General features: G+C 71.8%; 52 protein-coding genes, 2 tRNA genes, 1 other RNA gene and 1 pseudogene (2 of these 56 only partly in view). 26 read left to right on the top strand and 30 right to left on the bottom strand.

What is annotated here, in order from left to right; genetic code table 11:
• Positions 1-208, top strand: partial view of a GNAT family N-acetyltransferase gene (locus tag ADL05_RS27310; RefSeq protein WP_053619891.1) — the 3' end only. 314 nt of this gene lie to the left of the window's left edge; 208 of the gene's 522 nt are visible here — the last part of the coding sequence; its start codon lies off the left edge, out of view; the stop codon is at positions 206-208.
• 12 nt (positions 209-220) lie between these two features.
• On the opposite strand, the gene ADL05_RS27305 is transcribed toward ADL05_RS27310, so the two are convergent.
• The gene (locus ADL05_RS27305; RefSeq protein ID WP_082376929.1) at positions 221-1,603 is read right to left on the bottom strand and encodes an MFS transporter; all 1,383 of its coding nucleotides are present in this window, start codon (positions 1,601-1,603) and stop codon (positions 221-223) included.
• A 73-nt stretch (positions 1,604-1,676) separates the two neighbouring features.
• Positions 1,677-2,756, bottom strand: coding sequence for an inositol-3-phosphate synthase (locus ADL05_RS27300; RefSeq protein ID WP_053619890.1), 1,080 nt, complete (start codon positions 2,754-2,756; stop codon positions 1,677-1,679).
• An 842-nt stretch (positions 2,757-3,598) separates the two neighbouring features.
• Here ADL05_RS27300 and ADL05_RS27295 point away from each other — a divergent pair.
• From ADL05_RS27295 to ADL05_RS27270, 6 genes are all read left to right on the top strand, one after another.
• On the top strand, positions 3,599-6,529 hold the full coding sequence (locus ADL05_RS27295; RefSeq protein ID WP_082376928.1) for a transglycosylase domain-containing protein: 2,931 nt from the start codon (positions 3,599-3,601) through the stop codon (positions 6,527-6,529).
• Positions 6,530-6,769: 240 nt separating this feature from the next.
• Positions 6,770-7,060, top strand: a complete 291-nt coding sequence (gene rpsF / locus ADL05_RS27290; protein WP_053619889.1) for a 30S ribosomal protein S6 — start codon at positions 6,770-6,772, stop codon at positions 7,058-7,060.
• Between the two features lie 141 nt (positions 7,061-7,201).
• Positions 7,202-7,795, top strand: a complete 594-nt coding sequence (locus ADL05_RS27285) for a single-stranded DNA-binding protein (RefSeq protein ID WP_053619888.1) — start codon at positions 7,202-7,204, stop codon at positions 7,793-7,795.
• Positions 7,796-7,908: 113 nt separating this feature from the next.
• Complete coding sequence (gene rpsR / locus ADL05_RS27280) at positions 7,909-8,145, top strand: 30S ribosomal protein S18 (protein ID WP_053619887.1); 237 nt, start codon at positions 7,909-7,911, stop codon at positions 8,143-8,145.
• A 27-nt stretch (positions 8,146-8,172) separates the two neighbouring features.
• Positions 8,173-8,619, top strand: a complete 447-nt coding sequence (gene rplI / locus ADL05_RS27275; RefSeq protein WP_053619886.1) for a 50S ribosomal protein L9 — start codon at positions 8,173-8,175, stop codon at positions 8,617-8,619.
• 548 nt (positions 8,620-9,167) lie between these two features.
• Complete coding sequence (locus ADL05_RS27270; protein ID WP_053619885.1) at positions 9,168-9,995, top strand: peptidoglycan recognition family protein; 828 nt, start codon at positions 9,168-9,170, stop codon at positions 9,993-9,995.
• 164 nt (positions 9,996-10,159) lie between these two features.
• Here the strand turns inward: ADL05_RS27270 and ADL05_RS27265 are convergent, their stop codons facing one another.
• Positions 10,160-11,509: an MATE family efflux transporter gene (locus ADL05_RS27265; protein WP_053619884.1), complete on the bottom strand. Its 1,350-nt coding sequence runs from the start codon at positions 11,507-11,509 to the stop codon at positions 10,160-10,162.
• A 346-nt stretch (positions 11,510-11,855) separates the two neighbouring features.
• Here ADL05_RS27265 and dnaB point away from each other — a divergent pair, with 346 nt between their 5' ends.
• Together dnaB and ADL05_RS27255 are read left to right on the top strand one after the other, a co-directional pair.
• Positions 11,856-13,208 carry a replicative DNA helicase gene (dnaB, locus tag ADL05_RS27260; RefSeq protein ID WP_053619883.1) on the top strand — a complete coding sequence of 451 codons (1,353 nt, stop codon included), beginning with the start codon at positions 11,856-11,858 and terminating at the stop codon, positions 13,206-13,208.
• A 72-nt stretch (positions 13,209-13,280) separates the two neighbouring features.
• Positions 13,281-13,691 carry a VOC family protein gene (locus ADL05_RS27255; protein ID WP_053619882.1) on the top strand — a complete coding sequence of 137 codons (411 nt, stop codon included), beginning with the start codon at positions 13,281-13,283 and terminating at the stop codon, positions 13,689-13,691.
• Positions 13,692-14,055: 364 nt separating this feature from the next.
• On the opposite strand, the gene ADL05_RS27250 is transcribed toward ADL05_RS27255, so the two are convergent.
• The 6 genes from ADL05_RS27250 to upp all read right to left on the bottom strand — a co-directional run bounded on the left by ADL05_RS27250 (position 14,056) and on the right by upp (position 19,174).
• Entirely contained in the window at positions 14,056-15,771 is a 1,716-nt protein-coding gene (locus ADL05_RS27250) for an ABC-F family ATP-binding cassette domain-containing protein (RefSeq protein ID WP_053619881.1), read from the bottom strand.
• Positions 15,772-16,327: 556 nt separating this feature from the next.
• Positions 16,328-16,555, bottom strand: a complete 228-nt coding sequence (locus ADL05_RS27245) for a hypothetical protein (protein WP_053619880.1) — start codon at positions 16,553-16,555, stop codon at positions 16,328-16,330.
• Positions 16,556-16,869: 314 nt separating this feature from the next.
• The gene (locus ADL05_RS27240; protein WP_053619879.1) at positions 16,870-17,382 is read right to left on the bottom strand and encodes a PH domain-containing protein; all 513 of its coding nucleotides are present in this window, start codon (positions 17,380-17,382) and stop codon (positions 16,870-16,872) included.
• 17 nt (positions 17,383-17,399) lie between these two features.
• Positions 17,400-17,564: a hypothetical protein gene (locus ADL05_RS31390; RefSeq protein WP_170293704.1), complete on the bottom strand. Its 165-nt coding sequence runs from the start codon at positions 17,562-17,564 to the stop codon at positions 17,400-17,402.
• 310 nt (positions 17,565-17,874) lie between these two features.
• Entirely contained in the window at positions 17,875-18,117 is a 243-nt protein-coding gene (locus tag ADL05_RS27235) for a hypothetical protein (RefSeq protein ID WP_053619878.1), read from the bottom strand.
• A gap of 403 nt (positions 18,118-18,520) precedes the next feature.
• Positions 18,521-19,174, bottom strand: coding sequence for a uracil phosphoribosyltransferase (gene upp / locus ADL05_RS27230; RefSeq protein WP_053619877.1), 654 nt, complete (start codon positions 19,172-19,174; stop codon positions 18,521-18,523).
• Positions 19,175-19,509: 335 nt separating this feature from the next.
• Between upp and ADL05_RS27225 the strand changes: the two genes are divergently transcribed.
• The 4 genes from ADL05_RS27225 to ADL05_RS27210 all read left to right on the top strand — a co-directional run bounded on the left by ADL05_RS27225 (position 19,510) and on the right by ADL05_RS27210 (position 21,120).
• The gene (locus ADL05_RS27225) at positions 19,510-20,010 is read left to right on the top strand and encodes a tRNA adenosine deaminase-associated protein (RefSeq protein ID WP_053619876.1); all 501 of its coding nucleotides are present in this window, start codon (positions 19,510-19,512) and stop codon (positions 20,008-20,010) included.
• 42 nt (positions 20,011-20,052) lie between these two features.
• The gene (locus ADL05_RS27220) at positions 20,053-20,538 is read left to right on the top strand and encodes a tRNA adenosine deaminase-associated protein (RefSeq protein WP_053619875.1); all 486 of its coding nucleotides are present in this window, start codon (positions 20,053-20,055) and stop codon (positions 20,536-20,538) included.
• 4 nt (positions 20,539-20,542) lie between these two features.
• The gene (locus ADL05_RS27215; protein ID WP_053619874.1) at positions 20,543-21,025 is read left to right on the top strand and encodes a nucleoside deaminase; all 483 of its coding nucleotides are present in this window, start codon (positions 20,543-20,545) and stop codon (positions 21,023-21,025) included.
• 10 nt (positions 21,026-21,035) lie between these two features.
• Positions 21,036-21,120, top strand: a tRNA-Ser gene (locus ADL05_RS27210).
• A gap of 157 nt (positions 21,121-21,277) precedes the next feature.
• Here the strand turns inward: ADL05_RS27210 and ADL05_RS27205 are convergent.
• From ADL05_RS27205 to ADL05_RS27195, 3 genes are all read right to left on the bottom strand, one after another.
• Positions 21,278-22,093: a protein phosphatase 2C domain-containing protein gene (locus tag ADL05_RS27205; protein ID WP_053619873.1), complete on the bottom strand. Its 816-nt coding sequence runs from the start codon at positions 22,091-22,093 to the stop codon at positions 21,278-21,280.
• Between the two features lie 166 nt (positions 22,094-22,259).
• Positions 22,260-23,126, bottom strand: a complete 867-nt coding sequence (locus ADL05_RS27200) for a LacI family DNA-binding transcriptional regulator (RefSeq protein ID WP_053619872.1) — start codon at positions 23,124-23,126, stop codon at positions 22,260-22,262.
• Positions 23,126-25,609: a glycoside hydrolase family 2 protein gene (locus ADL05_RS27195; RefSeq protein WP_053619871.1), complete on the bottom strand. Its 2,484-nt coding sequence runs from the start codon at positions 25,607-25,609 to the stop codon at positions 23,126-23,128. The genes ADL05_RS27200 and ADL05_RS27195 overlap by 1 nt, the downstream gene beginning before the upstream one ends.
• 263 nt (positions 25,610-25,872) lie before the next feature.
• Here ADL05_RS27195 and ADL05_RS27190 point away from each other — a divergent pair, with 263 nt between their 5' ends.
• Entirely contained in the window at positions 25,873-27,126 is a 1,254-nt protein-coding gene (locus ADL05_RS27190; protein WP_053619870.1) for an ROK family transcriptional regulator, read from the top strand.
• 167 nt (positions 27,127-27,293) lie between these two features.
• Positions 27,294-27,779, top strand: a complete 486-nt coding sequence (locus tag ADL05_RS27185) for a hypothetical protein (RefSeq protein WP_156366072.1) — start codon at positions 27,294-27,296, stop codon at positions 27,777-27,779.
• Here the strand turns inward: ADL05_RS27185 and ADL05_RS27180 are convergent.
• The 4 genes from ADL05_RS27180 to ADL05_RS27165 all read right to left on the bottom strand — a co-directional run bounded on the left by ADL05_RS27180 (position 27,772) and on the right by ADL05_RS27165 (position 32,428).
• On the bottom strand, positions 27,772-28,311 hold the full coding sequence (locus ADL05_RS27180; RefSeq protein ID WP_053619868.1) for a PadR family transcriptional regulator: 540 nt from the start codon (positions 28,309-28,311) through the stop codon (positions 27,772-27,774). The genes ADL05_RS27185 and ADL05_RS27180 overlap by 8 nt on opposite strands.
• 21 nt (positions 28,312-28,332) lie before the next feature.
• Complete coding sequence (locus ADL05_RS27175) at positions 28,333-29,190, bottom strand: Rieske (2Fe-2S) protein (protein ID WP_053619867.1); 858 nt, start codon at positions 29,188-29,190, stop codon at positions 28,333-28,335.
• A gap of 207 nt (positions 29,191-29,397) precedes the next feature.
• Complete coding sequence (locus tag ADL05_RS27170) at positions 29,398-31,413, bottom strand: NADPH-dependent 2,4-dienoyl-CoA reductase (protein ID WP_053619866.1); 2,016 nt, start codon at positions 31,411-31,413, stop codon at positions 29,398-29,400.
• A 226-nt stretch (positions 31,414-31,639) separates the two neighbouring features.
• Positions 31,640-32,428, bottom strand: a complete 789-nt coding sequence (locus tag ADL05_RS27165) for an SGNH/GDSL hydrolase family protein (protein WP_053619865.1) — start codon at positions 32,426-32,428, stop codon at positions 31,640-31,642.
• Between the two features lie 210 nt (positions 32,429-32,638).
• Here ADL05_RS27165 and ADL05_RS30155 point away from each other — a divergent pair.
• Positions 32,639-33,462: pseudogene (locus ADL05_RS30155) on the top strand (IS5 family transposase).
• A 70-nt stretch (positions 33,463-33,532) separates the two neighbouring features.
• On the opposite strand, the gene ADL05_RS27150 reads toward ADL05_RS30155, so the two are convergent.
• Together ADL05_RS27150 and ADL05_RS27145 are read right to left on the bottom strand one after the other, a co-directional pair.
• Positions 33,533-33,617, bottom strand: a tRNA-Ser gene (locus ADL05_RS27150).
• A gap of 75 nt (positions 33,618-33,692) precedes the next feature.
• A complete protein-coding gene (locus ADL05_RS27145) occupies positions 33,693-35,039 on the bottom strand; it encodes a DUF2252 domain-containing protein (RefSeq protein ID WP_156366071.1) in 1,347 nt (448 codons plus the stop codon).
• A 105-nt stretch (positions 35,040-35,144) separates the two neighbouring features.
• Here ADL05_RS27145 and ffs point away from each other — a divergent pair.
• Together ffs and ADL05_RS27140 are read left to right on the top strand one after the other, a co-directional pair.
• Positions 35,145-35,240: signal recognition particle sRNA small type (gene ffs, locus ADL05_RS30150), an RNA gene on the top strand.
• Between the two features lie 97 nt (positions 35,241-35,337).
• Positions 35,338-37,686, top strand: coding sequence for a DNA polymerase III subunit gamma and tau (locus ADL05_RS27140; protein WP_053619863.1), 2,349 nt, complete (start codon positions 35,338-35,340; stop codon positions 37,684-37,686).
• 214 nt (positions 37,687-37,900) lie between these two features.
• On the opposite strand, the gene ADL05_RS27135 is transcribed toward ADL05_RS27140, so the two are convergent.
• Positions 37,901-38,518 (bottom strand): TetR/AcrR family transcriptional regulator, encoded by a 618-nt coding sequence (locus ADL05_RS27135; protein ID WP_053619862.1) that lies wholly within the window; start codon positions 38,516-38,518, stop codon positions 37,901-37,903.
• A 114-nt stretch (positions 38,519-38,632) separates the two neighbouring features.
• Between ADL05_RS27135 and ADL05_RS27130 the strand changes: the two genes are divergently transcribed.
• Complete coding sequence (locus ADL05_RS27130) at positions 38,633-38,830, top strand: DUF6243 family protein (protein ID WP_053619861.1); 198 nt, start codon at positions 38,633-38,635, stop codon at positions 38,828-38,830.
• 46 nt (positions 38,831-38,876) lie between these two features.
• Here ADL05_RS27130 and ADL05_RS27125 read toward each other — a convergent pair whose 3' ends face one another.
• On the bottom strand, positions 38,877-40,055 hold the full coding sequence (locus ADL05_RS27125; protein WP_053619860.1) for an rRNA adenine N-6-methyltransferase family protein: 1,179 nt from the start codon (positions 40,053-40,055) through the stop codon (positions 38,877-38,879).
• 105 nt (positions 40,056-40,160) lie between these two features.
• Positions 40,161-41,330, bottom strand: coding sequence for an alkene reductase (locus tag ADL05_RS27120; RefSeq protein ID WP_053619859.1), 1,170 nt, complete (start codon positions 41,328-41,330; stop codon positions 40,161-40,163).
• Positions 41,331-41,402: 72 nt separating this feature from the next.
• Here ADL05_RS27120 and ADL05_RS27115 point away from each other — a divergent pair, with 72 nt between their 5' ends.
• The 5 genes from ADL05_RS27115 to ADL05_RS27095 all read left to right on the top strand — a co-directional run bounded on the left by ADL05_RS27115 (position 41,403) and on the right by ADL05_RS27095 (position 45,865).
• Positions 41,403-41,786 carry a MerR family transcriptional regulator gene (locus ADL05_RS27115; RefSeq protein ID WP_053619858.1) on the top strand — a complete coding sequence of 128 codons (384 nt, stop codon included), beginning with the start codon at positions 41,403-41,405 and terminating at the stop codon, positions 41,784-41,786.
• A gap of 269 nt (positions 41,787-42,055) precedes the next feature.
• A complete protein-coding gene (locus tag ADL05_RS27110) occupies positions 42,056-42,418 on the top strand; it encodes a YbaB/EbfC family nucleoid-associated protein (protein WP_053619857.1) in 363 nt (120 codons plus the stop codon).
• 338 nt (positions 42,419-42,756) lie between these two features.
• Positions 42,757-43,356 (top strand): recombination mediator RecR, encoded by a 600-nt coding sequence (gene recR / locus ADL05_RS27105; RefSeq protein WP_053619856.1) that lies wholly within the window; start codon positions 42,757-42,759, stop codon positions 43,354-43,356.
• A gap of 179 nt (positions 43,357-43,535) precedes the next feature.
• Complete coding sequence (locus tag ADL05_RS27100) at positions 43,536-44,807, top strand: aspartate kinase (protein ID WP_082376927.1); 1,272 nt, start codon at positions 43,536-43,538, stop codon at positions 44,805-44,807.
• Positions 44,804-45,865: an aspartate-semialdehyde dehydrogenase gene (locus tag ADL05_RS27095; protein WP_053619854.1), complete on the top strand. Its 1,062-nt coding sequence runs from the start codon at positions 44,804-44,806 to the stop codon at positions 45,863-45,865. The genes ADL05_RS27100 and ADL05_RS27095 overlap by 4 nt, the downstream gene beginning before the upstream one ends.
• A gap of 119 nt (positions 45,866-45,984) precedes the next feature.
• On the opposite strand, the gene ADL05_RS27090 is transcribed toward ADL05_RS27095, so the two are convergent.
• The gene (locus tag ADL05_RS27090) at positions 45,985-46,701 is read right to left on the bottom strand and encodes a GntR family transcriptional regulator (protein WP_053619853.1); all 717 of its coding nucleotides are present in this window, start codon (positions 46,699-46,701) and stop codon (positions 45,985-45,987) included.
• Between the two features lie 366 nt (positions 46,702-47,067).
• Between ADL05_RS27090 and ADL05_RS27085 the strand changes: the two genes are divergently transcribed.
• Positions 47,068-47,454: a PLD nuclease N-terminal domain-containing protein gene (locus ADL05_RS27085; RefSeq protein WP_082376926.1), complete on the top strand. Its 387-nt coding sequence runs from the start codon at positions 47,068-47,070 to the stop codon at positions 47,452-47,454.
• Positions 47,455-47,732: 278 nt separating this feature from the next.
• Here the strand turns inward: ADL05_RS27085 and ADL05_RS27080 are convergent, their stop codons facing one another.
• The 4 genes from ADL05_RS27080 to ADL05_RS27065 form a co-directional block, all read right to left on the bottom strand.
• Entirely contained in the window at positions 47,733-49,037 is a 1,305-nt protein-coding gene (locus tag ADL05_RS27080; RefSeq protein ID WP_053619852.1) for a dihydrolipoamide acetyltransferase family protein, read from the bottom strand.
• 14 nt (positions 49,038-49,051) lie between these two features.
• On the bottom strand, positions 49,052-50,065 hold the full coding sequence (locus ADL05_RS27075; RefSeq protein ID WP_053619851.1) for an alpha-ketoacid dehydrogenase subunit beta: 1,014 nt from the start codon (positions 50,063-50,065) through the stop codon (positions 49,052-49,054).
• Positions 50,066-50,080: 15 nt separating this feature from the next.
• On the bottom strand, positions 50,081-51,187 hold the full coding sequence (pdhA, locus tag ADL05_RS27070) for a pyruvate dehydrogenase (acetyl-transferring) E1 component subunit alpha (RefSeq protein ID WP_053619850.1): 1,107 nt from the start codon (positions 51,185-51,187) through the stop codon (positions 50,081-50,083).
• Between the two features lie 812 nt (positions 51,188-51,999).
• Entirely contained in the window at positions 52,000-52,677 is a 678-nt protein-coding gene (locus ADL05_RS27065) for a GntR family transcriptional regulator (RefSeq protein WP_053619849.1), read from the bottom strand.
• 752 nt (positions 52,678-53,429) lie between these two features.
• Between ADL05_RS27065 and ADL05_RS27060 the strand changes: the two genes are divergently transcribed.
• The gene (locus tag ADL05_RS27060; protein ID WP_231640927.1) at positions 53,430-54,152 is read left to right on the top strand and encodes a phosphatase PAP2 family protein; all 723 of its coding nucleotides are present in this window, start codon (positions 53,430-53,432) and stop codon (positions 54,150-54,152) included.
• Positions 54,153-54,337: 185 nt separating this feature from the next.
• Here ADL05_RS27060 and ADL05_RS27055 read toward each other — a convergent pair whose 3' ends face one another.
• The 4 genes from ADL05_RS27055 to ADL05_RS27040 all read right to left on the bottom strand — a co-directional run.
• Entirely contained in the window at positions 54,338-54,724 is a 387-nt protein-coding gene (locus ADL05_RS27055; protein ID WP_053619848.1) for a DUF1304 domain-containing protein, read from the bottom strand.
• A gap of 113 nt (positions 54,725-54,837) precedes the next feature.
• The gene (locus ADL05_RS27050; protein WP_156366081.1) at positions 54,838-55,590 is read right to left on the bottom strand and encodes a polyphosphate polymerase domain-containing protein; all 753 of its coding nucleotides are present in this window, start codon (positions 55,588-55,590) and stop codon (positions 54,838-54,840) included.
• A 35-nt stretch (positions 55,591-55,625) separates the two neighbouring features.
• Positions 55,626-56,240, bottom strand: coding sequence for a DUF4956 domain-containing protein (locus ADL05_RS27045; protein WP_082376940.1), 615 nt, complete (start codon positions 56,238-56,240; stop codon positions 55,626-55,628).
• A gap of 68 nt (positions 56,241-56,308) precedes the next feature.
• A protein-coding gene (locus tag ADL05_RS27040; protein WP_053619845.1) for a response regulator transcription factor crosses the window boundary here: on the bottom strand, positions 56,309-56,431 show its 3' portion. Its footprint extends 537 nt past the window's final position; 123 of the gene's 660 nt are visible here — the last part of the coding sequence; its start codon lies beyond the right edge, outside the window; the stop codon is at positions 56,309-56,311.

Genomic DNA, 56,431 nt, shown 5'->3' with positions numbered 1-56,431 from the left:
CCTGCTGCCCGGCTTCCTCGGCCGGGGGCTGGGCGGGCACATGCTCACACTGACGCTGCGCCGCGCCTGGGACCTGGCCGAGCGGTGGCCGGACCGCGAACCCACCGGGCGCGTGTGGGTGCACACGTGCAGCCTCGACGGCGACCACGCGCTCGCCAACTACCGCGCGCGCGGCCTGCGCGTGTACCGGGAGACCACCACCGGCTGACGGGGCCGCTCCTCACGCCCCTGCGTCCGGTGAGCGCGAAACCCGGCGCCGGGCCCAGGACGCCTGCGACCCGCTGGGCGACCGCTTCTCCGGTCCGCCCCGGCCGACCCTCCCGAACGCCGGATCCGGCCCCTGGCGGAGGCCGCGCACGATCCAGGCCGCGCTGAGGAACAGGAAGGCGAGCGCCATGGCGCCGACCACGGCCGCGCTCACCCCCGACGGCGGCACCAGCGCCGCCGCCAGCGCCGCGCCCAGGACGAACGTGGCGTTGAACAGGACGTCGTAGACGGAGAACACCCGGCCCCGGAACGCGTCGTCGACATGTCGCTGAACCAACGTGTCGACCGTGACCTTCACACCCTGGGAGACGAAGCCCAGCACGAACGCGGCCACGGGGAACAGCACGGGGGAGAAGGGCAGCCCGAAGACCACCAGGGCCGCGGCGGCGGCCGCCAGCTGCAGGGCGATCCACGTACCCGGCTCCATACGCGCGGTCGCCCAGGGGGTGGCCACCGCGCCGAGGAAGAACCCGATCGCCAGCAGTCCGGCCGCGACGGAGAAGCCCGCGAGCCCGGCCACCCCGCCGCCGGTGAACGTGTTGTTGTACAGCAGCAGCGTGAGCAGGGTGGAGATACCGAACAGCACACGGTGTGCGCCGATCGTGGCCAGCGCGTCCCGGGCGGCGGGGCGGGCCCAGATGTGCCGCACCCCGGCGACCATCCCGAGCACGGCGCTGTGGACGGCGGCGCGCACCTCCTCGGGCTCCCGCTCCAGGTGCGGCCCCAGCTCCCGGCGCCCGAGGGACAGGGAGACCAGCGCGGCCCCGGCGAAGCCGAGCGCGGCGGCGAACAGGACCAGCCCCGTGCCGAGGACCGTCGCGCCGCCGACCAGTCCGACGGCCAGGCCCGCGCCGGTGCCCAGTGAGCTGGCCACGGTCCCGCAGGTCGGGGTGACCGCGTTGGCCATCATCAGCTTGTCGCGGGACACCACGTACGGCAGCCCCGCCGACAGGCCCGAGAGGAAGAAGCGGTTGACGCTCAGCACCAGCAGGGCGGCGACGAGGAAGGCCGGGCCCTCGCCCCCGGACACCACGAGCGCGCTCACCACCGCGAGCACGGCCTTGACGAGGGAGGACACCAGCAGGACCTGGCGGCGCGGCCACCGGTCGATCAGGACCCCGGCGAAGGGCGCCACCACCGAGAACGGCAGGAGCAGCACCGCGAAGGCCGCCGCGACGGCGCCGGCGCTCGTGTGCTGCTCGGGGTTGAAGAAGACGAATCCGGCCAGTCCGGCCTGGTAGACGCCGTCGGAGAACTGCGAGACCAGGCGGGTGCCGAACAGCCGGCGGAACCTGGACCCCCGGAGGACCACGCGCAGATCACCGTAGAAGGACACGTCCTCAGCGTACGGCCTGCCGCCCGGCCCCCCACGGCCTGCCCGGGGCCGTCCGGCCCCGGGCACGGGAACCTCAGCCCTGCTCGTCGCCCGCGATGAAGCTCTCGACGGCGTCGTGCGCCTCGGAGTCGCTGTACTGCACGGGCGGGGACTTCATGAAGTAGGAGGACGGCTCCAGGATCGGGCCGCCGAGGCCGCGGTCCTTGGCGATCTTGGCGGCGCGGACGGCGTCGATGATGATGCCGGCGGAGTTGGGCGAGTCCCACACCTCCAGCTTGTACTCCAGGTTCAGCGGAACGTCGCCGAAGGCCCGGCCCTCCAGGCGGATGTAGGCCCACTTGCGGTCGTCGAGCCACGGCACGTGGTCCGACGGGCCGATGTGCACCGACCCGGCCTTGAGCTCGTGCGGGATCTGCGAGGTGACGGACTGCGTCTTGGAGACCTTCTTCGACTCCAGGCGCTCGCGCTCCAACATGTTCTTGAAGTCCATGTTGCCGCCGAAGTTGAGCTGGTAGGTCCGGTCGACGATGACGCCGCGGTCCTCGAACAGCTTCGACAGCACCCGGTGGGTGATGGTGGCGCCGATCTGCGACTTGATGTCGTCGCCGATGATCGGCACGCCCGCCCTGGTGAACTTCTCCGCCCACTCGGGGTCGGAGGCGATGAACACCGGCAGGGCGTTGACGTAGGCCACGCCCGCGTCGATCGCGCACTGGGCGTAGAACTTGCCCGCCTCCTCCGAGCCCACGGGGAGGTAGGAGACCAGGACGTCGGCCTTGGTGGCCTTGAGGGCGGCCACGACGTCGACGGCGTCCTCGGCGGACTCCTCGATCACCTCCCGGTAGTACTTGCCGAGTCCGTCGTAGGTCGGCCCGCGCATCACGGTGACGCCGGTCGGCGGCACGTCGGTGATCTTGATCGTGTTGTTCTCGCTCGCCGTGATGGCGTCGGCCAGGTCGTGTCCGACCTTCTTGGCGTCCACGTCGAAGGCGGCCACGAACTCGATGTCGCGCACGTGGTACGGCCCGAACTGCACATGCATCAGGCCGGGCACCCGGGACTCGGGGTTGGCGTCCTTGTAGTAATGCACGCCTTGGACGAGCGACGCCGCACAGTTGCCGACGCCCACGACGGCTACACGTACCGAACCCATTGGTCCTTGCTCCTTCTTCTCCGCGAACATGGATTCCACAGCGCACGACGACGGGCCCGCGCCGACGGCTGTCGGGGGCCTGTCATCCCGCGTTCGATTCCCGTATGTGGTCAGCAGCGCACGCGGCGGTTCTGTTCCCCCGGTGCGGCCGTCGGCTACGGGTGGGAACGTGCATGTCTGGCTGGTTTGTTCAGATCTGACTCTATCTTCGCTGGCCGGCGGCCCGGCATGATTCGGGGTCTCCCTCCCCGGCTCCGCGGCGACCGGCCACGGGCGGGCTCGGCGGACGGACTGAGCGCAAGATCTCAGTGCGGCGCTCCGGCCTGCGACGATGGTCCGGGTCGGGAGCCGGGTGGTGCGAACCATGTCACCGCCTCCGACCCGCCCCACCACCGCGAACTGGCATTACGGGCGGTTCCGGATACGGGGTGACCGAGTGTCCGATTGCACGCGATACCCTCGCGCGTGGGTTGTGCTATACCGTTCCATCGCTCTAACGTGACCTTTGATTTGCGCGCGTAGCCGGTAGAGCCCGGACGGCACCGCCGTCGCGGTGCCGTCGACGTCGATCGAGAGCACCGACCAGGGCAGCGCTCCCGCAGGCCAATGACCAGGAGGATGTAGCGGCTTTCGTCTCCGCGACCTGTGTGAAAACCTTCACCGGCACCAAGGCGTCCCTCTACCAAGCCTTGAAGGGCGCACGGTGGTGGCGCCCCCATGGCCCACACCCCGCCGGACACCCGCGGACAGGTCGCGGATCACCGATCCCCCAGGGGGACCGACCCCCGTTTCCACCAAGGAATCGTCAGGCCGACCGGCCGTGAGAGGCAATCGAGGACCACGTGAGTACCGAACGACGACGGAGTGCCGATGGCGGCCGTCGCCGGGCCGAGGGCCCGGGCGACGGTCCGCGCGGCCAGGGCGGCAGGCGACGGGCCGGAGGCCCGCCTTCGGGCGGGCGCCGACGGGACGAGTCCGACGACGGCTTCTGGGGCGACGTCCCCGAGCCGCCCCGGCGCAGGCGCTCGCCTTCGGGTGAGGCGTCGGCGGAGGGCCGTGGCGGTCGCCGTCGGACCGAGGGGGAGCGCCCCCGCCGACCCGAGGGCCAGCGCCGCCGCCAGCCGGAGGACGGGGACCGTCCCCGGCGCCGCCGTCCCGACGCGGCCGGCGGGGCGGCCGGCGGTGCCGCGGCCGGTGCCGCCATGGAGGGCGGGCGCCCGCGCCGCCGTCCCGAGGGCGAGCCCGGTCGACGGTCGGACGGGCAGCGCCGTCGCCCCGACGGTGACCCGCGCGCCGGCGGACGCCGCCGTGCCGACGGACCCCGTGGGCCGCGTGACCCCCGTGACCGTGAGCACGCCGCCCGTTCCGAGGGCCGTCGCGGCCCCGCCCGGGGCGCCGGCGGCCGGGGTGGAGGCGGCCGGGGTGGCGGCGGTGGCGGACGCCGCCGCTCGCGCCAGGAGGAGCCGGACGACCGGCCCTGGATCAAGCGCTTCCTGTCCAAGGCGTGGAAGCCCGCGCTGATCGTGTGCGGTCTGATGATCATCGGCGGTGTGGCCGCCTTCGCGGTCATGTACTCCCTCACACCCAACGCCCGCGCCCTGGAGGAGCAGGTCGACGACGTGAACGCCACTCAGGTCATGTGGGCCGGAGAGGGCGAGGAGGACGGGGAACTGGCGTTCACCACAGGTGAGGTCAACCGGATCAGTGTGGACCGGGACGACATCCCGGACAGCGTGGTCAGTGGTGCGCTCGCCGCCGAGCAGCACACCTTCTACCAGGACCCCGGCATCAGCATCACCGGTACGATGCGCGCGATCCTGTCCGCCGGCGAGGCGGGTGGCGGCTCCACCATCACCCAGCAGATGGCGCGCAACTACTACGGCAGCCTGGGTACCGAGCAGACGATCAGCCGCAAGGTCCGCGAGATCTTCATCGCGCTCAAGCTGGGCCAGCAGATGGAGCACGACCAGATCCTCACGCAGTACCTCAACACGATCTACTTCGGTCGGGGCGCCTCGGGCGTGGAAGCGGCCGCCCAGGCCTACTTCGGCACCAGCGTGACCGAACTGGACGATGCCCAGGGAGCGTTCCTCGGCATGATCATCCAGCAGCCGAGCGCCTTCGCCAACCCGGAGCCCGGCGGCCCGCACGACAGGGTCATGCGCGGTGAGCGCTGGGACTACATGAAGGTCCAGTTGGCCGAACTCCACGAGGTCAACCCCGAATACGGCCTGCCCCCGGAGAAGGCGGAATCCCTGGAGTTCCCGGAGCCGATCGAATACGACGAGGCCGAAGGCGCCGACCCCAAGGTCGGCTACATCTACAACGCCATGATCGACGAGCTCGATCGCCGTTACGAGGGCATCGACGGACAGGACATCGCCACCGGCGGCTACACCATCAAGACCTCGCTGGACGAGGACCTGATGGACAGGGCGAGCGAGGCATTCGAGGTCCTGCCCCCAGGGGCCGAGGACACCATGTTCGGCCTGACCGCTGTCGACCCGGCGAACGGTGAGATCGTCGCCTTCAACGGCGGCCCGAACGCGGCGGAGGTCGTCAACAACTCCCTGACCCATCAGACCCAGGCCGGTTCGTCGTACAAGCCCTACGTCCTGGCCACGGCGCTCACCCAGGGCATCGCGTTGAAGAGCATGTTCGACGGCAGTTCGCCGCGTGAGTTCCCGGGCCTGGCCAGCGAGGTGATCAACGCGGGCGGAGCGAGCTACGACGAAGTGAACCTGATCGAGTCCACGGCCAACTCGATCAACACGCCCTTCGTGGAACTGGCCATCGAGGTCGGTGAACCGAACGTCGACGCCATGGCCGTCGAGATGGGTGTCAATCCGGCCCGGCTCGAGACCTCCACCCAGGGTCCACTCATCGCTCTGGGCACACACCAGGTCAACGCGCTCGACCAGGCGTCCGCGTACGCGACCTTCGCCTCTGGTGGGACGCACTACCCCGCGCACATGATCACCGAGGTCCGAGACGGACGCGGCGAGGTCGTCGAGCCGGTCGACCAGGAGGAGATCGAGAACGGTGTGACGGTGCTGGAGCCCGGGGTCGCCGCCGACGCCACCTACGCCATGCGCCAGGTGGTCGAGGTCGGTGGTGGTACGAACGCCCAGCTCTCCGACGGCCGCCAGGTCGCCGGCAAGACCGGTACCTCCTCCGACGCGGTCTCGGCCTGGTTCGTGGGGTACACACCGCAGCTGTCGGTCTCGGTGGGCCTGAGCCGGTTCCGAGGGGATCCACTGGAGTTCGAGGGCGTCAGCAACACCGAAGTCTTCGGTGGCGGAACCTCAGCCCTGGTGTGGAAGGACTTCATGGAGCACGCCATGGCGGACGTGCCCCAGGAGAACTTCCCCGAGCCGCGGTGGGTCGGTCAGGAGGAGAGCTTCCTGCCCACACCCGAGCCGAGCGACGAACCCAGCGACGACGCGTCGGAGGAGCCCTCCGAGGAGCCCTCCGAGGAGCCCGTCGAGGAGTGCCCGCCCGGCCAGGGGAACGGCAACGGCAACGGCGACGACGAGTGCGCCGATGCCTCCGAGCAGCCGACGGATCCGGAGTGCCCGCCGTGGGATCCGACCTGCCAGGACGACGGTTCCGGTGACGAGACGGACCCGCCGCCCGACGACGGTGACGATGGGGACTGCTTCCCCTGGGGCTGCGATGACGAATCCCCTCCCGATGACGACGAACAGGACGGCCAGAACGGGACCACCGCGCAGAACAGCCAGCGGACGACCCTCGGACGCGACGAGGACTGACCCGCTCCGCTGAACGACGGGGGCCGGTGCGCGCGAGCGCGCACCGGCCCCCGCTGCGTGTGGGGGGAGGGCCGTCCACAGGCAGCCCCGGTGGTCCCCTCCCGCTGGTATTCTTGGCAGCTGTATGGCTCAGAGCCCGTGCGGCGTCCCACCACCAAGGGTGGCGACAGGCCGCGGGCTCCTGCCCTCCTGCCATGGAGATTCCATGGCCGCGACAGTCCAGAGGAGGAACGTACGCCTATGCGTCGTTACGAAATCATGGTCATCCTCGACCCCAACCTCGACGAGCGCACCGTCGCCCCGTCGCTGGAGAACTTCCTGGGTGTCGTCCGCAACGACGGCGGCTCGGTGGAGAAGGTCGACATCTGGGGCAAGCGCCGTCTCGCCTACGACATCGACAAGAACTCCGAGGGCATCTACGCGGTCATCGACCTGTCGGCCGAGCCCGCCACGGTCAAGGAGCTGGACCGCCAGCTCGGGATCGCCGAGGCCGTGCTCCGGACCAAGGTGCTCCGCCCCGAGGTCCACTAGAGCTCGTCTCTCATGGCGGCGCCCGCGCCGCACCCCCTGCCCCGGAGCATCCCGTCGGCGATGAACTGTCGTCACCGGGGCGGATGATCAGGGGACCAGGCGAATCCGCCTGAACCGACTATCTCGAACCGGAGCCGATCCATGGCAGGCGAAACCCAGATCACGCTCGTCGGCAACCTCGTCGACGACCCTGAACTGCGCTTCACGCCCAGTGGAGCCGCGGTCGCCAACTTCCGTGTGGCCTCGACGCCCCGCAACTTCGACAAGGCGTCGGGGGAGTGGAAGGACGGCGAGTCCATGTTCCTCACCTGCACCGTCTGGCGGCAGTACGCGGAGAACGTGGCCGAGAGCCTGCAGCGCGGCATGCGCGTCATCGTGCAGGGCCGCCTCAAGCAGCGCTCGTACGAGACGCGTGAGGGCGAGAAGCGGACCGTCTACGAGATCGACGTCGACGAGGTCGGCCCGGCTCTGCGCAGCGCCACCGCCAAGGTGACCAAGACGCAGCGCCCGGGCGGCGGAGGCGGCTTCGGCGGTGGAGGCGGCGGCGGATTCGGTGGCGGCCAGCCCCAGGGCGGCGGCTACGGGAACCAGGGCGGCGGATTCGGCGGCCAGCAGGGTGGTCAGGGCGGCGGCCGCGGTGGCGCGCCGGCCGACGACCCCTGGGCGACCAACGGCGGTGGCGGCGGCGGTTTCGGTGGCGGCGGCGGAGGATTCTCCGACGAGCCCCCGTTCTAGCCGTTCCACCCCGCGATTGACCCGGTTCGGCGCTCGCTGAGCGCCGGACCACTGTCCACATGTCACCGACCATCCCCGGGAGGACCCCGGGGCTCTTGCGAAGGAGCACCACGATGGCGAAGCCGGCAGCGCGCAAGCCCAAGAAGAAGGTTTGCCTCTTCTGCCAGGAGAAGCAGTCCTACATCGACTACAAGGACACCACGCTTCTCCGCAAGTTCATCTCCGAGCGCGGCAAGATCCGCGCCCGCCGCGTGACGGGAAACTGCACGCAGCACCAGCGCGACGTCGCCACGGCGATCAAGAACGCGCGTGAGGTGGCCCTGCTGCCCTACACCAGCACCACTCGCTAACGGCGATATCCGAGGGAGGTTTTAGTCGTGAAGCTGATTTTGACCCACGAGGTCAACGGTCTCGGAGCCCCCGGCGATGTCGTCGAGGTGAAGAACGGTTACGGTCGCAACTACCTGCTGCCCCGCGGGTTCGCCATTCGGTGGACGCGCGGCGGACAGAAGCAGATCGACCTGATCCAGCGCGCGCGTTCCGCGCGTGACATCCGCAGCCTGGACGAGGCCAAGCAGGTCGCCGGCCGGCTCGGTGCGCTCACCGTGCGCCTCAAGCAGCGCGCGGGCGAGGGCGGTCGTCTGTTCGGTTCGGTCACGCCCGCGGACGTCGCCGAGGCCGTCAAGGCCGTCGGCGGTCCCGAGCTGGACAAGCGCCGGATCGAGATCAAGAACCCGATCAAGTCCGTCGGTGCCTACAAGGTCCAGGTCCGCCTGCACCCCGAGGTCTCCGCGACGATCAATCTGGACGTCGTCGGTTCCTGACCAGGATCCGGCTCGTCGGGAGCCCCGTCTCTGCACAGAGGCGGGGCTCCGCGCTTTCCCGCCCGTCTCCCACCACCGCCCCCGGGGCGCGCTACGCGGGGGGCGGGGCTTCCACCCTCAACGGGAGAGCCTGCGGCTCCCGCGCTTTCCCGCCCGTCTCCCACCACCGCCCCGTGGTGCGCTACGCGAGGGGCGGGGCTTCCACCCTCAACGGAAGAGCCTCCGGCTCCCGCGCTTTCCCGCCCGTCTCCCACCACCGCCCCCGGGCGCTGTGCGAGGGGCGGGGCTTCCACCCTCAACGGAGAGCCTCCGGCTCCCGCGCTTTCCCGCCCGTCTCCCACCACCGCCCCCGGGGCACGCTACGCGGGGGGCGGGGCTTCCACCCTCAACGGAGAGCCTCCGGCTCCCATACTCTCCACCTGCGGATTCCGGCAGATTCTGACACGCCATGGCGGCGAATGCGGCGCTTTGATTACTCTTCGTAACATATCGTTTCCCCTGAGTAGCACCTTTGTCGTGGTGCCCAGATTCGGGAGGAAGACACCGCCATGGCCGCAGAGAACCATCCGCAACCGGCTCGCTCCCTGGACCGCAGGACCCTGCTGCGCGGATCCGCGCTCGTCTCCGGAGGCGTGATCCTCGGGGGACTGGTGGGGCTGAGTGCCACGGGGCCCGCGTCCGCCGCGGGGATACCCAAGGTCTACACACGGTCGGACTGGAAGGCGCGCCCACCCAGGCAACGCGTGCGGGTCCTGGACCAGGGACCGACGCACATCGTCGTGCACCACACCGCGACGGGGAACGTGTCCGACATGTCCACGTCGCACGCGGGGGCCCTGTCCAGGGCCATCCAACGGCACCACATGGACAACAACGGCTGGAACGACACGGGTCAGCAACTCACCATCAGCCGCGGCGGGTACATCATGGAGGGCCGTGACCAGACGCTCCGGGCGATCCGCGACGGGCGGCACGTGATCGGCGCGCACGTGGCCAACCACAACTCGCACACCATCGGGATCGAGAACGAGGGCACGTACACCTCCGCGACCCCGCCCTCGGCACTGATGTCCTCGCTCGTGGAGACGTGCGCCTGGCTGTGCCTCGTCTACCGGCTGGACCCCGAGGACGCGATCGTGGGGCACCGGGACTACAACGCGACCAGCTGCCCGGGCGACAAGCTGTACTCGATGCTCCCGAAGCTGCGCCGGGACGTGAGGAGTTCGGTGCGCGAGCAGCTGAGCCACCTGAGCCGGATCGCGGGCACCGAGCTCACGATGGAGGAACTGCCCAGCTACCCGCCGGTCCCGTCGTCGGAGCGCATGGAGACCTTCTTCCACGGTCCCGCCATCGGCGAACTGGACGTCTCCCTGTAGGACACGCACGGCACGGGGCCGCCACCCGCCTGGCGGCCGCCGTGCCCGGACCGTCGGCGGGGGCCTGCCCGGGCCCCGGTTCGGGGGTTCGGAGCCCGTCTTCGGGTCCGGCCGCGTGCCGGGACCCGTGCTCGTGCACGCGGCCGGGCTCCGGGAGCCGGAGTTCAGGGTCGTCGGGCGCCGGTGACCAGCCAGGCGGTGCCCCGGGCCCGTGCGCCCAGGGTGAGGGCGCGCGCCAGGATCCACACCGCGAAGGCGATCCACAGCCCCACCAGGCCCCACAGGGTGCTCCCGGTGAACACGGGGACCAGCAGGGCGCACGGCAGGAAGGCCATCATCGTCCACAGGGACGCCCACGCGAGGTAGCGCTGGTCGCCGGCGCCCATCAGCACGCCGTCCAGGACCATCGTGACGCCGCTCAGCGGCTGGAGCAGGGCGACCACGACCAGGGTGGCCATGATGAGGACCCGCACCTGGGGATCGTCGGTGAACGGGATCGACGCCCACGGCAGGACCACGATCACCAGGACGGCGAACACCAGCCCCGACAGCACACCCCACTCCACCATGCGCCGGGTGGCGTCGCGGGTGCCCCGGACGTCGCCCGCCCCCAGGTAGCGGCCGATGATCGACTGCCCGGCGATCGCGATGGCGTCCATGGCGAACACCAGCAGCGCCCAGATGTTGTACGAGACCTGGTGGGCGGCGATCGCCTCGTCGCCCAGCCGCGCCGCGACGGCCGTGGTCACCAGCGCCACCACGCGCATCGAGACGCTGCGCAGGAACAGCGCGAAGCCCGCCGAGGCGGAGGCGCGCAGTCCGGCCGCGGTGGGCAGGAGCGAGACCCCCTCGCGGCGGGCGGTGCGGGCGATCGTCGCCACGTACCAGAACGCGCCCGCGCCCTGGGCGACGACGGTCGCCCAGGCCGACCCGGCGATGCCCCAGTCCAGGACCAGGACGAACACCGCGCACAGCGCGGCGTTCCCGGCGTAGGTGGCGACGGCGACCACGAGCGGCGTGCGGGCGTCCTGGAGCCCGCGCAGCACACCGGTGCCCGCCATCACGATGAGCAGGAACGGGGTGCTCAGGAGACTGACGCGCAGGTAGGTCACGGCGTACGGCGCCACCTCCGGCGACGCGCCCAGGAGGTCGACGAGCGCGGGGCCCAGCGGCCAGCCGACGGCGATGGCCGCCATGCCGAGCAGGACCGCCAGCCAGATCCCGTCCACACCGTCGCGCACCCCGCCCGCGACGTCACCCGCGCCGAACCGGCGCGCGACCGCGGCCGTGGTGCCGTAGGCGAGGAAGACGCACACCGCGACGAAGGTCAGCAGCACCTGGCCGGCCACGCCCAGACCGGCCAGTGCCCGTGTGCCCAGTGTTCCGACCACGGCCGCGTCGGTCAGCAGGAACAGGGGTTCGCTGACGAGTGCGAAGAACGTGGGGATCGCGAGGGCGAGGATCTCGCGGTCGTGGCGGTGCCGGAAGGGAGCGGCGGGCAGGAGTCCGAGCATGACCCGGCCACATTACCGGACACGCGTTCGAGGCCGGATGTGGAGTTGTCCACACCCCCGCCGAAGCCTGTGGATAACCTGTGGAAACTCCCGCTGTGAGACATCTTGCACGTACTGCTCACGGTGGGTGTTTCCCCAGGTCAAGTGCTATGTATGGGGAGTCCTGGAAAGTTATCCACAGGTGATGTGCACAACCGGTCCGCGCAACCCCCTACGGGGCCGCGTACATGGTGGTATGGGCCCGTCCACAGCCCCCCGTCGGCGGCCTCCGCGGCGCCCGCCATGGGGCATCCTGGAGGGGGCGGTCCGTTCCCGGACCGCGGCAGGGCCTGCGTGGGGAGAGTTCGTGAGTGTCGCCGAGGAACCACCTGAAGAGGGCGGATACGAGCGCACCCCTCCCCACGACATCCAGGCCGAGCAGAGCGTCCTGGGCGGCATGCTGCTGTCCAAGGACGCCATCACCCAGGTCGTCGAGATCATCCGCTCCGCGGACTTCTACCGCCCGGCGCACCAGATCATCTACGACAGCGTCGTCGACCTCTTCTCCCGCGGCGAGCCCGTCGACGCCATCTCCGTCAACGCCGAGCTGACCAAGCGCGGCGAGGCCGCCCGGGTCGGCGGGGCGCCGTACCTGCACACGCTCACCGAGGCCATCCCCACCGCGGCCAACGCGGGCTACTACGCCAAGATCGTCTCCGACCGCGCGGTCCTGCGCCGCCTGGTGGAGGTCGGGACCCGCATCGCGCAGATCGGCTACGCGGGCGACGGCGAGGTGGACGACCTCGTCGACCACGCCCAGGCCGAGATCTACAAGGTCGCGGAGAAGCGCACCGGCGAGGACTACGTCGTCCTCGGCGACATCATGCCCGGCGCCCTCGACGAGATCGAGGCGATCGGCGCCCACGACGGCACGCTCACCGGTGTCCCCACCGGCTTCGCCGACTTCGACGCCCTCACCAACGGCCTCCACCCCGGCCAGATGGTGATCATCGCCGCCCGGCCGGCCGTGGGCAAGTCCACGCTGGCCCTGGACTTCGCGCGGGCGGCGTCGATCAAGAACGAGATGACCTCGGTCTTCTTCAGCCTGGAGATGGGGCGCAACGAGATCGTCATGCGCCTGCTCTCGGCCGAGGCGCGGGTACCGCTGCACACCATGCGCTCGGGGCTGATGACCGACGAGGACTGGGCCCGCCTGGCCAGACGGATGGGCGAGGTCGCCAGCGCGCCGCTGTTCATCGACGACTCACCGAACATGTCGATGATGGAGATCCGCGCCAAGTGCCGCCGCCTCAAGCAGCAGCACGACCTCAAGCTGGTCATCGTCGACTACCTCCAGCTGATGAGTTCGCCCGGCCGGGTGGAGAGCCGCCAGCAGGAGGTCTCGGAGATGTCGCGTTCCCTCAAGCTCCTGGCCAAGGAGCTGGAGGTACCGGTCGTGGCGCTGTCGCAGCTCAACCGTGGTCCCGAGCAGCGCACCGACAAGCGCCCCCAGGTGTCCGACCTGCGTGAGTCGGGCAGCATCGAACAGGACGCGGACATGGTCATCCTGCTCTACCGCGAGGACGTGCACGACAAGGAGTCGCCGCGCGCGGGCGAGGCCGACATCATCGTGGCCAAGCACCGCAACGGCCCCACCGCCGACGTCACCGTCGCGTTCCAGGGCCACTACAGCCGCTTTGTCGACATGGCTCCGGGGTAGCCCCGGGGGTGACACGCGGACCGGTCAGGAATCGAGAAGCCCTGGCCGGACGCGCGGTCTAGTCTCGGAGCCATGGACCTCACCATTCACACGACCTTCCTCCCGCACGACGACCCCGAGGCCTCCGTGGCCTTCTACCGGGACGTCCTCGGCTTCGAGGTGCGCAGCGACGTCGGGCAGGGCCGTATGCGCTGGATCACGGTCGGCCCCGCCGACCAGCCCGGCACGTCGATCCTCCTGGCACCGCCGGCGGCCGACCCCGGGATCACCGAGGACGAGCGCCGCACCATCTCCGAGATGATGGCCAAGGGCACCTACGGCTGGATCCTGCTGGCGACGCGCGACCTCGACGACACGTTCGCCAGGGTGCAGTCCGGCGACACCGAGGTCGTCCAGGAACCCACCGAGCAGCCCTACGGTGTCCGTGACTGCGCCTTCCGCGACCCCGCGGGCAACCTCGTCCGTATCCAGGAAGCGCGCTGATCCGCCGTCACCGGTGCCGTGGTGCTCGGCACCGGTGACGGGCGCCGCGGCGCGGGGCGCTTCCGTGCCGCCGCCCCTCCCTCACCCCCACTCGTGCGTCCCGGTGCCCGTGGACGGCGACGACAGGAGACTCCACCATGTGTCACCCCTCGTGGGACCGCGCGCGTGCGGAAGCGCACCGCCTGGACGGCCTCGCCCGGTCGCTCCGTGGGCGTGACCGGATCGACCGGGAGACCGCGGGGGACCCGTCCGACACGGGCGGGTATGGTCGGACGGGTCCCGGTGCGCGAGACGTCCCCATATCGGTCAGCTGCTTAATCGGTTTATGGCCAAGCCGATTTGTCGACAAAGAGCTACGTCGACATCACTGAGCGTCAGAATCACGGAAGACCGCTCCCTCCCGCAGCTCCACGCGTCGGCCGGAGAACCGCTCACGTGCCCGCCGGTCGTGCGTCACGATGACCAGCGCGCCCGTGTAGCGGGACAGTGCCTGCTCCAACTCCTCCACCAGGCCGGGGGAGAGGTGGTTGGTCGGCTCGTCCAGCAGCAGGAGGTCGTGGACGCCCGAGGTCAGCCGGGCCACCTCGATCCGCCGCCTCTGGCCGACCGACAGCGCCGCGACCGGCCGGTCCAACTCCGCGGGCCGGAACAGGCCGAGCGATCCCAACTCCTCCCGCAGGTCTTCGGGCGGTTCGGAACGCCCCTCGGCGTAGGCCCGCAGGACCGTGTGACCGGGCGGCGGAACGGGGTCGTCCTGCCGCAGGTGGCCGACCCGGGCGGACACCGACACCGAGCCCGAGGTCGGGGCCAGTTCCCCGGCCAGCACCCTGAGCAGGGTCGTCTTGCCCGCTCCGTTGGGACCGGTGACCAGGACCCGCTCGCCGGCGGCCACGGTCAGGGCCTCGACGTCCAGGCGGTGGCCGACCCGGACGCGGTCGAGGACGGCGGCGGGCGGTGCACCGGACCCGACCGGCACCTCCGGCGAGGGTGAACCGGGCGCTTCCGGATCCGCCTGCGGCGGTGCCGAGGAGAACTCGGCGGTCATCCGCAGGGACACCGGGGGCGGTGGCACTGGGTCGTCGGTCAGCCGCCGCAACCGCTCCTTCGCGACACGGATCCGGCTCCGCGCGCCGTGGTCGGCGCCCCGCAGCCGGAAACCCCCGTGCCCGAAGGCGGCCTTGGCCATCCGGCGGGGGATGTCGTCCAGGCGCTGGGCGTTGTTCCGGACCAGGCGCCGCTGGCGGGCGGTGTCCAGCCTCCACTCCTCGTACTCCCGGATCCAGCGGGACCGGGCCGCCGCCTTGGCGGCGAGGAACCCGTCGTAGCCGTTGCCGTACCGGTTGATCCGGTGCGCGACGTGGTCGGCCTCCAACACGGTGCCGGTCACCCCGGCCAGGAAGGCGCGGTCGTGCGTGACGGCGACGACCGTGCCGCGATGCGAGCGCAGACGCTCCTCCAGCCAGGCCACCGCCTGGTCGTCCAGGTCGTTGGTGGGCTCGTCCAGCAGCAGGAGTTCGGGCGCGGCGGCCAGGACCCCGGCCAGGGCCAGGCGGGAGCGCTCGCCCCCGGACAGAGTGCGCAGCGGACGGGCGCGGTCGAGGCCGGTTAGGCCCAGCCCGTGCAGTCCGGCGTCGACGCGGGCGTCGGCGTCGTAGCCGCCGCGGATCTCGAACTCGGCGAGCAGGTCGCCGTAGGAGTCCAGTTCCGCGCGGGTGGCGGAGCCGAGTCCCGCCTCGGCCCGGCGCAGGCGCCGCTCCAGTGCGCGCAGGTCGGCCAGGGCGGCGTCGACGGCGCCCTGGACCGTGCCCGCGGGGAACGCGCCGGGAACCTCGTCCAGGGTCTGGGGCAGGTAGCCGACGCCCCCGGGCGCCCGGACGACGAGGTCACCGTTGTCGGGGCGCTCCCGTCCGGCGAGCAGGCGCAGCAGCGTGCTCTTGCCCGAGCCGTTGTCGCCGATGACACCGACGCGTTCCCCGGGTGCGATGGCGAGGGTGACGCGGTCCAGGACGAGGTGGTCCCCGTAGCGCTTGGCCACGTCGGTGAGGGTGAGCTGGGAGCGGGAGCGAAGTCCGGTGGTCATGGTGGGGCGTCCTCTCTCGTGTGATCCGTGGGGGCGCGGGTCGGCGAGAGGCGGCCTGTGGCACGTGGTTTCGGACAGGAACGCGCCCACGAGGGCGGGTGTCATGTCGCGAGGGAACGTGGAGGCTGCCCGGCACGACCGCGCGGGATGGGACACCGGTGGAGCGGCGCGACGCCGCAGATCAGCGGGTCGCGGTGCTCGGAACACGGGTGTCCGGCGCGGTTGCTACAGGAAGAAGTACAGCCTCATGGACAAGACGATACGTCTCGTCATGCTGAAGTGCAAGCGCAGGCGAATGAGACGGGAGTCACTCCGACGTCACGGTCAGTGGTGGGGTTGCGGTCGTCTGTATCTCGCTTCACGGACAAGCCGATTTGTCGACATAGGAACTTCGGCGGTCCGCCGGCCGGACACACGAAGGGCCGCCCCTCGGGGCGGCCCTTCACTCGCTCGATGGCCGAGGCCTGGCGGCTCTCCGGTCGCGGGGGCGGCTCGGGCACCGCGCCGACGGACCGTGGGTCCGTGGCGCGGAGGCCGCCTGCGCCGCGTCCGTCGGTTACAGCCAGCGCGCCTCGGGGCGCGTGCGGCCGTTGTCGTCGGTGACCATGACCCAGTGCATGATCGGATGGCCCGAACGCGTGGTGTCGGCACCGTCGCGGGGCTGCGGGACGTGGACCGGGGTGGTCGTCAGTCCGGTGAGCCGCCGGGTCTCGGCCTCGGGGCGGGTACGCCCACCGGCCTCGGTGGAGCGAGCGAGGTGTGGCGCATTGTTGCTGCGTGCCATGGGAACCTCCTCGTTTCCGTATCAGATCACCCGAGTTAACCCTATGTTCACCTTCAAGTCAATTCGTTTTCCCCTGACGCGTCCGCCGGGCAGCGGGTCCCTCTCGGTCGGATGTGCGGCGCCGCAGGTCACGGGGGTGGCCGAGGCTGTCCGGGAGGGCTCGGTCACATCGCGTCGCGGCCAGGGAAGCCTGGCCGGTGAGTTAGGTGAACGGAAGGTGAACGAAGGTCGAACGCGGATCTCCGTGCGGGGCCGGACGGCGAAGAGCACCCGCCGGGACGGCGGGTGCTCTCGTCGAACCTGGACGCGGGCGGCTACTCCTTGAAGATGAGCCCCACGACCTCGAGGTAGAGCTGCTCAGGGTACGGGATGAAGGCGATCCTGCTCAGCGCCTGGTCCTGTCCGGCGGACTCCATCACGAACGTCCCGTAACCGAGGAACCGGCCCAGCAGTGTCCGCTCGAACCGCATGTCCGTGACCTTGCCCAGCGGCATCATGTTGACCTGGCGGGTGATGAGTCCCGTGGTCAGCAGCAGGCGGGCCGACGTGATGACGAAGTAGTCCACGGACCACTCGGCCACGCGCCACACGAACCACACCAGCACCAGCAGCCACAGCCACCAGATGATGGCCAGGGTCGCGGCGCTGTCGGACGCGAACGGCAGATTGCTGAGGATCCCGGCGAAGATCAGCGCGCCGAGCACCGCTCCGACCGGACCGATCAGGACCGCCGGGTGCCGACGGATGGTCACCACGTCCTGCTCATGGGGCAGGAGGTAGCGGTTGACTGACGCTGGAGCGCTGTTGCTCGACGCGACGAGCCGCATGGCAGCGGACCAACCCCTTACGGCAGCAGCGCGTTAACGAAGCGGGACATCGACTCCGCGCCGCCCATGAGCCCGCCCAGGGCGCTCTGGATCACCCCGGCGGCGCTTTCTGGTTGCGTGAGCAGATAGAACGCCACGAAACCGATGAGCGCGTAACCGCCCCATTTCTTCAACTTCGCCACGACTGACTCCCCTTGGAATCCACCTGACCCACCGACCCAGCAGTGATTCTCGCATTGACGATGATGCCCGTAAAGCCTGGGGCCCACCCTCGGCGTGGCGGTATGTCGTCGGTTCGAGGCTTGCGGGGTGTGTCCGGTTCCGGTGGGGTTGGTAACCCAGTGAAGGGTGGTCCGGAATGGTCTTCGACTCCCGCACGTCAGCGCGTCGAAGCGACCGGACCCGACGCGGCGACCGAACCGGCCCGGCCTGGCGACCGCCCCGGACCGGCGCCTGACCCGTGCGGCGACCGACCCGGTGTGCGACCGGGGCCTAGTGCTGTTCGGCGAACGCCATCGCGAGCACCTGGAGGTGCTGGCGCGCGATGCGCTCGACGAGGTCGGGTGTGGCCCGCCCCGTGACGTCCTGCGCCCCGTGTCTAGCCGCGTCGACGCAGCGGGTGACGGTGGAGGAGTGGTGGACGCCGGAGAACTCGGAGGACAGACGACTGACGACCGGGCCGAAGTGCGTGTCGGGGGCTGTCCTGGTCGTCGCGGGGTAGCGGTTCTCGGGCATCTCACTCCTTGAGGGCCTGGGGGCGGCTGATGGCGCAGCGTAGGCGGTCGGGGGCTTTACGTAGCCGTTGGAGGGTCGGCGGAGCAGCGTCCCGGGGCGGACACTGGACTCGGCCGTCAGCGGCTGTGCCGGTGTGGGGTGGTTTCGGCCTGGTGGGTCGACCCGGTTACGGGTGGTCAGGAACCATGATCACTGTAATCGGTTACGTTCCAATCTCGAAATGAATTCGGCTAATGCAATACCGTGTCGCGGGTTGCCCGACCTCCGGCTGCCACCTGGGTCGACGCGCTCGGCGAGGGATCAATGCCCGATTTACGGACGTTCATTCATCCACATCCGAAAAGAACCGAAAAAGCGCCCGACCGGAGACCGGTCGGGCGCTGTCGGCGTGCGGGGCCGGCCGTCAGGCGCAGCCGTAGAGGCGGTCGCCGGCGTCGCCCAGGCCGGGGAGGATGAAGCCGTGCTCGTTCAGGCGCTCGTCCACGGCCGCGGTCACCACCCGCAGCGTCGCGCCGTGGTCTGGCCTCAGGGTTTCGGTCAGCTTCCGCTCGACCGCTACCAGCCCTTCCGGGGCGGCCAGAAGGCACAGCGCCGTGATGTGGTCGGCCCCCCGGTCCACCAGGAGCTTGAGTGCCGCCGCCAGCGTCCCGCCGGTGGCCAGCATCGGGTCCAGCACGTAGCACTGGCGGCCGGACAGGTCCTGCGGCAGCCGGTCGGCGTAGGTGGCGGGCTGCAGGGTCTCCTCGTCGCGGGCCATGCCCAGGAAGCCGACCTCGGCCGTGGGCAGCAGGCGGGTCATGCCGTCGAGCATGCCCAGGCCCGCGCGCAGGATCGGGACGACGAGCGGCGTGGGACGCGTGAGCTGTGTGCCGGTGGTCTCCACGAGCGGGGTCCGGATGGTGACGTCGGTCACTCGGACGTCCCGTGTCGCCTCGTAGGCGAGGAGGGTCACCAACTCGTCGGTGAGCCGCCGGAAGGTGGGCGAGTCGGTTCCCACGTCGCGCAGGGTGGTCAGCTTGTGCGCGACCAAGGGGTGGTCGACGACCAGGGTTTCCAAGACGTTCTCCGGATGAGCTGGGACAACAGGACGGTGGTGGGGATGAGGGGTCGGCCCGAGTCTAACCGTGAGCGACCCCCGTACCAGGGTTCACTCGCGTCCCACCGGGGAGGAGAAGCCCGACCGCGGGCCACGGCCCGGACGGCGCGCGGCGGGCACCGATTCCCCGGAACGGCCCGCAGGGAGGCGGCGCGTCGGTTCTCATGAGAACGTGGGCGGACTGACGCAGGAGACAAGGGCGACGGCGAGGCGGAAGTGATCGTTACCATGACACACGCGCGGGCGATCGGCGGGACCTCGCCCGCACCTATTGCACCGGCCGGGCTGGGGTGACGATGACTGTTCTGGATCATGGTGACGACGACTCGGGCGACTTCGCGGCGATCGCGTACCGGGAAGAGGAGTACTGGGACGTCGAACTCCTCCCCGTGTCGCTCACACGCGACCTCAAGGGGCTGGTCCACGCGCTGCGGCAGCAGCCCAGCATCAGCGGTTCCCTCGGGCTGGTCTCGGTCGGCGACGACTTCTTCATCATCGCCAGGGTCTACGGCGAGGAGGTCTCCCTCTTCCTCTCGGACGTGACCGCCTCCGTCGACTGGCAGGTGGCCCGGGACGTCCTGGACTACCTGGACATCGACCAGCCGGACGACGACGACCTCGACCAGGTCCTGCCGGCCGGCGACCTGTCGATCGTGGCCGACCTCGGCCTGGACGAGATGGAGCTCGGCGCGCTGGCGGGGGACCTGGACCTGTACCCCGACGAGGTCCTGGCCAGCGTGTCCGAACGGTTGGGATTCGCCCAGTCCTTCCAGCGTGTACTTGACGGGATGGGGTAAGGGGTACCAGGACGAACACCTCGGAGAACAGGAGCGCGCGCGGTGTCGATCTTCGCAGCTGTCTTCGCCCCCAACGGGAAGACGTGGCGGGGAACCGAGGTCGAACTCGGGGACGTGGACGTCATCGACGACATCACGGACCTCATGATCGACTTCGCCGTCGAGCGGGGCGGTGACCTCTCCCTCCTCCTCATCGAGGCCGACGACGAGTGGTTCGCTCTCGTCCGTGCCGAGGAGGACGGCGAGCCCCGTGTCTACCTGTCCGACGCCCGGGTGGTGCACGACCACCCGCTCGCGGCGGTGCTCTCCGAGGCCGGCGGCCTCGGCGCCCCCCAGCCGGCGGAGAGCGCGGGAGCGCGCCCCAATCCGGCTCCGGACGGCGACGGCCGCCTGCTCACCGACCTGGGGATCACCGCGGACGAACTGCGCTCGCTGTCGGTCGGCGGCGGAGTGCTGCCCAGCGACGTCCTGGCGGTCGTCGCCGAACGCGCCGGTTTCGCCGACCTCCTCGACGACATGAGGCTGTGACCGGGTGCCGGACCGGGACGCCGTGGACGCCGCTCTGCGCAGGGCGATCGCGGAGGGCGAGCTCGCCGAGCGGACCGGGGACGTTCCGGTGGGCGCGGTGGTGCTCGACGCGGACGGGGCCGTCCTGGGGACGGGCCGCAACGAGCGTGAGGCCACCGGAGACCCCACGGCGCACGCCGAGGTGCTCGCCCTGCGCGCCGCGGCCCGCGCGCGCGGTGAGTGGCGCCTGAGCGGCTGCACGCTGGCCGTGACGCTGGAGCCGTGCACGATGTGCGCCGGCGCGATCGTCCTGTCCCGGGTGGACCGGCTGGTCTTCGGGGCCCGCGACGCCAAGGCCGGAGCCGTCGGATCCCTGTGGGACGTGGTGCGCGACCCCCGTCTCAACCACCGTCCGGAAGTCGTTCCACCCGACCTGGTCAGCGAGGACGTCGCCACCCGGTGCGCGGATCTGCTGATTCGATTTTTCGAGCGGCGCAGGATCCGGTAGAGTTCCTCTCGGTGGAGTCGCCTAGTGGCCGATGGCGCCCGCCTCGAAAGCGGGTAAGGGGCAACCCTTCGAGGGTTCAAATCCCTCCTCCACCGCACGAGGCCGATGTTCACGCAGGTGAGCGTTCGGCCGGTAGAGGTAGCGAGGGCCGGTTGGTCCGAGCCGGTGCACATATCGTGCACACGGCGAGGAGCAACCGGCCTTTCGCGTGTCCGGGGTCCAGGAGCCCCTCCAGAGGCCCCGGACCCCGCGTCAGTTCGGGGTCCACGTGACGACGGTGGCGTCGTCGTGGAGCTTGCCGGGCGTGGACTCCCGCCGTTCGGCGTCGGCCCCCTCCAGTGCGCGCACGTGGCCGATGAGTGCGGCGGGGCCGCCCATGGCGAGGGTGTAGCAGTCGTGCCAGGTCTGGGTGCCGAAGACCTCCACGCCGCGGGTGGCGCCGTCCGTCATCGCGGCGAACCCGGCCAGCCCGTCCAGGGGCAGGGATCCGGTCAGGGCTTCGGCGGCCGCGCGGGGGTCGGCCCCGGCGGTCCAGAACCCGCCCGGCACGTTGCGGTGCGCCCGGATCGCCCGGCCCCGTTCGTCGAGTTCGGCCCGGCGTTCGGGGGTGCCCGCGCGCGTGGTCAGGGGAGCGGAGGCGAGCTTCCGCCGCAGGTCGTCCAGGCGGGTGTCCGCGATGGCGGTGACCGTGCCGTGCGTGTCCTCGGCCAGGAGCACCGAGTCCGACAGCACGAGGTGGTCCAGGCGGTCGCCGGCGAAGCGGACCAGGAGGACGGTGGCCGAGGGGGTCTCCTGGCAGGTGAGGTCGCAGCCGGGTCCGTGGAGCGACGACACGGTGGTGACCGCCGCGGCGAGCACGTCCCGCAGCGGTCGGTCGCCCACGAGCCCGGCCGCCAGGAGACCGCCCAGGCGCCGGGTGTACCAGGCGACGCCGTGCGCGCAGCCGGTGTCGACGCCGTACGGGGCGCTGACCCCGTCCAGGAGGACGACCCCGTCGGGGGTGACGGCCGCGAAGTCCTCGTTGTCGCGGTCGGGGTGTCCGGGCTCGGTGGCCAGCAGGAAGGGCACGGCTCGGTCCTGGTCGGTTCACGGGTGTGCGCGCAGCGCCGGGGGCGGACCCCCGGTCGCTCGCAGCGAGTCTAGGGCGGTCCCGTGGACGCCGCTGGGGCGCCGCGCGGCGGGGTGGGTGTCCGCGGCACCCGCCCCAGGGCCGCGGGCGGCGGGTGCGCGGTCCTCACGTCCGGGCCGGGGCCGTGCTGCCGCGGGCGACGAAGCGGGCGGTCGGGGACCACCGCGCTTCGACCGGGCCGCCGTCGAGCAGTTCCAGGACGGAGCGGGCGACCGAGGAGCCGTACTGGTACACGTCCACGCTCATGGCGCTCAGCGGCGGCGTGGCCAGCTGGCACAGGACCGAGTCGTCCCAGGCCACCAGGCTCAGCCGTTCCGGCACCGGGACGCGCAGCTCCCGGGCGGCGGCCAGGCCCGCGACCGCCATGGCGTCGTTGTCGTACAGGATCGCCGTCGGCCGCGGCGCGCCCCTGAGCAGCTCGGCCGTGAGCCGTGCGCCCGACTCGTGCGAGTAGTCGCCCTCCACCACCGTCGGTTCGGGAAGCCCCGCCTCGTGGCACGCCTCGGTGAGGGCGGCGGTGCGGGCGACGGTGTGCCGCAGCCGGGCGGGGCCGCTCACGCGGGCGATGTCCCGGTGGCCCAGCTCCACGAGCCGGTCCACGGCCTCGCGCACCGGGGCCGCGTCGTCGGTGCGCACGGCGGGCGGGTCGGGTGGTCCGTCCCATGTGCCCGCCAGCACGGCGGGCAGTCCCAGCGCGCGCAGGAGCCGCGGCCGTTCGTCGTCGGCGGTCAGGTTCACCACGATCACCGCGTCCACGAGGCACCGGTCCGCCCAGCGCCGGTAGGTCGCGGCCTCCTCCTCGGGCGTGGCCACCAGGTGGAGGATCACCGACACGCCGCGAGCGGCCAGCCGCTCCTCGATACCCGCCACGAACTCCATGAAGTACGGCTCGGTGCCGAGCATCCGGACGGGCCGGGCGACGACCAGCCCGACCCGTCCGGATCCCGCGGGACCGCGTCCCGGCTCGTCCATCAGCCGCGTCCCCTGCCGGCGTGCGGGGTGTTGGCCGAGCGCAGCACCAGCGGCGCGGTCAGGGCGGACGGGTCGATGTCGGCCGCCGTCCGGACCGTGAACGAGCGGCTCTCCCCGGCGAGCAGGCTGACGAGCATGTCGTCCACCTCGGCGTCCGGCGCCACCCGGTCGGCCAGGATCGCGACGTCCCGGGCGAAGGACCCGGCGCGCACGTCCACGCGGTAGCCGCCGGGGACCGCGACCGCCTCGGCGGTCAGGGCGTCCGGGGCGTAGCGCAGGTCGGTGTCCTCGCGGAACAGGTGCACGGCGCGGACGTCCCCGCAGGTCGCCACCAGCACCTCCTCCTTGGTGTTCCGGGCCGCGAGGAGCGGTCGGGCCAGGTCGAGTTCGGCGGTGGCGCGCGGCCCCACGGCGAGCGCGATCCCCTCGTCGGCGAGCACGGTGCCCGCGAAGGTCTGGCGCTCGACCGCCACCCGCCCCTCCCACGGCTCGTCGGTGTCGTTGACCGCCACCAGGGCCTCGCGGCCGTCGCGGGGCTGCACGGTGAGCAGGCGCGGGGCGTAGGCGTGCCGGAGCCCGTACAGCAGCGGCTTGGGGCGCTCGTCGCCGTCGACCGCCGCCCAGGAGGTGACCGGCCAGCAGTCGTTGATCTGCCAGACGACCGCGCCCGCGGTGCGCGGCCACCAGGACCGGTAGTGCTCGATCCCGAAGACGACGGCGCGCGCCTGGTTGAGCTGGGTCGCCCAGTGCCAGTCCTCGAACGTCGTGGGCGTGGGCAGGTGGGCGGAGAATCCCCGGTCCAGCTTGCCGTTGCCGTCCTCGGCCTTCTGGTGCAGCAGGAACGCGGGCGACTCCGGGGTCATCGGCTCGTCGTGCACCCAGTCGGTCAGGGTGGTCCACGTGGGCGGGCCCTGGAAGCCGAACTCCGAGCAGAACCGGGGGACGTTGTCGCGGTAGGCCCGGTAGTCCGTCTGGTTCCACACGGTCCACTCGTGCTTGGTGCCGTGGTCGTCGTCGTTGGGGTGGACCGCGTCGAGCGCGTGCCCCGGGCTGTAGGGGCTGCCGTCGGCGTAGAAGCGGGTGGGGTCGAGTTCGGCCACGACGCGGGGGAACAGGTCCGTGTAGTAGCCGTGGCCCCACGTGCGGTCGGCCAGCGGCTCCTGCCAGCCCCAGTCCATGTAGCCCCACAGGTTCTCGTTCCCGCCGTTCCACAGCGCGAGCGAGGCGTGCGAGGCCAGCCGGGCGACGTTCTCCCTGGCCTCGGCCTCGAACTCGCTCCAGAGCGGTTCCTCCTCCGGGTAGGCGGCGCAGGCCAGGAGGAAGTCCTGCCACACGAGGACGCCGCGCTCGTCGCAGACGTCGTAGAAGTCCTCGCTCTCGTAGACGCCGCCGCCCCACACGCGGAGCAGGTTCATGTTCGCCCCGACCGCCTGGTCCACGCGGCGCTCGATCCGCTCGCGGGTGACGCGGGTGAGGAAGTGGTCGTCGGGGATCCAGTTGGCGCCCTTGACGAAGACCGGCCTGCCGTTGACCGCGATGGTGAACGGGGTCCCGTGCTCGTCCGGTTCCGTGTCCACGGTGACGGTGCGGAACCCGACGCGGCGGGAACCGGAGTCGAGCGGCTCGGCGGCGCCGGGCTCGGCGAGGGCGAAGGACAGCTCGTACAGGGGCTGTTCGCCGTACCCCGCGGGCCACCACAGCCGGACGTCGGGGACCTCGACGACGGCGACCGCGGTGTCGGACCCGGCGGGCACCTCGGTCTCGACGCGGTGTCCGGCCACCTCCGCGGTGAGCACCAGGCCGGTGCCGGCCCCGGTGCCCGCGCGTTCGACGTCGGCGTGCACCTCGACGCGCCCGCTGCCGTCGGGCGCGACCGTGACCAGCGGCCGCACCCCGGCCAGCCGGGCGGTGCTCCAGCGCTCCAGGCGGACGGGCTTCCAGATCCCGGCGGTCTGCAGGTCGGGCCCCCAGTCCCAGCCGAAGGAGCACGCCATCTTGCGGATCATGTTGTACGGGTGGGCGTTGGTGTGCGGGCGCGCGCCCAGGGCCTCGCGCTGGCGCTCGGCGTACTCCAGCGCGGAGCGGAAGGTGACGACGAGTTCGTTGGCGCCCTCGCGCAGCGCCTCGCGGACGTCGAAGCGGTAGGACCGGTGCATGTTGGCGGTGCGGCCGAGCTCGTGTCCGTTGAGTTCGACGGTGGCCACCGTGTCCAGGCCGTCGAAGGCCAGGTCGACGCGTTCGCCCTCCGCGGGCGCGGTCGCGTCGAAGGCCAGCGTGTAGCGCCAGTCGGTGCGGTGCAGCCACGCGAGCTCGGTCTCGGCGGAGTCCAGGTACGGCTCCGGGATCAGCCCGGCCGCCAACAGGTCCAGGTGGGTGCTGCCCGGTACCGCCGCGGGCAGGTCGCGCCCGGCGATGTCCTCCGGGACGGGGCCGGCCACGGCGGACATCCGCCAGCCGTCGTGCAGGGTCTGACGGAACCGCATCCGGTCCTCCAGGTCGTGAGTGGGGCGACGGGGGCGCCGACGCGGGGGCGTACGGGCCCGGTGGCCGGCACCGCTTGCGCTCACCGACCACTCGGAGGATTCTTACTTTAGTGAACTAAGTAAGTCAACAGGCGCGCGCTCCGGCACCGGCACAGGCGGGGTCCGGCGGTACCCTGGGGCACGCCGCCGGCGGGCGGGCCCCCGCGCCGTGCGGACCGGGCCCGGCCCGCACGTGCGCCACGGAACGACCGGCGGAGGTTCTCTTGGGCGGGACGGCACGGGCCACTCCCCACACGACGAGCAGGGCGGCGGTCCTCGACGTCATCCGCGCCGCGGGCACCATCAGCAGGGTCGGACTGGCGCGGGCCACCGGCTTCACCGGCGCCACGATCTCGACCGTCGTCCGCCGCCTCATCGACGACGGCCTGGTCCTGGAGACCGGGCGCGCGGAGTCGACCGGGGGCAAGCCGCGGGTGCTGCTCCGGCTCAACCAGGACGCCAGGTACGCGGTGGGCGTGCACCTGGACCCGGTCGGCATCACCCACGTGCTCACCGACCTCACCGGGGCCGTCGTCTCCCGGATGACCAGCGCGGGCGTCGGTACCGAGGACGCGGCCGTGGTCGTGGCGCGGACCGCCCGACAGGTGGACGTGCTCGTGGAGGGCGCGGGGATCGACCGCGACCGCGTCCTGGGGGTGGGCCTGGTCTCGGCCACCCACGGGTCGCGCACGTCCGAGCCCGCCATGCGCTACTGGGCGGACTACCCGATCGGCACGGAACTGCGCGAGGCGGTCGGCCTGCCGGTCGTGCTCGGCAACGACGCCACGGCGGCGGCGCTCGGCGAGTACTGGTCGGGCGTGGTCGGCGGGTCGTCGGTCTTCGCGGCCGTGTACATGGGCACCGGGGTGGGGGCCGGACTGCTGGTCAACGGCGTCCCCTACCTCGGGAGCAGCGGCCACGCGGGCGAGATCGGCCACGTGTGCGTCGACGTCGACGGGCCGCCCTGCTGGTGCGGGGCCCGCGGCTGCGTCGAGGCGGTCGCCGGTCCGGCCGCGGTGGTGGCGCAGGCCCGCGCCGACGCCGGCCTGGCGCGGGCGGCGGGCCTGGAGCGGGGGGCCGACGGACCCCCGCCGTCGGTGCCCGCCGAGTTCGCGGCCGTGGTGCGCGCGGCCCGGCGGGGCGAACCCACCGCCCGCGCCCTGCTGGACCGGTCCGCGCGGCGGCTCGCGGTCGCCGTGCGCGGACTCGCCAACGTCATGGACCTGGACCTGCTCGTGCTGACGGGCGCGAGCCTGTCGGCGGCGGGGCCGGTCTACCTTCCGGCCATCCGCCGCGAGCTCGACCAGGCGTTCTTCGCCCGTGGCACGCACGGGGTCGAGGTGCGGATGTCGTCGTCGGCCGAGACGGCACCCGCCATCGGCGCCGCCGCCATGGTGCTGCAGTCCCGGCTCGCCCCGCTGCGCGCGCGGCCGCGGTGGCCGGACGACCTGTCCGAGGAGGCCCCGGCGCACGCCTGACCCCGCGCCCGGAGCCCCGGCCGAGCCCGCGAGGCCGTCGGAGCAATGGCTTCCGTCGGTGCGGGGGCGACGATGGTCGGCCCCCCGAAGGGCACCGTGGGAGGACGCGTGGCGGGCCGGGGCGGGGGAGTGTGGAGCGTACGGACACCGAACCCCCGGAGGCTCCCATGAACCGCCTGTCGGCCCGTCTCGACGAGCTGCACGCGCGCGTACGGAGGATCCGCGCGCTGACCTACTTCACCTGGTGCGTCAGAATCCTGCTGGCGATCGGGTTCCTGCCCTCGGGCTATCGCAAGATCGTCAACGAGCCCTTCACCCTGGAGGAGTCGCTCGGCGACGTCCACACCATGTTCACCGCACTGCACCAGGACTTCGGCGCGCTCTACGTCTTCATCGGACTGTGCCAGGTGGGCGCGGCGCTGCTGCTGCTCGTCCCGCGTACGGCGGCGCTGGGCGCGGCGGTCTACCTGCCGATCATCACCGGCATCGTCGTCATCACCGTCTCGCTCGGCTTCGGCGTGGGCACGCCACTGATCACGTCGCTGATGCTGCTGGGCGCCGTCTACCTGCTCTGCTGGGACTGGCACCGGGTGCGGCCGCTCCTCGGACCGTCCCGGCCCCCAGGGACCGAGGCCGAGTCCGCGGTCAGGTAGCGTCCTGCGCCAGTTCGGCGATGGCGTCGTCGAGCCAGGTGACCCAGAAGGTCTCGATGTCGATACCGGCGCGCAGGACCACGCGCTGCACGCGGTCGCGCTCGGTGCCCCGGTCGCGGGCCGCGTCGCGCCGCTCGATCTCCCGGTACTCCGCCAGCTGCTCGCCGTGCAGCCTCCGGTGCCGCCGCAGCTCCGCGACCAGGTCGCCCAGGCCGACGACCCCGGCGGCGCGCAGGCGCAGCGGCAGCGGGTCGCGCAGGGCCCGCGGGTCCTCGGGAACCGACACCCACCGCGCCAGTTCCTCCCGGCCCGCCGGCAGGACCTCGTACTCCTTGCGCTGCCCACGCGTCGGGGTGTCGGACGGCAGGGCCCTGATCAGCCCCGACTTCTCCAGTTTGCCCAGCTCCCGGTAGATCTGCTGGTGGGTCGCGGACCAGAAGTAGCCGATCGAGCGGTCGAAGCGGCGGGTCAGCTCCAGCCCGGAGGACGGCTTCTCCAACAGGGCGGTCAGGATCGCGTGGGGCAGGGACATGTGCGCATTCTAGGGACCGATTCAGGCCCCGGACGCGGGCAGGCGGACCAGGACCCTCCCGTCGACCACCGAGGTCTCCAGGCGCTCCAGCCCGGCGGTGGCGGGCCCGTGGACGACCGAGCCGTCGTCGACGCTGAACTCGCTTCCGTGCCAGGGGCAGCGCAGGCACCCGTCGACCACGGCCCCCTCCGCCAGCGGGGCGCCCGCGTGGGTGCACGTGCCCAGCGCGGCGTGCACGTCCGTGCCCGACCGCACGACCACGACCTCGACCCCGTCCACGTCCGCGCGCCCCGGCTCGCCGTCCGGGAACCCGTCGAGCGTGCCGATGTCGTTCCAGTCGTCGGAGACCAGGTCGATGAGGTAGTCCGCCCTGTTGGCCCCCGAGGCCCGGTAGTAGGCCAGGTGCCCGCCGAGCGACCCGCCCACGGCAACCGCGCCCAGACCGGCCATGGCCAGGGCGCGGCCCCAGCCGCGGCGGTCGGCCGCGCGGGCCGCCGAGGAGGCGCCGAACAGCAGGAAGCCGAGACCGTTCGCCGCCGCGTGGGCCACACCGACCCGCTTCTGCCGCTCGTGCTGGTGTGCCAGGTCGACGATCCCGCTCACCGAGGACGGCAGCGCGCACACCAGACCGGCGTTGACCAGTGCGTGCGCGCTCCGGTCGTGGTCGCCCGGCGTCAGGTCCAGCAGCACCGCCGACAGCCAGGCGCCCAGCGGCAGCTGGACCGAGAGCGGGTGGAGCGGGTGGCCGAGCTGGACGCCGTGGAGCAGGTCGCGCAGGCGGCCCTCGGGCACGGTGTCGGCCAGCCGCTGGAGTACGGACGCCGCCGGGTCGAGCCGTTCGTCGCTTTCGATCTCGCGTACGCGTTCACCGAGTCTCATGCCCGGACGACTACCCCCGAGCCGACCGCGGCATGCGTGCCCGGGGGACTTGTGGCTCCCTTGACCTGCTCTTTTGAAGCGGCGGCACGGTGCCGGGCTCATGGCCCGGCGGCACGGTTTCCGGCCGGAGGCGCGGCGGCACAGGACCGGCCCCGCGGCCGGGTGGCGCGGTGCCGCCCGACGCGGGTCGGGCGGCACCGCGCGCGGCTACAGCGACGCCGCCAGGCGCGTGCCCTGGTCGATGGCGCGCTTGGCGTCGAGCTCAGCGGCCACGTCGGCGCCGCCGATGACGTGCACCGTGCGGCCGGCGGCGATGAGCGCGTCGGCGAGGTCGCGGCGGGGGTCCTGCCCGGCGCAGACCACGATGGTGTCGACGTCGAGGACGCGCTTGTCACCGTCGACGGTCAGGTGCAGGCCCTCGTCGTCGATCCGGTCGTAGTCGGCGCCCGCGACCATCTCCACACCGCGGTGGCGCAGTTCCAGCCGGTGGATCCACCCGGTGGTCTTGCCCAGCCCGGCACCGACCTTGGTGGTCTTGCGCTGGAGCAGGTGGACGGAGCGGGGGGCCGCGGAGCGCTCGGGACCGCGGAGCCCGCCGGGAGAGGTGAGGTCGGTGTCCACGCCCCACTGACGGAAGAACTCGTCGGGGTCCAGAGAGGCGCCCTCGCCGCCGTCGGTGAGGAACTCGGCCACGTCGAAGCCGATCCCGCCGGCGCCGATGACCGCCACCGTCTCGCCGACGGCCGCCCCGCCCCGCAGGACGTCCACGTAGCCGACCACCTTGGGGTGGTCGATCCCGGGGATGTCGGGCGTGCGCGGCGCGACGCCGGTGGCGATGACGACCTCGTCGAAGCCGTCGAGGTCGTCGGCGGTGACCGTGGTGTTCAGCCGCACGTCCACGCCGTGCTTGTCGAGCTGGACCCGGTAGTAGCGCAGGGTCTCGTCGAACTCCTCCTTGCCGGGCACGCGGCGGGCCATGTTGAGCTGGCCGCCGATCTCCCCGGCCGCGTCGAAGAGCGTGACGGCGTGGCCGACCTCGGCGGCGGAGACGGAGAAGGACAGCCCGGCGGGTCCGGCGCCGACCACGGCGACGTTCTTGCGCACGCGCGTGGGGGAGAGCACCAGCTCGGTCTCGTGGCAGGCTCGCGGGTTGACCAGGCAGGACGTGACCTTGAGGCTGAACGTGTGGTCCAGGCAGGCCTGGTTGCAGCCGATGCAGGTGTTGATCTCCTCGGGCGCGCCCGCGCGGGCCTTGGCCACGAAGTGCGGGTCGGCCAGGAGGGGGCGGGCGAGGGAGACCATGTCCGCGTGGCCCTCGGCGAGGACCGTCTCGGCGATCTCGGGGGTGTTGATGCGGTTGACCGCCACGAGCGGCACGGACACCTCGCCCATGAGGCGCCGGGTCACCCGGCTGTAGGCGCCGCGCGGCACGGAGGTGGCGATGGTGGGGATGCGCGCCTCGTGCCAGCCGATGCCGGTGTTGATGATGGTGGCCCCGGCCTCCTCGACGGCCCTGGCCAGCCGGAGGACCTCGTCGGAGGTGGAGCCGCCCGGGACGAGGTCGAGCATGGACAGCCGGTAGATCAGGATGAAGTCGGGGCCGACGCGTTCGCGGACGCGCCGGACGATCTCGACGGGGAAGCGCATGCGGTTCTCGTACGAGCCGCCCCAGCGGTCGTCGCGCCGGTTGGTCGCGGACACGATGAACTGGTTGATGAGGTAGCCCTCGGACCCCATGACCTCGACGCCGTCGTATCCGGCGCGCTGGGCGAGTTCCGCCGCGCGCGCGAAGTCGTCGATGGTGCGCTCGACCTCGTCCCCGGTGAGGGCGCGGGGGACGAAGGGGTTGATGGGCGCCTGGAGGGCGCTGGGCGCGACGAGGTTCTCGTCGAAGGCGTAGCGGCCGGTGTGCAGGATCTGCATCGCGATCCGGCCGCCCTCGCGGTGGACCGCATCGGTGATCTGGCGGTGCTCGTCGGCCTCCGCCTCGGTGGTGAGCTTGGCGGCGCCCTTGAACGTGGCGCCCTCGGCGTTGGGGGCGATGCCGCCGGTGACGATCAGGCCGACGCCGCCGCGGGCGCGCTCGGCGTAGAAGGCCGCCATCCGCTCGAAGCCCTGGGGGACCTCCTCCAGGCCCACGTGCATCGATCCCATGATGACGCGGTTGGGCAGGGTGGTGAAGCCCAGATCCAGTGGTTCCAGGAGGTGGGGGTACTCGCTCATCTCGTCTCCTCGCGCGGGTGCCTCGCGGGCCGGTGTCGGGCCGGTCCGCGATCCATTATGCAACAAGTTGCACAAAGAGCGGGACGGGGGCGCCGGGGACGGGGCGGTCGGGCGGGTTCGACGTGCGCCTCGTCGCCGGTGTCCGGCGCGGTGGCCGCTCCCCGGCCGCGCCGGTCGGGCGAGCCGTCCGGGGGGCGTCCGGGAGCCGTCCGGGAGCCGTCCGGCTTCAGGGGCGGGCGGCGGGCCCCGGCTCGACGGGCAGCGGTTCCGGGCGCTTGGCCGTGCGGCCGTCGCCCGTGGAGGTCCCGCGCAGCCGTCGCACCAGCCAGGGGCCGAGGAAGGACCCCAGCCAGCGGGCCTCGTCGACCGAGGCGCGTACCCGGCCCGGTCGGGCGACCGGGGGCAGGGGGTCGGACCAGGCGTCGTGGCCGGGGACGCCGAGCGCCGAGGCCATGGCCGAGGCGATCCGCGCGTGTCCCAGCGGACCGCAGTGCAGGCGGTCGGCGCACCACAGGCGCGGGTCCGTCGTCACCGCGTGCCCGTGGGTCTCGACGACCACGGCCCCGTGCCGGGCCGCCGCCGCGCGGATCCTCTCGTTGAGGTCCAGGACGCGGGGGAGCAGCGGGCGGGCCAGCGGGGCGAGCCGCGAGACGTCGGGGAAGGTCATGGTGGCCACACGCGCGCCGGTGCCGGCCAGCTCGGCGAACATCGCCTCCAGGTGGCCCGCGACCCGGTCGGCGTCGTAGGACGGCCGGAGGAGGTCGTTGACGCCCGCGACGACGGTGGCCAGGTCGGGGCGCAGGTCCACGGCGGGTGCGAGCTGTTCGGCGCGGACCTGTCCGGCCAGGCGTCCGCGCACGGCGAGGTTGGCGTACTCCACGCGCGTGCCGTCCGCCGCCAGGTGCTCGGCGAGCCGGTCGGCCCAGCCGCGCAGCCCGGTGGCGTCGTCGCCGTCCCCCACGCCCTCGGTCTGGCTGTCCCCCAGCGCCACGTACCGCAGTCGGCCGTCGCCCATGCCCGCTCCCTCCGCCTGTGCATCTCTCGATGCTCCACGAGGAGACTATTCGCCTAGTTGACTATGCGCCATGGGTCCTCGGAGAGGGAGGCGCCCTAGGCACTGTTTTTTGGAAGTGGGAGCAGAGCAGGGCCTGCCCTGGCAGGCTTGGTGAACGTGCCCGGACGTCATGAAGTCACCGATACCGAGTGGGCCCTGCTCGCCCCGCTCATGCCCGACGACGCCCCCAAGGGCAAGAAGTGGGCCGACCACCGCAAGATCCTCAACGCGATCCTGTTCCGCACCCGCACCGGCATCCCCTGGCGTGACCTGCCAGAGCGATACGGTCCCTGGGAGACCGCCGCCGGACGCCACCGCCGCTGGTCCCTGGACGGCACCTGGCAAAGAATCGCCGACCGGCTGCGCATCGACGCAGCCACCGGCGAAGAACTCATCGCGAGCATCGACTCCACCACTGTCCGAGCCCACCAGCACGCCGCCGGGGCAGCGAAAAAGGGGACACCGCGCGGGACGAACCGGACGGATCCGAAGCACTCGGGCGCTCCCGGGGCGGGCTGACCACCAAGATCCACCTGCTCGCCGATCAGCACAGGCGTCCCCTGGTGCTGGCCACCACCCCGGGCCAGCGCGGGGACAGCCCCATGTTCGAACCCCTGATGGGCGCCCTGCGGCTGCCCCGCAGCACCGGCCGGCCGCGCACCCGCCCCGACCGGGTCCTGGGCGACAAGGCCTACTCCAGCCGCGCCAACCGGGACCACCTGCGCAAGCGCAAGATCAAAGCGACCATCGCCCAACCCCGTGACCAGCGTGAACACCGTCGGCGCAAGGGGTCCGCGGGCGGCAGGCCCCCGGCCTTCGACCAGACGGCCTACCGCGACCGCAACACCGTGGAGCGGGCGATCAACCTGCTCAAGCAGAACCGGGCGGTCGCGACCCGCTATGACAAGCGGGCCGCGATCTTCGACGGGACCGTGCAGGTCGCCTCGATCCGGATCTGGCTCCGCGACCTGACCCGTTCAAAAAACAGTGCCTAGACCACCAACGACGAAGGCCCCGACCGGTGACCGGTCGGGGCCTTGACGTCTGCCCTGGTGGGGGCGTCCGCGGAGGATAGGGGATTCGAACCCCTGAGGGCTTGCACCCAACACGCTTTCCAAGCGTGCGCCCTAGGCCACTAGGCGAATCCTCCGCGCACAACTCTACATGCCGTCCGGGGGTGGTCCGAACAGGTTTCTCCGGGTCCCCGGGAGGGCGCGCGGGCGGCTCAGGTGCGGCTCGACCGGACGCCGCGGATGGCGTTGTTGCGGAAGGCGTCCACGAACAGCGAGTGGTCCGCCCGGGTCTGGGAGGCGTAGGCGTGCGCGAAGTCCGTGCACCACCGGGTGAACTCGTCCTCGCGGCCGTCGAGCACCGCCAGGACGGCCGCCTCGGTCTCCCAGTCCACCAGGGCGGAGTCCGCGTGCGCGTCGGACACGCAGTGCGCCTTGGCGGTCGCGCGGCCCAGGTAGTCCAGGACGGGGGCGATCTCGGACGGCTCGGTGAGCCGGTTCCAGTCGAGGTCGTTGGTGTACGGCGAGACCTCGCTGACAACGAAGCCCGCGCCGTCGATCTCCGTGTGGCCCAGCAGCGGGTCCGCGTGGGCCTGGAGCGCCCGCTGGGAGACCGCGGTGCGGTGCCCGTGGTGCTCGAAGGCCGCCATGATGTGCTCGTCGGTCACCACCCGGGACGGCGCGGCCACGTTGCCCTGCTTGACCGACAGGACGACGTCGTTGTCCCACGCCTCGGACAGGCCCTCGATGAGCAGGCTGTAGGCGGGCAGGCCCGCGGAGCCGATACCGAAGCCGCCGTTGCCGACCACGTCCTTCACGGTGTAGGTGCGGGGGTCGAACCGCAGGTCCTCGGGGATGGTCCGCAGGTAGCCCTCGTAGGCGGCCAGGACCTTGTCCCGCTCCCCGTCGGGCAGGCGGCGCACCCGCGGCCCCTCGCTGAACCGCCGGTCGTACCCGTGGCGCTCGGTCATGGACGTGAGCATCGCGGCGCGGCTGTTGAGCCGGGCGCTCTGGAGCACGTCGTGCACGGTGCCGTCGGTGTTGTCCAGCTTGAGGGAGAACGAGGAGTCGCCGCCCTCGGTCGCGAACCGCCGGACCTGGTCGGCGTAGGAGCGCACGCAGCGCGCCACGAGGGCGCCGATGTCGTCGTCGGACAGGGCCTTCTGCCAGCCGAGCAGGGCGATGCTGGCGGCCAGGCGCAGGACGTCCCAGGTGAAGTGGCCGAGGTAGGCCTCGTCGAAGTCGTTGACGTCGAAGACAAGTCGGCCGGTCGAGTCCATGTAGGTGCCGAAGTTCTCCGCGTGCAGGTCGCCCTGGATCCACACACGTGAGGTGCGCTCGTCCGACCACGGGTCGGGCATGCCGGCGACGTCGGCGTAGTACAGCGCGGTGCTGCCCCGGTAGAAGGCGAACGGGTTGGCCGCCATCTTGCGGAACTTCAGGCGGAAGGCGGACGGGTCACTCGACATCAGGTCGGCGAAGGCGGATTCCAGGGTGTCCACGATGAACGCGCGGCGCTCGGGGGAGTGGTCGGTCGCTTCATGGAAATGGAAGTCGTCCATGGCGCCCATCATGGTCGGGATCGTCCGGATGCGCGATGGAACGGGGGACGCGGGAGGCGGGCCCGACGGGTTGCCCGAGCAGTCGGGGGTTCGGATACACTCGGGGCAGACCCCTCGTGCGGCGTCATCCTATGAACCTCCCCAGGGCCGGAAGGCAGCAAGGATAAGTAGGCTCTGGCGGGTGCGCGGGGGGTCCTTCTCGTTTCTCCGACCCCTCCCGTTCGCAGGATCCGGCGCGAGCTGTCGCTGCTTGAGGGTTGAATGGACCTGTGGCAGGGACCAGGGGAGTGATCACGCCGTGAGTATCGCGCTGTACCGCAAGTACCGGCCCGCGACATTCGGTGAGGTGCGCGGTCAGGAACACGTGACCGACCCGCTGCGCCAGGCCTTGCGCAGCGGCCGGATCAACCACGCCTACCTCTTCAGCGGCCCGCGCGGCTGCGGGAAGACGACGAGCGCGCGCATCCTGGCCCGGTCGCTGAACTGCGTCGAGGGGCCCACGCCGGACCCCTGCGGCGTCTGCGACTCCTGTGTGGCGCTGGCCCCCGACGGCGGCGGCAGCATCGACGTCATCGAGATCGACGCCGCGTCCCACGGCGGTGTGGACGACGCCCGCGACCTGCGCGAACGCGCGTTCTTCTCGCCGGTCAGCTCGCGGTACAAGATCTACATCATCGACGAGGCGCACATGGTGACCCGCGAGGGTTTCAACGCGCTGCTCAAACTTGTCGAGGAACCGCCGCCGCACCTGAAGTTCGTGTTCGCCACCACCGAGCCCGAGAAGGTCATCGGCACGATCCGCTCGCGGACCCACCACTACCCCTTCCGGCTGATCCCGCCGAGCACGCTCAAGGAGCTGTTCGAGGACCTCCTCAAGGAGGAGGGGATCGCCTACGACCCCGCCGCGCTGCCGCTCGTGGTGCGCGCGGGCGCCGGGTCGGCGCGTGACGGCCTGTCGGTCCTGGACCAGCTCATCGCCGGGTCGGGCGAGGACGGCATCACCCGCGAGGGCGCCGTCTCGCTGCTCGGCTACACCGACTCCAGCCTGCTCGGCGAGATGGTCGACGCCCTGGGCGCCCGCGACGGCGCGGCCGTGTTCGGCCTCATCGACCGCGTGGTCGAGGGCGGCCACGACCCGCGCCGCTTCACCACCGACCTCCTGGAGCGCGTCCGCGACCTGGTCATCCTCGCGGCCGTGCCCGACGCCCTGGACAAGGGACTGATCAACGTCGCCGCCGAGGCGGCGGACCAGATGAAGCAGCAGGCCGCCCGGATGGGGCCCGCCGAGCTCACGCGAGCGGCGGACATCCTCAACCAGGGACTGACCGAGATGCGCGGCGCCACGGCGCCCCGGCTCCTGCTGGAGCTGATGTGCTCACGCATTCTGCTGCCGGGGACCGACGGCGACCAGGGTGTGGCGCTGCTGGCGCGCCTGGAGCAGATGGAGCGCCGGATCGCCTCGGGTGCCATCGCCCCCGCGGTCCAGCCGTCGGGTGCGGCACCGGCTCCCGCTGCCCCTGCCGCCCCCACCGCTCCCGCCGCCCCTGCCGCCCCCACCGCTCCCGCCGCCCCCGCGGCCGACTCCGCGCCCGCTCCCTCCGCCGCCCCGCGGAACCCGGCCGCCGCGCCTGCACCCGTACCCGCCGCACCTGCCGCGTCCGCCGCACCCGCCGCGCGGCCCGACCCGGCTTCCGAACGCCCGGCGCCCGCGCGGTCCCAGGCGGACCCGGCTCCGCCGGTCCGGCCCGAGCCGTCCGGTGAGCCCGCCGGCTGGTCGGACCCGCCCCGGTCCCGCGCCGCCGAACCGTCCCCGCGCGGTGCCGCGCAGCCCCAGGCCGCCGCCTCGGGCGGGTCCCTGGACCTCGGCCGGATCCAGGCGGCGTGGAGCCAGATCCTGGAGGCGGTCAAGGGCCGCCGCCGCTTCACGTGGATGGTGCTCTCCGGCAGCGACGTGCGCCCGGTCGGGCTGGAGGGCAACGCGGTCCTGCTCGGCTTCTCGCGCCCCAACGAGGCCAAGGGCTTCACCAACAGCGGCAGCGACCAGGTCGTCGCCGCGGCCATCCAGCAGGTCCTCGGCATGGAGGTCCGCGTGGCCCCCGCCGGGAACGGAGGCAACGGCGGAAACGGCGGTGCACCCGCGCGTCGGCCCGAACCCGCGGCACGGCCCGTCGAGCCCACCGGCTGGGACACGCCCGCCGCACCCGCGCCCCAGCCGGACCCGGCTCCGGAACCGGCCCCCTCGGCCGAGCGCGCCACCGACCCGGAGCCCTCGCCGCGCCCCGCGCCCGCGGACGAGTCCGCACCGGCTCAAGCCCCGCCCCACGCGGCCGGTCCGCCCGCGGACCGCATCGTGACGGGGCTGACGGAACCGCCGCCCGACCCCTTCGAGGACGCCGCGGCCGCGCCGCCGCCGGAGTACTCCCCGACCGAGGCCCCGACCGCGCCGTCGCGGCCCTCATCTCCCGAGCGGCGGCCGGACCCCGCGCCCGCGCAGCGCTCCGAGCCGTCGACGGCTCCGGCGGGTCCGGGCACGTCCGGGGGCTCCACCGGACGTTCCGCCCCCGCGTCGGGCGGTCCCTCGCTCATCGAGTCGGAACTGGGCGGGCGCATGATCGAGGAGATCACGCACGAGGCCCCGGAGCTCTGACGCCGGGCGCGCCCCGTCCCGCCCTGGGTCGAGGCCCGGCTCACCGTGTCGCGCCCTGAGGAGTCCCAGAGCCCCTGGCGCGTCCGGAGGAGGGCAGGGACACCCCGGCGGCCTGGCCCGCCCTTGGAGGTTCGGCGAGCCCCGGCGCGTCCCGACACGCCCCCGGAAGGCCCGGCGGACCCCAAGGAGGCCCGAGGCCCGCGGTTTCGGTCGTTCAGGGGCGCAGGGCGCGTAGTGCCATGTCGACGAGCACGTCGACGTAGTCGTGGGTCAGCGGCGCGGTGCGCAGCAGCCACCGGTGGTGCAGCGGTCCCGTGAGCAGTTCCACCGCGACGTCGAGGTCGGCGTCAGGGGAGATCTCCCCGTGCTCGCGCGCCTTGCGCAGCCGGTCCTTGTAGGCCCTCATGTGCGGGCGCAGCAGGTCCTCCGTGACCGCCCGGGCGAACTCCTCGTCGTGCTGGACCTCGGCGGTGAACGCGCGGCTGATCCGGTCCGTCTCCGGGGTGTTGTACTCGTCCACGGTGGCGCGCAGCACGGTGCGCAGGTCGGCGGCGAGGTCGCCGGTGTCGGGCAGGGGCTCCGACTCGCCGCCCGCCTCCCGTTGGAACACGTCGAGCACCACGGAGGCCTTGGACGGCCACCAGCGGTAGATGGTCTGCTTGCCGACACCGGCCCGGGCGGCGATGCCCTCCATCGTCATCCGCGCGAACCCGACCTCGCCCATGAGGGCGGCCGCGGCGTCGAGGATCGCCGTGTGCGCGCGCTCGCTCCGGCGCCGGGGGTCGGGGGCTCGGCGGGTCGGCGTACTCTCAGGTGCGGTGCTCTCTGCCATGCGTCCCACGGTAGCCGCCGAAAAACGACGAGACGTATCGTCTTGTCACGGCTAGACTCACGTCAGTACCCATCAACACGAGGCGAATCGCCTTGTCGGCGAGAGGAGGTCCGCGTGGCCAGGAACAGCGACAACCTTCTGGGCATGGGCGGGCAGCGCAACACGGTCTCCCGGTCCGCCCTGCGCGGCACCAGCGGTGGAACCAAGGGCGGCCCCAGCGCCGACGCCCGTGAGCGCAAGCAGGAACTCCTGCGCAAGCTCCGTGAGAAGAACAACTCCGCCGAATCCGGGGAGGACGGGGGTCAGGAATGACCCCGCCGCGTCGGCCCCCGCCCCCACAGGTGGGGGCCGACGGCGTTCACACCGGCCAGGACCTGCGGTCGGGCCCGTCCAGCCACACCCGGTGCGAGCCGTCGGGCTCCACCGCCAGGCCGAAGCGGCTCGGCTCCGGCTCGCCCAGACGGGACCACTCCTCCAGGGCCTCCTCGAACTCGTCCCAGATGCTCCTCGGGCCGCCCTGCTCGATCATCCACGAGGTGCCGTAGGGGTAGACGCGGACCCACGACGTCCCGGCGTGGTCGCACACCCACATGCCCGACCCCGTGCCGATCCACCGCCGTCGGACCCGCCAGTCGGGCACCATCACCGAAAGCGCGAACGCCGAGGGGAAGGACATCAGCGGCGACACCGGATCGGCCTGGGTGAGCCGGTACTCGTCGGGCTGCTGTCCCGAGTCCCGGGCCGGCGGATACGGCGGGCCCGGCGCCCGCAGCGGCACGAAGCCCACGCCCGCGTGGAAGCTCCCCACCGCGGCCCCGTTCGGCGGCACCTCCACCCTGGTCAGGACGCCCGCCCCCTCCAGGAGTCCCCACGGGCACACCACCAGACCGTTCGGCCGTACCTGTTCGAGCCAGGCGGGCGGGACCCGGCGCACACCGCAGGTGGACAGGATCCGGTCGTAGGGCGCGCTCGGCGGGTAGCCCTCGTAGCCGTCGACCGCGTGGACGGCGGGCGTGTGCCGCCAGTTCCGCAGCGCACGGCGCGCGGCCTCCGCCAGACGCGGGTCGATCTCCACGGACGTGACGGCGTCGTCCCCCAGCAGATGGGCGAGCAGGGCGGTGTTCCAGCCGGTGCCGGCGCCGACCTCCAGGACCTCCTGCCCGGGAGCGAGGTCGGCCAGGTCCAGGAGGCGGGCCAGCACGGTGGGAGCGGAGCTGCACGAGGCGGCCGCGTCGGGGTCCTGTTCGGGCGAGCGCGGTGAGGGCATCTTGCGGCGCGGGGCGGTGTCCGACCGCCGTTCCGGCCCGGGGCCCTCCACGCGGGTGGCGACGGCGTTGTCGGCGTACACGGCCGCCAACCAGCGCTCGGGGTTGCCGGTGGCGTTCAGGGCAGCGCCCTGGGCGGTCAGGGCACCGGACTCGGGGATGAACGCGTGTCGGGGGACCGAGCGGAAGGCGTCGATGAGCGCGGCGTCGGTCAGCGTGCCGTCCGTGATCATCGCCTCGATCAGTGCCGAGTGGCGTTCTCTGGCGGTCAACACGTGGTCCCCCGTGACTGTCGGTGACTTCAGTGGGGCCCGCGGGACCTCACCGGGACGGTTGTGCCCAGCGGGACACCTTTTCAACCGACAGTGATATTAACCCTACTCTTTGTTCTTTTCGCTGGTGGAAGCACCTGCCGGGAGGGTCGGTGTCCCGTTACTCCGAGGGTAGTCGACGTACCCCCGCGGGCCCGAGGTGTAGTGGAACTCCCTTTCCCTGATCAATGCCCAGGGGATTCCCGCGGCGAGGCGTTCCACGGCGTCCGGGGTGGAGATGAAGGGCCGGCCCACCGAGACGAGGTCGGCGCGCCCCTCGCCCACCAGGCGCGCGGCGCTCTCCTGCGTGGTCTCCTCGTGCTCTCCGGTGTTGCCGACGAGGGTTCCGCTCCAGCGCGGGCGCAGGTCGGCCAGAGCCGGGTAGACGGGGTCGTCGGTGAGGTGGAGGTAGGCCAGGCCGAGCGGGTCGATCGCGGCGAGCAGGGCCCGGTAGACGGTGGCGGGGTCGCGCTCGACCATCTCGCCCTCCGTGTTGCCCGGCGAGAGCCGCAGGCCCACGCGCTCGGCCCCGACGGCGTCGGCCACCGCCTCGACGACCTCCACCGCGAACCGGATCCGCCCGGTGGTCCCGCCGCCGTACTCGTCGGTGCGCAGGTTGGTGTTGTCGGCGAGGAACTGGTGCGGCAGGTAGCTGTTGGCGCCGTGGATCTCCACCCCGTCGAACCCGGCGCGGATCGCCTCGGCGGCGGCGTCGGCGTGCTCGGCCACGGCGGCGCGCACCTCGGTGCGGGTCATCGCGCGGGGGGCGACCGGCGCGGCCTTGCCGTCGAGGGTGTGCACCAGGTGGGTCCGGGACACCTCCGACGGGGCCAGCGGAATCCCCCCGTCGTGGCGGTTGGCCGGGTGGGCGTTGCGCCCGGCGTGCATGACCTGGGCGAAGATACGGCCGCCCGCCGCGTGGACGGCATCGGTGACCTGGCGCCACGCGTCGACCTGCCGGTCGGAGTACAGGCCGGGCTGGGTGAGGTACTGCTGTCCGGCCGGGCTGGGGGAGACGCCCTCGGAGACGATGAGCCCGGCGCCGGCGCGCTGGGCGTAGTAGGTCGCCATGAGCGGAGTGGGCACGGCGTTCCGGTCGGCGCGCATGCGCGTCATCGGCGCCATCACGACCCGGTTGGGCAGGGTCAGGGCGGGCAGCGCGTGCGGGGTGAGGAGGGGGTGGACGGACTCGGTCACGGTGTTCGGGGCGGCGCTCCGGGCGCTTGTCGTCGTCATGTGCCCAGGCTAGAATCTGACATGGATGTCAGGTTCAAGTGATCGTGTCGCACATCACACCGGAGGGTGGCCATGCGGATCGGAGAGCTCTCCCGGCGCACGGGCGTCAGTCCCCGTTCGCTGCGCTACTACGAGGAGCAGGGGCTGTTGGCCTCCACCCGCACGGTGGGCGGACACCGCGAGTACGGCCCGCTCGCGCCGGAGCGCGTCGACCGCATCCAGTGCCTGTTCGCCGCCGGACTCAGCAGCGCGACCATCTACGAACTCCTGCCCTGCATCTACGCCCAGGAGCGCGGGGAGCCCGCGCCGGACCTCCTCGACCACCTGTGCGAGGAACGCGCGCGCATCGCCGCCTCGCTCGACCGGCTGGAGCGGACCCTGGTCGCGCTCGACGGGGTGATCGACAACTCCCGCCCGTCGCCCACCATCGCCCCTGGGGGCGCACGGCGCGGGTGAGGGGGCTACCACCCTCAACGGACGGCCTCCGGCCGCAGACCCCTTGCCCGTCGCCCACCATCGCCCCTGGGGGCGCACGGCGCGGGTGAGGGGCTACCGCCCTCAACGGACGGCCTCCGGCCGCAGACCCTCCACCCGTCCCCCGTCGCCCGTTCGTCGCTCGCCGACCGGGACCGCCGCCGAGCGGTTACGCTCACAGACAGAGCGACACGACAAGCGAGAGCCAGCACCAAGAGTGCGGCGAGGAGACGGCCGTGAACCCTGGCGGAATGGACATGCAGGCCCTGCTCCAGCAGGCCCAGCAGATGCAGCAGCAGCTCGTGGAGGCCCAGGAGGCCCTGGACGAGGCGGAGGTCGAGGGCACCTCGGGCGGCGGCCTGGTCAAGGTCAAGCTGAGCGGGCGCGGACAGGTCGAGGACATCACCGTCGACCCCAAGGCGGTCGACCCCAGCGATGCCGAGGAGACGGCGCAGACCGTCGCGGACCTGGTCCTGGCGGCCATCCGTGACGCCGAGGCCCAGGTCGAGCGGCTCCAGCAGGAGAAGATGGGCCCGCTCGCCGAGGGTCTGGGCGGCGGCGGCATGCCCGGCATGCCCGGTGGCGGCGGTATGCCGGGACTGCCCGGCTTCTAGGGCGTGCTCCGTGGATGTCGCCCGTCGCGAGCGGTGTATCCAGTGGTGCTCTCGCAAGGCCGAAGAAGGAGTCATCCTGGTTTGGCTGTCGACTGATGAGAACGCTGCGAGAGTGCCGCTGGGGCGCCGCGCAGCGGGGTGAGTATCCGCGGAACACGCCCCGCTCCTCCGGAAGGATTCGCCTCGTGCGGCGCCCCGGCCCAGCCACCACCGGCCGGGCCGCCGGCGGGGCCCGGTGGACGGCGGCCTCGGCGTGCGCGAGAGGTCGTCGCTCCCGATACGGTGGGAGCAGGGACGACGGACCTCCCGACCAAAGGGTCCGAACCGACGGGTAGGCGATGTACGAAGGCGCGGTGCAGAATCTGATCGACGAGCTGGGGCGACTGCCCGGCGTCGGTCCGAAAAGCGCGCAACGCATCGCCTTCCACCTGCTGTCCGCGGAGCACGCGGACGTCAAGCGCCTCGTGAACGCGCTCGTCGAGGTCAAGGAGAAGGTCCGCTTCTGCTCGGTGTGCGGCAACGTCGCCGAGGACGAGCAGTGCCGGATCTGCCGTGACGCGCGCCGCGACACCGCGGTCATCTGCGTGGTCGAGGAGTCCAAGGACGTCGTCGCCATCGAGCGGACCCGCGAGTTCCGGGGGCGCTACCACGTCCTCGGCGGCGCCATCAGCCCCATCGAGGGCGTCGGACCCGACGACCTGCGGGTCAAGGAGCTCATGACGCGCCTGGCCGACGGCCAGGTGACGGAGCTCATCCTGGCGACCGACCCCAACCTGGAAGGGGAGGCCACCGCGACCTATCTGGCGCGGCTGGTCAAACCGCTGGGCCTGAAAGTGACCCGGTTGGCGAGCGGGCTCCCCGTGGGCGGGGACCTGGAGTACGCCGACGAGGTCACCCTCGGTCGCGCTTTCGAAGGCCGTCGCAGCCTCGAGTTCTAGCTCACACTTCGCCGTCATCTGGACGAAACGTGAGTAACCTCCGTTCGATCGGGTAAGCCCGAGCGCTGGTGTGTGATGTCGCCGCGCGCTGCGTCCCAGGTCGGACCGGGTGCAGAAGCAGGCCGCTGACTACACTCCCTAGTAATTGTCTTGATCCCAACTCCTCAGGAGCATCGATCGTGGCCCTAATCGTGCAGAAGTACGGTGGGTCTTCCGTGGCTGACGCGGAAGCCATCAAGCGAGTAGCCCAGAGGATCGTCGCTCAGAAAAAGGCGGGATATGACGTCGTCGTCGTGGTCTCTGCCATGGGCGATACCACTGACGAACTGTTGGACCTGGCCGAACAGGTCTCCCCGATGCCGCCCGCCCGTGAGCTCGACATGCTCGTCACCGCCGGTGAGCGCATGTCCATGGCGCTCGTCGCGATGGCCATCGAGAACCTCGGTTACGAGGCACGCTCCTTCACCGGCTCCCAGGCCGGTGTGATCACCACGTCGCTGCACGGCAACGCGAAGATCATCGACGTGACCCCGGGGCGCATCCAGGAGGCCGTGGACGAGGGTGCGATCTGCATCGTCGCCGGTTTCCAGGGCGTCTCGCAGGACACCAAGGACATCACCTCGCTGGGTCGCGGCGGTTCGGACACCACGGCCGTGGCGCTCGCCGCCGCCCTGAAGGCCGACGCCTGCGAGATCTACAGCGACGTCGACGGTGTCTTCACCGCCGACCCGCGCATCGTGCCGAGCGCGCGCCGGATCCCCAAGGTCTCCTACGAGGAGATGCTGGAGATGGCCGCCTGCGGGACCAAGATCCTGCACCTGCGCTGTGTCGAGTACGCGCGGCGCTACAACATCCCGCTGCACGTCCGCTCGTCGTTCAGCCAGAAGCCCGGTACCTGGGTCGTTTCGGAAGTCGAGGAAAGCGAAGGCATGGAACAGCCGATCATCTCCGGGGTCTCCCACGACCGGAGCGAAGCCAAGATCACCGTCGTCGGCGTGCCCGACAAGGTCGGAGAGGCCGCCACGATCTTCAAGGCCCTCGCGGACGCCGAGATCAACATCGACATGATCGTGCAGAACGTGTCGGCGGTCTCCACCTCGCGCACCGACATCTCCTTCACGGTGCCGAAGGAGTCCGGCAAGACCGCGATCGCCTCCCTCAAGCGGGTGCAGGAGAAGGTCGGCTTCGAGTCCCTGCGCTACGACGACAAGATCGGCAAGGTCTCGCTGATCGGCGCCGGCATGCGCTCCTACCCGGGCGTCACCGCCCGCTTCTTCGACTCGGTCGCCGGTTCGGGCACCAACATCGAGATGATCTCCACCTCGGAGATCCGCATCTCGGTGATCGTCGAGGAGGACCAGATCGACGCGGCCGTGCAGGCCGCCCACAGCGAGTTCCAGCTCGACTCGGACCAGGTCGAGGCTGTCGTCTACGGAGGTACCGGCCGATGAGCAACCGACTTCCCACCCTGGCCGTCGTCGGCGCGACCGGCGCCGTCGGCACCGTGATGCTGGGCATCCTCAGCGAGCGCGAGAACGTCTGGGGCGAGATCCGCCTGGTGGCGTCCGCGCGCAGTGCGGGCAAGGTCCTGCGGGTCCGCGGCGAGGACGTCGTGGTCCAGGCCCTGACCCCCGAGGTCTTCGACGGCGTCGACGTGGCCATGTTCGACGTACCGGACGAGATCTCCAAGGAGTGGGCGCCGATCGCCGCCGCGCGCGGCGCGGTCGCCGTCGACAACTCCGGCGCGTTCCGCATGGACGCCGACGTGCCGCTCGTGGTGCCCGAGGTCAACGCGGACCAGGTCCGCAACCGCCCGCGCGGCATCATCAGCAACCCCAACTGCACCACGCTGTCGATGATCGTGGCGATCGGTGCCCTGCACCGGACCTACGGCGTCAAGGAACTCGTGGTCTCCTCCTACCAGGCCGCCTCCGGCGCCGGCCAGGAGGGCATCGACGTCCTGCGCGACCAGATGGCCGCGGTCGGCGCCGACCGGAGCCTGGCCGAGAAGGCGGGCGACGTGCGCGAGGCGGTCGGTGAGCTCGGCCCGTTCCCCGCGCCGCTGGCCTACAACGTCGTGCCGTGGGCGGGTTCGCTCAAGGACGACGGCTGGTCCTCGGAGGAGCTGAAGGTCCGCAACGAGTCCCGCAAGATCCTGGGCCTGCCGGACCTGCGCGTCAACGCCACGTGCGTCCGCGTGCCGGTGATCACCACGCACTCGCTGGTCGTGCACGCGACCTTCGAGAACGAGGTCGCCGCCGACGACGCCCGCAAGCTGCTGGGCGAGTCCGACGGCGTCCAGGTCCTGGACGACCCGGCCAGGGCGGAGTTCCCGACCCCGGCCGACGTGGTCGGCACCGACCCCACCTGGGTCGGCCGGATCCGCCAGTCGCTGGACGACCCGGCCTCGCTCGACCTCTTCCTGTGCGGGGACAACCTGCGCAAGGGCGCCGCGCTCAACACCGCGCAGATCGCCGAGGTCGTCGCCAAGGAGTTCACGCAGGGCTAGGCCCCGGGCCCTGGGGCCCGACCACGTCAGAGCCGGAACGCACGCAGGAGCCGAGAGGGTTCCGGCGTGCGTTCCGGCTCTGTGCGCGGGGCCCAGGGACGAATGCCCGCGGAACCGCCCTACGGGGAGCGGGCCAGGCTGAGCTTGTAGAGGAGTCGGCACTGCTCGGTCGCCCCGATGAGGTCGGAGGTCTCCACGGGTCGGCTGCCGCAGTAGTGCGTGCGCTCCACCACCAGGACGGACCGGCCGGGGGCGGCGCCGAGCAGGGCGGCCTCGGAGTCGCGCAGCGTGCGCACTCCCACCTCCTCGACCACCCGGTCGACGTGGTGGCCCGCGGCGCCGAGGCGGTCCAGGAGGCCGAGGTCGGGGGCCGCGTCGAACGGGGTGCGCAGGGTGCCCGCGGTGAGGGCGGCGGGTTCCCAGGACAGGTGCAGGGTGACGGGCAGCCGCGCGGACAGTCCGCGGGAGGTCGTGCGGTAGACCGGGTCGCCCTCACGGATCCGGAGCCGCGCGCTGAGCGGGGCGGGGCTGCGCTCCTGCTCGGTGCCGATCACCTCGCGCCTGAGCTCGCCCAGGCCGGAACCGGAGGAGTCGGTACGGCAGAGCCGGAACTGCTCGGGTGCAGGCCGTACGAAGTATCCGGACCCGGGGCGGGCCTCGACCAGGCCCTCGGTGACCAGCAGCCGCAGCGCCGTCCGGGAGATCTGCTCGCTGACGTGGTAGCGCCGGGCGAGCCTGGTGCGGGAGGGCAACCGCGTTCCGGGGGGCATCTCGCCGCGCAGGATCGGTTCTCGGAGCTGTTCGGCCAACCAGAGGTAGCGGGGTTGCCGACTCACTGTCACCGGGCTCCGGGCGAGGGGCCCTCCGCCGGCGGGCGGGCTCTGCGGTCCGGCGTGCCCGGTCCTGCGAGTCGGTGGTCACGGGTGGCCGCGCCACCACCGTTTCCGGTGCCGGCTCCGGGACGGAGCGAGGGAGTGAACCTGCCAGATCGCCGACGATCGCCCATGGTTACCAGTAAAGCAGCGGAAAAGCCTGGTGGGGGGCCCTACGCGAAAGTCGTCGCCTGAATCCGCGTCACCGCCAGTGATTCGGAACCGGGTCCCGCGGCCGGAGAAACGCCCGAAAGTGTCGATATGTGGGGAGACTCGCCGCCGCTTAATTACTCTGTGCATTAAGAATGTCACTGTGAGTATGGGGGAGTCATGGACATCGCGCTCGCGCAGGGGGTCGCGCACGAACTCGCGAACACGGTCGACGACAGCGCCGTGTGGCTGAGCGGGATCGCGGGGGTGATCTTCCTGGCCATCGGCCTCGCGGTGCTGATCCTCCTCATCTGGGCGATCGTCTCCACCCTCGCCGACTCCGACCTCACCGCGGGCGGCAAGCTCCTGTGGGTCGTCTTCGAGCTCTGGACGCCCCTGCTGGGGGCGATCGCCTGGCTGGTCGTCGGGCGCAAGGGGCACCTCAACCGCCTGCTCGGGATCGACAAGGGCCGGGCCCGGCACACCGTCCCGACCAGCGTGGGCCAGCACAGCAACGTGGCCTCCCGGGACGACCGGCCGGACCAGACCGGCCTGGGCCACGCCTGAGCGGCGACCGCACTCTGTCCACAGCCTGTGGACGACGGCCGCACGGCCGCTCCCGGGACGGACCGCGGACGGGCGAGCCGCCGCCCGACGACGGTTCCGCCCTCTCCGCCCCGTCGCGGGAGTGCCCCCGACCGCTGCCGCGCCGGTACCGGACCGACACGGGCGCGGAGCGCCTCGGACCACGGGCCACCACGGAACGCGCGCTCACGGGCGCACACGGGCGCACACGCGAACACCCCGGCCGGGAGCCTTCCCGACCGGGGCGTTCGCTTGTGCGACTACAGGATGATCCGCATGGGCTCCTCGAGGATCTCGGCCAGGTCCTTGAGGAAGGCGGCACCGACGGCGCCGTCCACCGCGCGGTGGTCGACCGACAGCTCCAGGGAGATGCGGTTGCGCACCGCGACCTCGCCGTCCACGACCACGGCCTCCTGGCGCATCGCGCCGACCGCGAGGATCGCCGCCTCCGGCGGGTTGATGACCGCGGAGAAGCTGTCCACGCCGAACATGCCCAGGTTGGACACGCTGAACGTGCCGCCGCTCATCTCCTGCGGCTTCAGCTTGCCGTCACGGGCCTTGCCCGCCAGCTCGCGGGTGCGCGTGGAGATCTCCGACAGCGTCGCCTTGTCGGTGTCGTGCAGGACCGGCACGACCAGGCCCGCGTCGACGGCCACGGCCACTCCGACGTTCACCCGGTGGTGCTGGAGCAGCTTGTCGTCCACCCACGAGGTGTTGACGGCCGGGTGCAGCTTGAGCGTGGTCGCGCAGGCCTTGACGATCAGGTCGTTGAAGCTGATCTTGGCGCCCGTGCTCGCCAGCTGCTCGTTGATCTGGGCGCGGAAGGCCTTGAGGGCCTCGGCGTCGATCGTGCGGCGCAGGTAGAAGTGCGGCACCTGCTGCTTGCTCTCGGTCAGGCGGCGCGCGATGACCTTGCGCACGTTGCTGACCTTGAGCTCCTCGGAGGCGCGCCCGTCGTCGAAGGACGGGGCCTGCGCGGCGGGAGCCGCCGCGGCCGGCGCCGCGGGAGCACTGGGCTCCGGAGCCTGGGCGCCGGCGCCGTTCTTGGCCGCGGCCTCGATGTCGGCGCGCACGACCCGGCCCTTGGGGCCCGAGCCCTGGATCCGGGTGATGTCCAGGCCGTACTCCTTGGCCAGGCGGCGGGCCAGCGGGGAGGTGCGCGGACGCGGCCCCTCGCCGTCGCCGGACGCGCCGGACTCGTCGGCGGCCGGAGCGGGCTCCGCCGGAGCCGTCTCCCGCGCGGCGGGCGCGGGCTGCTCGGCCGGGGCCTCCTCCTTCTCCGCGGGCTCGGCGGGGGCGGCCGGGGCCGAGTCCGCCACCTCGGCGTCCGGGGAGTCGGCGATCACACCGATGACCGCGCCGATGGGCACCGTGTCACCCTCGTTGACCGACTGCTTGACCAGGAAGCCGTCCTCGTAGGCCTCGTACTCCATGACGGCCTTGTCGGTCTCGATCTCGACCAGGACGTCGCCGGCGGCGACCTTGTCGCCCACCTTCTTGACCCACGTGCTGATGACGCCTTCCTCCATGGTGTCGGAGAGGCGCGGCATCTGGATTTCGCTCATGCTTGAAACTCCCTCTACCCGACCCGTTTGCCGACGGCGCTCAGGGTCTCCTTGATGGCGGTGCTGATCGACTCGACCGACGGCAGGGCCGCCGTCTCCAGCGGCTTGGCGTAGGGCATCGGCACCTCGGCCATGGCCACGCGGCGGACCGGGGCGTCCAGGTAGTCGAAGGCCCCCTCCTGGATCGAGGCGGCGATCTCCGCGCCGATCCCGTAGGTCAGCCAGTCGTCCTCGCAGATCACCGCGGCGCCGGTCTTCTTGACCGAGTCCACGAACGTCTGGCGGTCGAGGGGGCGGAGGCTGCGCAGGTCGACGACCTCGACGCTGATGTCCTCCTTGGCGAGCCTCTCGGCGACCTGGGTGGCGACCATGGCCATCCGGGAGTAGCCGATGAGCGTGATGTCGCTGCCCTCGCGGGTGACACCGGCGCGGCCGATCGTGGCCACGTCGTCGTTGGACGGCTCGGCGTAGCCGTCGGGGACCTCGCCCTTGGAGTTGTACAGGCCCAGGTTCTCCAGGAACAGGACCGGGTCGTCGTCGCGGATGGCCGCGCGCAGCATCGAGGAGGCCTCGGCGGGCGTACTGGGCGCCATCACCTTGAGGCCGGGGATGAAGGAGTAGAACAGCTCGATGTTCTGCGAGTGCGTGGCACCGAGCTGCTGGCCGCCGCCACCGGGGGTGCGGATGACCATGGGGACGCTGGTCTGGCCGCCGAACATCCCGTAGATCTTGGCGGCGTGGTTGATGATCTGGTCGATGGCGATCAGCGAGAAGTTGATCGTCATCAGCTCGACGACCGGGCGCAGGCCCAGCATGGCCGCGCCGATGGCGGCGCCGACGAACCCCTCCTCGGCGATGGGGGTGTCCTTGACCCGCCGGGGGCCGAACTCCTTGAGGAGGCCCTCGGTGATCTTGTAGGAGCCCTCGAAGACACCGATCTCCTCGCCCATGACGAGGACGTTCTCGTCGCGGACCATCTCGGCGCGCAGCGTGTCCCGCAGAGCCTGGCGGTATGTGATCACAGACATGTGCTCGTTCCTTCTCTACTCTGCGAACACCGGGTCGGCGGGCATGCGCCGCGACTCGTTGGGCACCGGGCTGGCGTACGTGTAGTCGAAGAGGGTGGACACGTCCGGGTGCGGGCTGTTCTCCGCGAAGTCGGCGGCCTCGGCGACCTCGGCCTTGACCGACGCGTTGATCTCGTCGCGCTGCTCGTCGGTGAGCAGGCCCGCCTTGGCGAGCTTCTCGCCGAAGATCTGGATCGGGTCGTTCTCCTCGGACCTGGCCTCGTCGCGCTGCTCTTCGGTGCGGTACTTGGCCGGGTCGACGACGGAGTGGCCCTTCTGCCGGTAGCTCCAGGCCTCCAGCAGGAACGGCGTCTGCTCGGCGCGGGCGCGCTCGATGAGGCGGCTCGCGGTGTCGCGGACGGCCAGGACGTCGCGGCCGTCCACGCGCTCGCCCTCGATGCGGAAGGCGGCGCCGCGCTTGTACAGGTCGGGCTCGGCGGAGGACATCTCGACGGTGGTGCCCATGCCGGTGAAGTTGTTGATCACCACGAACACGATGGGCAGGTTCCACAGCTTGGCGATGTTGAGCGACTCGTGCCAGGCGCCGATGTTGGTGGTGCCGTCGCCCATCTGGCACATGACGACCTCGTCGCCGCCCCGGTAGGAGATGGCCAGTGCGGCGCCGGTGGCCAGCGGGAGCTGCCCGCCGACGATGCCGTACCCGCCGAGCATCCGGGTCTCGGTGTCGTACATGTGCATGGAGCCGCCCCAGCCCCTGGACACCCCGTCGGAGCGCCCGTAGAGCTCGGCCATGACCCGCTTGGGGTCCATGCCCTTGCCGATCGCGTAACCGTGGTCACGGTAGTTCGTGAACAGGTAGTCGCGCTCCTGGAGGGCGGTCATCAGTCCGACGACCGTGGCCTCCTCGCCGAGGTTGAGGTGGCAGTAGCCACCGATCCGGGCCTGCGTGTAGGCCTGGCCGGTGCGCTGCTCGAACTGCCGGACGAACACCATCTGGCGGTAGTAGTCGAGCAGGACCTCGGGCTTCTCGTCGCCGAGGCCGGGGGAGGTGTCCTTGCGGCCGCGCCGCCGGGACGTGGAGGCCCGGGCGGTGCCGCCCTTCGGCTTGGCCGTGTCAGCCATGGTGTGCCTTTCTTCGTGCGAGAGGCCTCTCGTTCCCGCCCTGTGGGGCGGGAGCGCGGGGCCCGTCGTGGCCGCGCTGTCGGGCGCGGCCGTGACGTGCGGCGCCACCGGGCTCAAACGGTGGCGGCGCTCTTGTGGCTGTCGCGGGGCGCGTCCTGGGGACCGTGGCTCGTCCTCCCCGGACGCGAAGCGCTGATGGGGTCTGGTGTGCAGTTGTCGCCCGGACCCCTGACCGCATTGCTTCCCGGTCTGTCCTGCCCTATGCATGTGCCTGTCGGCGTGGCAGTGTCGGGCGCGAGGGTTCGTCCACCGGCCGGATGAACGACTCCGCCGCCCGAGGGGCACGCGCGTGTCCGTGTGACGTGCGTCGCGCACACTCTACGGTCTGATCGATGATCGATCAATACGACTTTATGGCAGATGACGGAAGTTCGGCGCGACGGGTCCGCTCACGCGCATGCGGCGCGGAGCGGGCACGGGCGGACGGATGATGCCGAGATGGGCGGACCCGGGCGCCGGCACGGGCGGACGGAGGACGCCGGAGCGCTCGGGCCGGGGGCGCCGAGGCGGGCGGACGGGGATGTCCAGGTGCCCGCGGGGGCGGGCTTGGGCACTGTCGGCGTCTTCCGCCAGCACGGGGGATGCCCAGGCGACCGCGGGGGCGGGCTGGGCCGTGCGCACGGGCTCCGGGGGTCCGGAACAGTCCGTGGAGGGGGCCGGGCCCGAGAGCCGGGTGCGGAGGGCCGTGACCGAATGCACGAGAACGGGGGGACAGGGGCGGGATGGCGGACGCGAGGACGGGGCCGGTGGGTTCAGCCCGCGCCTCCGTGCGACTTCAGCGCCGCCTCCACGTAGTTGAGGACGTGCTCGCTGAGCATCTGGCCCACCCGGGGATCGCCCTCGCGGAAGGCCCGCGTGATCTGGTCGTGGTCGGCGGCCTTGGCGTGCAGCCGCATGTCGAGCCAGCGCACGGACAGCGCGGTCCACACCTCCACGCCCAGCGACTCCCAGGTGTGCAGCAGGACGCTGTTGTCGGCGGCCCGCACGACCTCGCGGTGGAACTCCACGCTGTGCCGGATCTGCTCGGCGACGTCGCCCTGCGCGGTCGCCCTCTTGAGCGCCTCCACCTCGTGTTCGAGCCGGCTCGCGTCCTCGGCCAGGCGCGGTGCGGCCAGTTGCGCCGCGACGAGCTCCAGACCGGCCCGGACGGGATAGATCTCCGCCATGTCCTGCACGCCGAAGGCCCGCACGCGGGCACCCTTGTTGGGCACGGTCTCGATCAGGCGCAGGGTCTCCAGCTCGCGCAGGGCCTCGCGGACCGGTGCCTGGCTCACCTTGAGCTCGGTGGCGACGCGGCGCTCGACGATCCGCTCACCGGGCTTCCAGCGGCCGGACAGCAGACCCTCGACCAGGACCTGCCGGATCTGTTCCCGGAGCGGCTCGCGTGCCAGCTTCGAGGGATCATCCGGCAACCGGGGCAGGTCGACCATCCAGGGCCCTTCCGTTCCTCGACTCTCACGCGCTCCGCGCGCCGGCCGGTCCTCTCCACGTCGTACAAGCTCCTTGAAGAGTGCCACACGCGCACGGGTCGAGCGGACCCCAGGCGTCGAAGCGCTAACGGATGGCTCACGAAACGGTCGCACGGCGGTGAACCGTCGCGGTCGTCTCCGGGAGCGGCGGGCAAAGTCCGTGGTGGAAGGGTCACACTGGAGCGAGCACGGCCCCAGGTGGAAGGAGTGTCCGGGTAGGCTCATCTGTCGGCGATGTCCGCCTCCCAACGTGGGTGATCCGCCTCATAGAAGGCGGATCTGATGAGAGCGCCCTGACCTGCGCATACGAGTACAGACCGGAAAAAGGCGCCCGACGCGCCGTCGACCGGTCGCCTTGGACGTCGAGCCTGCCAGCGTCCGGACACGAAGACGTGAACCGGGCCGAAGGTTCGACCGTCGAACGGGGTGAGGCGGTACCGCCGCCGACCACACGCATCCCGAGTCGGCCCTGAGGACGTCAGGATCAGTTCCAACAGCATCGGCTGGCCAGTGCCCCCGCGCTAACCAAGTGCCACAGGCAAGCCCACGACATGTGAGACAGCACTGAGCACATGACGCACTCTTCGCGGACCCGGCACCTGCGGTCCAGACAGATCACGCAACCACACGACAGACAGGCCCCGGCGACGGGGCCCTACAGCGGCCCGATCCCGGTCGTCCGCGTGACGAACGACGCCCCGGGCCGACCCGTCGTGCGCGCGGTCAAGTGGCCCAGTGTGAGCGAGATCGCATGGGGCCTGGCCTCGGACCGGATCGCCATCATGCTCGCCGTGGCGCTCATCGTGATGACCATGCTCGCGGCCGGGCCGCTCCACCCCGTCGACAACTTCCTCAACGAGCTGCCCAGACCCTACTTCGACCTGCTGCGCGAGCCGCTGATCTTCTGGCCCGACACCGTGGCCTCCCGTATGGTCGCGCTGCCCGTCCTGGGGGTCACCGCGGTCCAACTGGCGTACTGGCACCGCAGTTGGCGGCCGATCGTCCTGGGGGCGGTCGGGGTGTTCGGCATGATGTCGTTCGTCTCCGTCATCAAGCTGGCCATCAGCCGGGGGCACGCCAAGAACTACGACCCGGAGTTCTTCGCCGGGCCGGGCAACGTCGCGTTCCCGTCCGGGCACGGGGCCAACGCCATCCTCATCTACGGGCTGGTGCTGTTCCTCATCATCAGGTTCGGGGCGGCCCGGCCGCACGTCATCCGGCGGCTGGCCTTCTGCATCGTCGGCATCGCGCTGCTGCAGTCGACGGTCTCGATCTACCTGCACTTCCACTGGTTCACCGACCTGGTGGCGGGGATGATCGCCGGCGGGTTCGCGCTGCGGGTGACCATCCGCCTGGACCGGATGTTCCCGCACGGCCGCACGGCGGAGTGGTGGCCCTGGTACGGAGAGGGCGGCCGGGTCACCGCCGAGCGCTGACCCGCCGCGTGGCGGGTACGGGAGGCCGGTCCGGGGAACGCTCAGTGCGTCGCGCGTTCCCCTCGTAGCGGAGGGAACCGGCGACGGGCCGCCGTCCCGCTCGGATACGGGACGGCGGCCGCCTTCGGCGGGTGTTTCACGTGAAACACCCGCCTTCCTCCTTCACACTCCGCGCGGGCCGGAGTTCACCAGGCCAGCCCGAGCGTCAGCAGCGCGACACCGGCCAGGGGCGGGCCGAGCTGGATCAGCGCGGGACGCAGCTTGCGCGGCGACGAGACGGCCAGCACCGTGCCCGCCAGCACCATCGACCCCGCACCGGCGTACACCAGGGCGGCTCCGGCACTCGTGAGCCCCGCGCCGATCAGCACCGCGCCCAGGACCACGGCCACCGCCAGGAAGAGGTTGTAGAACCCCTGGTTGAACGCCAGTTCTCGGGTCGCCCGCGCCTGCTCCTCGGTCGTGCCGAAGACCGCGCGGGCGCGCGGCGAGGTCCACAGGACCGACTCCAGGACGAAGATGTACACGTGGACGAGTGCGCCCACGAGGGCGAACGCCAAGCCGATGATGAGCATGTCCGGATCCTAGACCGTGACGGGTGCCCGGCCGACCGCGGTGACGCTCCCGGCGGTCCGCCCGGCCGCCCGGCCGCCCGGCCGCGCGGCGGCGTTCCGGCCCCGGCCCGGGCTCAGGCCCACGGGCCCTCGCCGCATCGGACCTCGGCGGGCTCCCCCAGGCAGGCGCGCATGGCCCGGTGCCACCGGTGGCCCCGCAGTCCCGGCTCCAGCGCGGCGAGCACAGCGCCGTACTTGCTGAAGCCGACCGCCCGGTGGCCGTGCTCGTGCAGGCGGCGCTCGGTCGGGGTGAGCCCGCCCCGCGTCTTGACCTCCACCAGCGCCAGGCCCGGGCGCATCCGCACGCACCGGCCGTCGCGGTAGCCGACCAGGCCGGTGTCGACGGTCACCCGCTCCGCGCCGGAGAACGCCACGACCGTGCACCTGCGGTAGTCGGTGACCGCGCTGGCCGTCAGCAGGTCCGGGGGATCCATCCCGTAGGCGCCCACCGCGTCGTCCACGAACGCCCTCGTGCGCGGGGTGAGGCGGTCGGCCGGCCCGTCGTAGGCCATCCGTACCTTCTCGGTGACACCGCGCGCCCCTTCGAGCTTGACCTCGAACACGCGTGTCCCGGTGTCCACGTAGGCGCGCACCCGGGCCTTGAACCGCAGCCGCCGACCCCGCCGGTGGTCGTGGAACGTGGCCAGGCCAGGCGTGTCCAGGTAGGTGGAGGAGTACCGGAACACGCGCCGCCCGCCGATGGCGAGCACCCCGCTGCGCCCGCCGGCGCCGGCGAAGAGCGTCGGCAGCAGGCCGAGGGGCACGAGGTACTTGCGGCAGGTGCGGGAGAGCAGGGCGGCACGGGCGTCCACCTCCGCCAGCGGCATCGGACGCAGACCGTCCAGGGCCGCCGCCAGCGGGTTCACCCGCGCCCTCCGGGCCGGGCCGGGACCGGGAACCGCGCGGCCCGACGCGTGGGGAAGCCGTCTCCCGTCTCCCCGGCCGCGCGGTACCGGACGTCGACCACCATCAGGTCGCGGACGTAGTCCACCTCCGTGACGTCCACCCGCCTCACACGCCCGCGCAGGCGTGCCTCCAGGTCCTGCCGCAGCGCCACCGGGTCCTCGTGGACGACGTCGAGGGTGAGGATCCGCCGCCGGTGGCCGGAGAGCAGGCGCGGATGGTCGGCCGTGTACATGACGGCGAGCAACAGCGCGTTGAGGCCCAGCAGGACCCAGGGCGCCGACGCCGCGACGGCGTTGACCAGGCCGAGCGCGATGGCGGTGAAGTAGTAGCCGATCTCGCCCTGGCTGATCAGGTCGGACCGCAGCCGCAGGATCGACAGAACGCCGAAGAGTCCGAAACCGACCGCCATCCCGACCTCCTGGTTCGTCAGCATGGCCACCACGGCGAACAGGCCCGTGTTGAGGGCCGCGTAGGCGAGAAGGAGGTCGCGCCGTCCGTGGCGGCGGAAGTAGAGGGCGTAGGACAAGAGCGTGATCGCGGCCAGGTCGACCGCCAGTGCGAACCAGATCATGGTGGCCATCGTGGTGACCGGCGGTGAGGAGTCCATGAGCCCGGCATGAGGAGACCCTCATCTTCGGCTCAGCCGTCGAGCCGGTACCCCATGCCCCGCACCGTCGTGATGCGCTCCTGGCCCACCTTGCGCCGCAGCGTCCGGACGAAGACGTCCACCACGTTCGACCCGGGGTCGTGGTCGTAGCCCCA

The sequence above is a fragment of the Nocardiopsis sp. NRRL B-16309 genome, from assembly GCF_001279585.1.
GTDB lineage: Bacteria > Actinomycetota > Actinomycetes > Streptosporangiales > Streptosporangiaceae > Nocardiopsis.
The sequence above is the reverse complement of the archived record's forward strand: the minus strand, read 5'-3'. Positions and strand labels throughout refer to the sequence as shown.

Bases quoted from the DNA above. Each gene is read 5' to 3' on its own strand.
- ADL05_RS27300 (WP_053619890.1), bottom strand. From the start codon at position 2,756: ATGGGTTCGGTACGTGTAGCCGTCGTGGGCGTCGGCAACTGTGCGGCG.
- rpsF (WP_053619889.1), top strand. From the start codon at position 6,770: ATGCGTCGTTACGAAATCATGGTCATCCTCGACCCCAACCTCGACGAG.
- ADL05_RS27285 (WP_053619888.1), top strand. From the start codon at position 7,202: ATGGCAGGCGAAACCCAGATCACGCTCGTCGGCAACCTCGTCGACGAC.
- rpsR (WP_053619887.1), top strand. From the start codon at position 7,909: ATGGCGAAGCCGGCAGCGCGCAAGCCCAAGAAGAAGGTTTGCCTCTTC.
- ADL05_RS27270 (WP_053619885.1), top strand. From the start codon at position 9,168: ATGGCCGCAGAGAACCATCCGCAACCGGCTCGCTCCCTGGACCGCAGG.
- ADL05_RS27265 (WP_053619884.1), bottom strand. From the start codon at position 11,509: ATGCTCGGACTCCTGCCCGCCGCTCCCTTCCGGCACCGCCACGACCGC.
- ADL05_RS27255 (WP_053619882.1), top strand. From the start codon at position 13,281: ATGGACCTCACCATTCACACGACCTTCCTCCCGCACGACGACCCCGAG.
- ADL05_RS27250 (WP_053619881.1), bottom strand. From the start codon at position 15,771: ATGACCACCGGACTTCGCTCCCGCTCCCAGCTCACCCTCACCGACGTG.
- ADL05_RS27245 (WP_053619880.1), bottom strand. From the start codon at position 16,555: ATGGCACGCAGCAACAATGCGCCACACCTCGCTCGCTCCACCGAGGCC.
- ADL05_RS27240 (WP_053619879.1), bottom strand. From the start codon at position 17,382: ATGCGGCTCGTCGCGTCGAGCAACAGCGCTCCAGCGTCAGTCAACCGC.
- ADL05_RS27235 (WP_053619878.1), bottom strand. From the start codon at position 18,117: ATGCCCGAGAACCGCTACCCCGCGACGACCAGGACAGCCCCCGACACG.
- ADL05_RS27225 (WP_053619876.1), top strand. From the start codon at position 19,510: ATGACTGTTCTGGATCATGGTGACGACGACTCGGGCGACTTCGCGGCG.
- ADL05_RS27200 (WP_053619872.1), bottom strand. From the start codon at position 23,126: ATGGACGAGCCGGGACGCGGTCCCGCGGGATCCGGACGGGTCGGGCTG.
- ADL05_RS27195 (WP_053619871.1), bottom strand. From the start codon at position 25,609: ATGCGGTTCCGTCAGACCCTGCACGACGGCTGGCGGATGTCCGCCGTG.
- ADL05_RS27185 (WP_156366072.1), top strand. From the start codon at position 27,294: ATGAACCGCCTGTCGGCCCGTCTCGACGAGCTGCACGCGCGCGTACGG.
- ADL05_RS27180 (WP_053619868.1), bottom strand. From the start codon at position 28,311: ATGTCCCTGCCCCACGCGATCCTGACCGCCCTGTTGGAGAAGCCGTCC.
- ADL05_RS27175 (WP_053619867.1), bottom strand. From the start codon at position 29,190: ATGAGACTCGGTGAACGCGTACGCGAGATCGAAAGCGACGAACGGCTC.
- ADL05_RS27170 (WP_053619866.1), bottom strand. From the start codon at position 31,413: ATGAGCGAGTACCCCCACCTCCTGGAACCACTGGATCTGGGCTTCACC.
- ADL05_RS27165 (WP_053619865.1), bottom strand. From the start codon at position 32,428: ATGGGCGACGGCCGACTGCGGTACGTGGCGCTGGGGGACAGCCAGACC.
- ADL05_RS27145 (WP_156366071.1), bottom strand. From the start codon at position 35,039: ATGGACGACTTCCATTTCCATGAAGCGACCGACCACTCCCCCGAGCGC.
- ADL05_RS27135 (WP_053619862.1), bottom strand. From the start codon at position 38,518: ATGGCAGAGAGCACCGCACCTGAGAGTACGCCGACCCGCCGAGCCCCC.
- ADL05_RS27120 (WP_053619859.1), bottom strand. From the start codon at position 41,330: ATGACGACGACAAGCGCCCGGAGCGCCGCCCCGAACACCGTGACCGAG.
- ADL05_RS27115 (WP_053619858.1), top strand. From the start codon at position 41,403: ATGCGGATCGGAGAGCTCTCCCGGCGCACGGGCGTCAGTCCCCGTTCG.
- ADL05_RS27110 (WP_053619857.1), top strand. From the start codon at position 42,056: ATGGACATGCAGGCCCTGCTCCAGCAGGCCCAGCAGATGCAGCAGCAG.
- recR (WP_053619856.1), top strand. From the start codon at position 42,757: ATGTACGAAGGCGCGGTGCAGAATCTGATCGACGAGCTGGGGCGACTG.
- ADL05_RS27095 (WP_053619854.1), top strand. From the start codon at position 44,804: ATGAGCAACCGACTTCCCACCCTGGCCGTCGTCGGCGCGACCGGCGCC.
- ADL05_RS27085 (WP_082376926.1), top strand. From the start codon at position 47,068: ATGGACATCGCGCTCGCGCAGGGGGTCGCGCACGAACTCGCGAACACG.
- ADL05_RS27080 (WP_053619852.1), bottom strand. From the start codon at position 49,037: ATGAGCGAAATCCAGATGCCGCGCCTCTCCGACACCATGGAGGAAGGC.
- ADL05_RS27075 (WP_053619851.1), bottom strand. From the start codon at position 50,065: ATGTCTGTGATCACATACCGCCAGGCTCTGCGGGACACGCTGCGCGCC.
- pdhA (WP_053619850.1), bottom strand. From the start codon at position 51,187: ATGGCTGACACGGCCAAGCCGAAGGGCGGCACCGCCCGGGCCTCCACG.
- ADL05_RS27065 (WP_053619849.1), bottom strand. From the start codon at position 52,677: ATGGTCGACCTGCCCCGGTTGCCGGATGATCCCTCGAAGCTGGCACGC.
- ADL05_RS27055 (WP_053619848.1), bottom strand. From the start codon at position 54,724: ATGCTCATCATCGGCTTGGCGTTCGCCCTCGTGGGCGCACTCGTCCAC.
- ADL05_RS27050 (WP_156366081.1), bottom strand. From the start codon at position 55,590: ATGCCGCTGGCGGAGGTGGACGCCCGTGCCGCCCTGCTCTCCCGCACC.
- ADL05_RS27045 (WP_082376940.1), bottom strand. From the start codon at position 56,240: ATGATCTGGTTCGCACTGGCGGTCGACCTGGCCGCGATCACGCTCTTG.